This window comes from Pikeienuella sp., assembly GCF_046290545.1.
GTDB lineage: Bacteria > Pseudomonadota > Alphaproteobacteria > Rhodobacterales > Rhodobacteraceae > Pikeienuella.
Genome location: NZ_JBKAGV010000017.1, coordinates 246,439 through 303,247 on the forward strand (window position 1 = coordinate 246,439; position 56,809 = coordinate 303,247).

48 protein-coding genes (2 of these 48 running past the window's edge) are annotated in these 56,809 nt (G+C 69.6%); 33 read left to right on the forward strand and 15 right to left on the reverse strand.

Translation table 11 applies throughout. From position 1 onward, the window contains the following. Window positions 1-436, forward strand: the 3' portion of a protein-coding gene (locus tag ACE37J_RS17720; protein WP_409713569.1) for a sulfotransferase. It extends 197 nt beyond the left edge of the window; the window shows 436 of its 633 coding nt (coding positions 198-633); its start codon lies beyond the left edge, outside the window; it ends in the stop codon at window positions 434-436. 50 nt (window positions 437-486) lie between these two features. Here the strand turns inward: ACE37J_RS17720 and nthA are convergent, their stop codons facing one another. The 4 genes from nthA to ACE37J_RS17740 are packed head-to-tail and all read right to left on the reverse strand — an operon-like array spanning window position 487 to window position 3,712. Then, a complete protein-coding gene (nthA, locus tag ACE37J_RS17725; protein WP_409713572.1) occupies window positions 487-1,131 on the reverse strand; it encodes a nitrile hydratase subunit alpha in 645 nt (214 codons plus the stop codon). Then, a complete protein-coding gene (locus ACE37J_RS17730) occupies window positions 1,121-1,408 on the reverse strand; it encodes an SH3-like domain-containing protein (protein ID WP_409713575.1) in 288 nt (95 codons plus the stop codon). The genes nthA and ACE37J_RS17730 overlap by 11 nt, the downstream gene beginning before the upstream one ends. Window positions 1,409-1,454: 46 nt before the next feature. Next, window positions 1,455-2,435, reverse strand: a complete 981-nt coding sequence (locus ACE37J_RS17735) for a hypothetical protein (RefSeq protein ID WP_409713577.1) — start codon at window positions 2,433-2,435, stop codon at window positions 1,455-1,457. A gap of 8 nt (window positions 2,436-2,443) precedes the next feature. Continuing rightward, a complete protein-coding gene (locus ACE37J_RS17740) occupies window positions 2,444-3,712 on the reverse strand; it encodes a hypothetical protein (protein ID WP_409713580.1) in 1,269 nt (422 codons plus the stop codon). 189 nt (window positions 3,713-3,901) lie between these two features. On the opposite strand from ACE37J_RS17740, the gene ACE37J_RS17745 reads away from it, so the two are divergent. Then, entirely contained in the window at window positions 3,902-4,672 is a 771-nt protein-coding gene (locus ACE37J_RS17745) for an ABC transporter permease (RefSeq protein WP_409713583.1), read from the forward strand. Window positions 4,673-4,683: 11 nt separating this feature from the next. After that, on the forward strand, window positions 4,684-5,343 hold the full coding sequence (locus ACE37J_RS17750) for an ABC transporter ATP-binding protein (protein WP_409713586.1): 660 nt from the start codon (window positions 4,684-4,686) through the stop codon (window positions 5,341-5,343). A 10-nt stretch (window positions 5,344-5,353) separates the two neighbouring features. On the opposite strand, the gene ACE37J_RS17755 is transcribed toward ACE37J_RS17750, so the two are convergent. After that, window positions 5,354-6,586: a capsule biosynthesis protein gene (locus tag ACE37J_RS17755; RefSeq protein ID WP_409713589.1), complete on the reverse strand. Its 1,233-nt coding sequence runs from the start codon at window positions 6,584-6,586 to the stop codon at window positions 5,354-5,356. Window positions 6,587-6,675: 89 nt separating this feature from the next. Between ACE37J_RS17755 and ACE37J_RS17760 the strand changes: the two genes are divergently transcribed. From ACE37J_RS17760 to ACE37J_RS17780, 5 genes are all read left to right on the forward strand, one after another. After that, on the forward strand, window positions 6,676-7,920 hold the full coding sequence (locus tag ACE37J_RS17760; RefSeq protein ID WP_409713592.1) for a capsular biosynthesis protein: 1,245 nt from the start codon (window positions 6,676-6,678) through the stop codon (window positions 7,918-7,920). After that, window positions 7,917-8,675: an SDR family NAD(P)-dependent oxidoreductase gene (locus ACE37J_RS17765; protein WP_409713595.1), complete on the forward strand. Its 759-nt coding sequence runs from the start codon at window positions 7,917-7,919 to the stop codon at window positions 8,673-8,675. Before ACE37J_RS17760 ends, ACE37J_RS17765 begins: the two co-directional genes overlap by 4 nt. Before the next feature lie 501 nt (window positions 8,676-9,176). Continuing rightward, window positions 9,177-11,552, forward strand: a complete 2,376-nt coding sequence (locus ACE37J_RS17770) for a CHASE2 domain-containing protein (RefSeq protein WP_409713598.1) — start codon at window positions 9,177-9,179, stop codon at window positions 11,550-11,552. Window positions 11,553-12,227: 675 nt separating this feature from the next. After that, entirely contained in the window at window positions 12,228-12,569 is a 342-nt protein-coding gene (locus ACE37J_RS17775; RefSeq protein ID WP_409713601.1) for a Lin0512 family protein, read from the forward strand. A gap of 70 nt (window positions 12,570-12,639) precedes the next feature. Beyond that, the gene (locus ACE37J_RS17780) at window positions 12,640-13,014 is read left to right on the forward strand and encodes a Lin0512 family protein (RefSeq protein WP_409713604.1); all 375 of its coding nucleotides are present in this window, start codon (window positions 12,640-12,642) and stop codon (window positions 13,012-13,014) included. On the opposite strand, the gene ACE37J_RS17785 is transcribed toward ACE37J_RS17780, so the two are convergent. Continuing rightward, entirely contained in the window at window positions 13,001-14,587 is a 1,587-nt protein-coding gene (locus ACE37J_RS17785; RefSeq protein ID WP_409713607.1) for a lysine--tRNA ligase, read from the reverse strand. The genes ACE37J_RS17780 and ACE37J_RS17785 overlap by 14 nt on opposite strands. 93 nt (window positions 14,588-14,680) lie before the next feature. On the opposite strand from ACE37J_RS17785, the gene ACE37J_RS17790 reads away from it, so the two are divergent. Continuing rightward, on the forward strand, window positions 14,681-15,094 hold the full coding sequence (locus tag ACE37J_RS17790; RefSeq protein ID WP_409713610.1) for a tellurite resistance TerB family protein: 414 nt from the start codon (window positions 14,681-14,683) through the stop codon (window positions 15,092-15,094). 121 nt (window positions 15,095-15,215) lie between these two features. On the opposite strand, the gene ACE37J_RS17795 is transcribed toward ACE37J_RS17790, so the two are convergent. Further along, on the reverse strand, window positions 15,216-16,151 hold the full coding sequence (locus ACE37J_RS17795; RefSeq protein ID WP_409713613.1) for a DMT family transporter: 936 nt from the start codon (window positions 16,149-16,151) through the stop codon (window positions 15,216-15,218). Between the two features lie 41 nt (window positions 16,152-16,192). Further along, the gene (locus ACE37J_RS17800; RefSeq protein ID WP_409713617.1) at window positions 16,193-16,645 is read right to left on the reverse strand and encodes a GatB/YqeY domain-containing protein; all 453 of its coding nucleotides are present in this window, start codon (window positions 16,643-16,645) and stop codon (window positions 16,193-16,195) included. Between the two features lie 193 nt (window positions 16,646-16,838). Between ACE37J_RS17800 and carA the strand changes: the two genes are divergently transcribed. Next, on the forward strand, window positions 16,839-17,978 hold the full coding sequence (gene carA, locus ACE37J_RS17805; protein ID WP_409713620.1) for a glutamine-hydrolyzing carbamoyl-phosphate synthase small subunit: 1,140 nt from the start codon (window positions 16,839-16,841) through the stop codon (window positions 17,976-17,978). Window positions 17,979-18,163: 185 nt separating this feature from the next. Then, on the forward strand, window positions 18,164-19,978 hold the full coding sequence (locus ACE37J_RS17810; protein WP_409713623.1) for a glycosyltransferase family 2 protein: 1,815 nt from the start codon (window positions 18,164-18,166) through the stop codon (window positions 19,976-19,978). Between the two features lie 493 nt (window positions 19,979-20,471). Here ACE37J_RS17810 and ACE37J_RS17815 read toward each other — a convergent pair whose 3' ends face one another. Then, window positions 20,472-21,311: a hypothetical protein gene (locus ACE37J_RS17815; protein WP_409713626.1), complete on the reverse strand. Its 840-nt coding sequence runs from the start codon at window positions 21,309-21,311 to the stop codon at window positions 20,472-20,474. 75 nt (window positions 21,312-21,386) lie between these two features. On the opposite strand from ACE37J_RS17815, the gene ACE37J_RS17820 reads away from it, so the two are divergent. From ACE37J_RS17820 to rpoZ, 6 genes are all read left to right on the forward strand, one after another. Beyond that, window positions 21,387-22,013, forward strand: a complete 627-nt coding sequence (locus ACE37J_RS17820) for a division plane positioning ATPase MipZ (protein WP_409713629.1) — start codon at window positions 21,387-21,389, stop codon at window positions 22,011-22,013. A 38-nt stretch (window positions 22,014-22,051) separates the two neighbouring features. Beyond that, window positions 22,052-23,431, forward strand: coding sequence for a 30S ribosomal protein S12 methylthiotransferase RimO (gene rimO, locus ACE37J_RS17825; RefSeq protein ID WP_409713632.1), 1,380 nt, complete (start codon window positions 22,052-22,054; stop codon window positions 23,429-23,431). Between the two features lie 2 nt (window positions 23,432-23,433). Then, window positions 23,434-23,673 carry a hypothetical protein gene (locus ACE37J_RS17830; RefSeq protein ID WP_409713635.1) on the forward strand — a complete coding sequence of 80 codons (240 nt, stop codon included), beginning with the start codon at window positions 23,434-23,436 and terminating at the stop codon, window positions 23,671-23,673. After that, the gene (locus ACE37J_RS17835) at window positions 23,670-24,275 is read left to right on the forward strand and encodes a hypothetical protein (protein ID WP_409713638.1); all 606 of its coding nucleotides are present in this window, start codon (window positions 23,670-23,672) and stop codon (window positions 24,273-24,275) included. Before ACE37J_RS17830 ends, ACE37J_RS17835 begins: the two co-directional genes overlap by 4 nt. Window positions 24,276-24,341: 66 nt before the next feature. After that, complete coding sequence (locus tag ACE37J_RS17840; protein ID WP_409713641.1) at window positions 24,342-25,850, forward strand: lipase/acyltransferase domain-containing protein; 1,509 nt, start codon at window positions 24,342-24,344, stop codon at window positions 25,848-25,850. Window positions 25,851-25,921: 71 nt separating this feature from the next. Beyond that, the gene (gene rpoZ, locus ACE37J_RS17845) at window positions 25,922-26,275 is read left to right on the forward strand and encodes a DNA-directed RNA polymerase subunit omega (protein WP_409713644.1); all 354 of its coding nucleotides are present in this window, start codon (window positions 25,922-25,924) and stop codon (window positions 26,273-26,275) included. On the opposite strand, the gene ACE37J_RS17850 is transcribed toward rpoZ, so the two are convergent. Further along, window positions 26,276-27,415 (reverse strand): patatin-like phospholipase family protein, encoded by a 1,140-nt coding sequence (locus ACE37J_RS17850; protein WP_409713647.1) that lies wholly within the window; start codon window positions 27,413-27,415, stop codon window positions 26,276-26,278. It lies immediately after the preceding gene. Window positions 27,416-27,497: 82 nt separating this feature from the next. On the opposite strand from ACE37J_RS17850, the gene ACE37J_RS17855 reads away from it, so the two are divergent. From ACE37J_RS17855 to ACE37J_RS17875, 5 genes are all read left to right on the forward strand, one after another. Beyond that, window positions 27,498-28,838 (forward strand): NAD(P)/FAD-dependent oxidoreductase, encoded by a 1,341-nt coding sequence (locus ACE37J_RS17855; RefSeq protein ID WP_409713650.1) that lies wholly within the window; start codon window positions 27,498-27,500, stop codon window positions 28,836-28,838. A gap of 1 nt (window position 28,839) precedes the next feature. Next, window positions 28,840-29,391 (forward strand): flavodoxin family protein, encoded by a 552-nt coding sequence (locus tag ACE37J_RS17860; RefSeq protein WP_409713653.1) that lies wholly within the window; start codon window positions 28,840-28,842, stop codon window positions 29,389-29,391. A gap of 73 nt (window positions 29,392-29,464) precedes the next feature. After that, window positions 29,465-31,666, forward strand: a complete 2,202-nt coding sequence (locus ACE37J_RS17865) for a RelA/SpoT family protein (RefSeq protein WP_409713656.1) — start codon at window positions 29,465-29,467, stop codon at window positions 31,664-31,666. Between the two features lie 60 nt (window positions 31,667-31,726). Continuing rightward, on the forward strand, window positions 31,727-32,311 hold the full coding sequence (locus tag ACE37J_RS17870) for a DUF2062 domain-containing protein (RefSeq protein WP_409713659.1): 585 nt from the start codon (window positions 31,727-31,729) through the stop codon (window positions 32,309-32,311). Window positions 32,312-32,472: 161 nt separating this feature from the next. Next, the gene (locus ACE37J_RS17875; RefSeq protein WP_409713661.1) at window positions 32,473-32,811 is read left to right on the forward strand and encodes a hypothetical protein; all 339 of its coding nucleotides are present in this window, start codon (window positions 32,473-32,475) and stop codon (window positions 32,809-32,811) included. A gap of 13 nt (window positions 32,812-32,824) precedes the next feature. Here ACE37J_RS17875 and ACE37J_RS17880 read toward each other — a convergent pair whose 3' ends face one another. Then, entirely contained in the window at window positions 32,825-33,784 is a 960-nt protein-coding gene (locus ACE37J_RS17880; RefSeq protein ID WP_409713664.1) for an aldo/keto reductase, read from the reverse strand. Window positions 33,785-33,800: 16 nt separating this feature from the next. Then, a complete protein-coding gene (gene irr, locus ACE37J_RS17885) occupies window positions 33,801-34,220 on the reverse strand; it encodes a Fur family transcriptional regulator Irr (RefSeq protein ID WP_409713667.1) in 420 nt (139 codons plus the stop codon). Between the two features lie 210 nt (window positions 34,221-34,430). Here irr and fabA point away from each other — a divergent pair, with 210 nt between their 5' ends. From fabA to ACE37J_RS17935, 10 genes are all read left to right on the forward strand, one after another. After that, window positions 34,431-34,949, forward strand: a complete 519-nt coding sequence (fabA, locus tag ACE37J_RS17890; protein ID WP_409713670.1) for a 3-hydroxyacyl-[acyl-carrier-protein] dehydratase FabA — start codon at window positions 34,431-34,433, stop codon at window positions 34,947-34,949. A 26-nt stretch (window positions 34,950-34,975) separates the two neighbouring features. Further along, entirely contained in the window at window positions 34,976-36,202 is a 1,227-nt protein-coding gene (gene fabB / locus ACE37J_RS17895; RefSeq protein WP_409713673.1) for a beta-ketoacyl-ACP synthase I, read from the forward strand. Continuing rightward, on the forward strand, window positions 36,195-36,992 hold the full coding sequence (locus ACE37J_RS17900; RefSeq protein ID WP_409713676.1) for an enoyl-ACP reductase: 798 nt from the start codon (window positions 36,195-36,197) through the stop codon (window positions 36,990-36,992). The genes fabB and ACE37J_RS17900 overlap by 8 nt, the downstream gene beginning before the upstream one ends. Window positions 36,993-37,076: 84 nt before the next feature. After that, window positions 37,077-37,550 (forward strand): MaoC family dehydratase, encoded by a 474-nt coding sequence (locus tag ACE37J_RS17905; RefSeq protein WP_409713679.1) that lies wholly within the window; start codon window positions 37,077-37,079, stop codon window positions 37,548-37,550. Further along, the gene (locus ACE37J_RS17910; RefSeq protein ID WP_409713682.1) at window positions 37,547-38,464 is read left to right on the forward strand and encodes an SDR family NAD(P)-dependent oxidoreductase; all 918 of its coding nucleotides are present in this window, start codon (window positions 37,547-37,549) and stop codon (window positions 38,462-38,464) included. Before ACE37J_RS17905 ends, ACE37J_RS17910 begins: the two co-directional genes overlap by 4 nt. A 4-nt stretch (window positions 38,465-38,468) precedes the next feature. Next, window positions 38,469-39,671, forward strand: coding sequence for an acetyl-CoA C-acyltransferase (locus ACE37J_RS17915; protein WP_409713685.1), 1,203 nt, complete (start codon window positions 38,469-38,471; stop codon window positions 39,669-39,671). A 67-nt stretch (window positions 39,672-39,738) separates the two neighbouring features. Next, window positions 39,739-40,935, forward strand: coding sequence for an acyl-CoA dehydrogenase family protein (locus ACE37J_RS17920; protein ID WP_409713687.1), 1,197 nt, complete (start codon window positions 39,739-39,741; stop codon window positions 40,933-40,935). Window position 40,936: 1 nt separating this feature from the next. Further along, on the forward strand, window positions 40,937-42,043 hold the full coding sequence (locus ACE37J_RS17925; protein ID WP_409713690.1) for an acyl-CoA dehydrogenase family protein: 1,107 nt from the start codon (window positions 40,937-40,939) through the stop codon (window positions 42,041-42,043). Window position 42,044: 1 nt separating this feature from the next. Beyond that, window positions 42,045-44,345, forward strand: a complete 2,301-nt coding sequence (gene xdhB, locus ACE37J_RS17930) for a xanthine dehydrogenase molybdopterin binding subunit (protein ID WP_409713693.1) — start codon at window positions 42,045-42,047, stop codon at window positions 44,343-44,345. A gap of 150 nt (window positions 44,346-44,495) precedes the next feature. Continuing rightward, window positions 44,496-44,960, forward strand: coding sequence for a VPLPA-CTERM sorting domain-containing protein (locus ACE37J_RS17935; RefSeq protein WP_409713696.1), 465 nt, complete (start codon window positions 44,496-44,498; stop codon window positions 44,958-44,960). Between the two features lie 48 nt (window positions 44,961-45,008). Here ACE37J_RS17935 and ACE37J_RS17940 read toward each other — a convergent pair whose 3' ends face one another. Beyond that, window positions 45,009-46,361, reverse strand: coding sequence for an aminotransferase class I/II-fold pyridoxal phosphate-dependent enzyme (locus ACE37J_RS17940; RefSeq protein ID WP_409713699.1), 1,353 nt, complete (start codon window positions 46,359-46,361; stop codon window positions 45,009-45,011). 10 nt (window positions 46,362-46,371) lie between these two features. Further along, window positions 46,372-53,790 carry an SDR family NAD(P)-dependent oxidoreductase gene (locus ACE37J_RS17945; protein WP_409713703.1) on the reverse strand — a complete coding sequence of 2,473 codons (7,419 nt, stop codon included), beginning with the start codon at window positions 53,788-53,790 and terminating at the stop codon, window positions 46,372-46,374. A gap of 131 nt (window positions 53,791-53,921) precedes the next feature. Between ACE37J_RS17945 and ACE37J_RS17950 the strand changes: the two genes are divergently transcribed. Continuing rightward, complete coding sequence (locus ACE37J_RS17950) at window positions 53,922-55,214, forward strand: glycosyltransferase family 2 protein (RefSeq protein ID WP_409713706.1); 1,293 nt, start codon at window positions 53,922-53,924, stop codon at window positions 55,212-55,214. On the opposite strand, the gene ACE37J_RS17955 is transcribed toward ACE37J_RS17950, so the two are convergent. After that, window positions 55,211-56,809, reverse strand: partial view of a TRAP transporter permease gene (locus ACE37J_RS17955; RefSeq protein WP_409713708.1) — the 3' portion only. It continues 258 nt past the right edge of the window; the window shows 1,599 of its 1,857 coding nt (coding positions 259-1,857); its start codon lies off the right edge, out of view; its stop codon occupies window positions 55,211-55,213. The two genes, ACE37J_RS17950 and ACE37J_RS17955, sit on opposite strands and share 4 nt — an antisense overlap.

Sequence of the window (56,809 nt, forward strand, 5' to 3'; positions counted from 1 at the left end):
AGAGGTGCGGCCCGATCTTCGTGTGATCCACACCCGACGCAACGTAGAGACCTGGATCGGATCGGTTCGCCGCCACTGGGCTGCGACGGGGCCCTCAAGCCAATACACGCTTCTACGCGATCAGATCAGGCTCGCGGTTTATGGCGTCATTGGCTTCGACGAAGCAATAATGCGTTATGTATTCGAGCGGCATGATGATAGTGTGATGTCAGAGATGAGCGGGCGGGCCGATTTTCTCTGTATCGACCTCGACGATGGTTTCGACATGAAGGCGCTCTCGCGTTTTCTCGGAAAATCCGAAGAAGGTGCGCCAAAGGCGCCGCATGCACGCTCGCCTAGGATCGGTGCGCTCGCCGATCTTCCGAGAGCGCGGGTAAAAGCTGCCGCCCCGCATCTGCAAGCTTTCTTGTCCCGTTTGGCGGCGGAGCCGCAATAGACGCACCGCTGGCCGCTGGCAGGTGAGACCATGCGGAGGCTTGTGCTCCGCTAAACCCTCGGAACCGCGACGCCGATCATGGCGTCGCGGCTCACCAGCGCAGCGAGCGCGGCCTCGTCCATCCCTTCGGTCCCCTCGGGGCGCATGGGGAGGACGAGATAGCGCATGTCCGCCGTCGAATCATGGACCTGAACGGTCACGTCCTCCGGCAGATCGAGCCCGAATTCGGAAAGCACCTTCCGCGGCTCGATCACCGTGCGGCTGCGATAGGCGCGCTGCTTGTACCAGTCCGGCGGCAGGCCGAGAAGGTTGCGCGGATAGCAGGAGCAGAGCGTGCAGACGATCACGTTGTGCACCTCCGGCGTGTTCTCCACGACGATGAGGCGGAGCGCGTCCACCGGCGCGCCCATCTCCGTGCAGGCGGCGGAGCCGTCCTCCAGCAAGCGGGCCTTGAAGGCAGGGTCTGTCCAGGCGCGGGCGATGACGGCGGCGCCGCGGGCCGGGGTCCGCGCATCCATCCGCGCCACCTGGTCCGCAATCTCCGCCTCCGTCGCCACGCCCTTCTCGACGAGAAGCTCCCGCACCGCGATCTCCATCTTCTGGAATCGGGTCAGCGGCGAGTCCTGATCGGGGCGGTAGGGATGGCCCGAGGGGCTCATGCCCTCATGGTCATGGTCGTGAGGATCATGCGGCATCGGCGGGCTCCAGCCAGTGGTCGAATATCTCGGCGTCGAGCCGGTCTTGCGCGCGCTCGGCCCGGTCGCCCCAGACCTCCGCCATGGTGAAGCGGACGCGGTAGAGCCGGCGGCGGGGGATTTCCGGCCAGCCATAGGCCAGCGCCTCCGGGTCATGGCTCTCGCCGAGGTCGCGCTCGATGATCCCTGTCCGCCCGCGGAGATACCAGGGCGTCCGCACATGGCCCGGCGGCGCCATCCGCTTCAGCCGAACCGCCTCTCCGACCCGATAGACCATCGCCGCCTCCCTGTCGGCGCGAGCCTATCGCCGGCCCGCGCGGCTCTCAAGCGTCGATCTCCAGAAGCTCCGCCCAGAGCGCCCGCTGCGGCGCCGGGTCGTTCAGCCGCCGCGCCAGCGCCTGCCCGGCGGTGGCCATGGAGGCGGCGCGGGCCCGGTCCGCCGCGAGCGCGTCCAGCGCCGCGCGCCATTCGCGGGGGTCGGGCCCGAGGGCGAGGCCCGCGCCCGCCTCCGCCGCGCGCCGGGAGGGGGTCCAGTGTGCGGCGTAGAGCCCTGCAGCGCCGGCGATCCCGTGCTCGATCAACTTGTTGAGCGAGCGCGCGGCGTTGAAGGGCGTCTCCGCCAGCGGATAGAGCGCGACATGCGGGCGTAGCCCCGGCAGCGCCCGTCGCCAATCCGCCCAGCCCATCGCCCCGAGGTCGCGCGCCCGTGGATGCTGGACGAGCCGTCCATGCCCGCCGCCGACGATCAGCTCCGCCTCTGGCCAAACCTCCAGAAAATCCCGCAGCACCGGCGCGAGCGGCGCGAAATCCGGCCCGTGCACCTGCGAGCCGAGAAAGGCGACGCGGAACGGCCCCGGCGCCTCGTGATGCGACAGGTCGGCGAAGCCGGTCTCCCAATAGGGATCGAGCCGCCGCACATCCGCCTCCGGCGCCCGCGCCCTGATCATCGCCGCCAGCGGATCGGCGGAGACGACGACGGCCCGCGCCCAGGGCAGGAACCGCGCCGCCGCCGCGCGCTCCACCCGCTCCAGCTTGAACCGCCAGTAGGGGGAGAGCGCGGAGTCGGCGCCTTCGAGGTCGATCGCGTCGTCGATCAGATAGACATGATGCGGCCGGAGGCTCGCCCGCCCCGCCCGCGCGTCATGCCGGATGACAAGCCGCGTGGCCGCTGAGGCGAAAACGGTGGGCGCATAACGCGTCACCAGCCCTGCCTCGAGCCAGTCCGCGCAGGCATTCGCGAAATAGAGGTCCGCGGTTGGCGAGTTAAGCGTCGTCAGCGCGCGGGCGAGAAGGCGCCGCAGCATGGCGGGGCTCAGCGCCGGTCCTTGACGTTATAGCCGATCATGACGAGCACGACCCAGCCCATGAAGAGGAAGAGCCCGGTCAGCGCCCCGAGGAGATAGCGCTGCGGATATTCCGGCTTTTCGGACAGCGTCGGGGAGACATGGGCGGAGAGGTAGCGCTGCTGGCGCCGCGCCTCCGCCTTTGCGTTCTCGAACGAGGCGAGGGCGACGGAATAGGCCTGCTCGGCCAACTCCCGGTCCACCGTCAGCTCCTCGAAACGGCCTACTGCGGTCGAGAGCGTCGGCCCGTCCCCGCCCGAGGCGAGCTTCGCGCGCTCCGACGCCACCGCCGACTCCAGCGAGGCTATACGGCGCTCCGTAGTGACTACGCGCGAATCGTCGTCGGCCGCGAACTGGCGCAACTGGTCGAGCCGCAGTTGCTCCTCCGTCAGCGTGGCTTCGAGCTCGCCGATCCGCTTCATCAGGGCCTGCACGTCGAGGCTCGGGTCCACCCGCTGCTCCGCGGCCCGGAGCGCGGCGATGGCGAGCCGCACCTCGCGCAGCCGCTCGGCCGATTCGTCGAGAAAGAGTCGCGCGTCGCGCACCGCGTCCTCCCGCGCCTCAGCGGAAAGCCGATTGATGAGATCGGTACTCTCGGCCAGCACGGCAAGGGCGATCTCCTGCGAATCGTGCGGCTCGAAGGACCGCACCTCGACCTCCACGATCCCGGCGCTGAAGGAGACTATGACCATGCTCTTCCAGTAATCGGTCAGCGCCTCGATCGAGGGATCGTCCCCGAGGGCGAAGAACCAGTCCGTCTCCATGACGCGGTTGAAGCGCTCGCGGAGGCCGAGTTCGTATTCGAGCTTCTCGACGAGGTTCTGACTCTGGATGAAGCCGTAGAGGATCTCCGCATCGTCCGCCGCGCCGGTCGCCGTTCCGCCAAAGATCTGACCGAGCGAGCTCAAGGTCGGCCCGTCATCGGACTGGATCGTGAAGGCGAGGCGAGAGGCGTACTGGTCCGCCGCGCGGGTGTGGAGATACCAGTTCGCATAGACCGTCGGTCCGACCACCAGCACGAAGAAGCTGACGAGGAGGAGCCAGTGTCGGGTGCGGAATCGCGCCTCCGCCCGCAGGCGCTGACGGCGGGGTGGACCGGCGCGGCGGGCTAGCGCGCCGGCCTGCCCTTGCCCCGCCGCCTCCGCGCGCAGCGCGCGCGGCCCGGGCCTGGGTTCGGGCATCGCCGCATCGCCTGCCTCGGGCAGGTTCGCCTTCGCCTTGGTCATCTCTTTCGCCATCGGCCGGTCCTTGTCCCGGCGCGCGGATCGGGCCCACGCCCCGCCGATATGCTGGCATTCGTCCGCCAATGCAACGCAGAGCGCCTCGCCGCGCGGCGAGGGGCTTTGACAATTGGCCGCGCCGTCGCTAGCCCTCGCCTTCGCCAGAACCTACATCCGGGGCGGCGCGAGCCGGCGGTGGAGGCTGCATTGCCGAGATTCATAAATATCCGCGTGATCGTCGCCCTGATGATGCGCGAGATGTCGACCCGATACGGGAAATCGGCCGGCGGCTATGCTTGGGCCGTCCTAGAGCCGCTGGGCATTATCGCGGTTCTCACGGTCGTCTTCAGCTTCGTCGTGCGCACGCCCGCGCTCGGAGACAGTTTCGCGCTCTTCTTCGCGACAGGTTTCATCACCTTCCATTATTACATGGAGCTATCCCAGTTTTCCGCTGGCGCCGTGATCATGAACCGGCCGCTCCTCACCTATCCGCGCGTCACCCCGATCGATACGATCCTAGCCCGCGCGCTGCTCCAGTTCTTCACGCTGTCGGTCGCCGGCGCGCTGATCTTCACCGGCATCGTGCAGGTCGAGGACATCCGGACCAGCTATGATTTCGAGGCGATCTTGAAGGCGGTGATCTATGCGAGCGTCCTAGGTGTCGGCATCGGAGCGACCAATGCGGTAATCTTCGCCTATGTGCCGACCTACCAGAACGTATATCGCATTCTCACCCGGCCGCTCTTTCTCATCTCGGGCGTTTTCTTCACCTTCGACGAGATGCCGCGTCTGGCGCAGGACATACTGTGGTGGAATCCTCTGATCCACGCTGTCGGCCTCATGCGCAAGGGCTTCTATCCGATCTATGACGGCGCCTATATTTCCGAACTCTATCTTGGCGGCGTTGGGGTCGTCTTCCTTACCCTCGGGCTCTTTCTCGTCTATTCGAACAAGACCTTCCTGATCGAGCAGCGCTGAAGCGGGCCGGGATGATCGAACTCCAGAATCTCACCAAGATCTATCGCACCGGAAAGGTGCGCCGCGTGATCCTCGACGGAGTGACGCTGACCATCCCGCGCGGGCGGAGCCTTGGCCTCCTCGGGCGCAACGGCGCCGGAAAGTCCACCCTGCTCAACATGATCGCCGGCACGGTGGAGCCGGACGAGGGCCGCATCGTCCGGCATGGCAGCGTCTCTTGGCCGCTTGGCTTCTCCGGCAGTTTCCACGCCATGCTCTCCGGCGCGCAGAACGTCCGCTTCGTCGCCCGAATCTACGGCTGCGACGTGGAGACGCTGATCGACTATGTCGCCGACTTCTCCGAACTCGGGGAGGCCCTCTACATGCCGGTGAACACCTATTCGAGCGGGATGCGCGCGCGCCTCGCCTTCGGCGTCTCGATGGGGATCGCCTTCGACTATTATCTCGTGGACGAGACGACGGCGGTTGGCGACGCCAATTTCCGCAAAAAGTGCCGCGCTGTCTTCGCCGATAAACTATCAAAATCCGACGTTATCATGGTCTCCCATTCGATGAACACGTTGACCGATTATTGTAAGGCCGGTGCAGTGCTCGAAGACGGGAAAATGACATACTACGAGAACATCGAGGACGCCATCGCCGCGCATGAGGAGAACATGGCGATCCGCTGATCCAGGGCTTTCAGCGCGCCCAGTAGGGGAAGGCCCGGCGCGTCAGCCGCTCCGCGGCTTCCGCAACGGCGCGTCGACGGCCTTCCTTGTGGAAGAAGGAGCCCTTGATCTGGATCTCCCGCGCCAGCGCGCGGCGGAAATCCGCCTCGAGCGCCCGGTCCACCGGCTCCGGCGACGCCCAGAAGGCGTCCAGCGTCCCCTGATGGGTCAGTCCAGGAATGTCGTAGACAGCCGAGCCGAGCGTCTTCACCGGCACGCCTTCCTTAAGGCAGTGGAGCCCGACCGTCGAATTCGCCATCACCGCGCTCCGGGCATGGCGGATAAGCGCCCCGAGATCGCCCCCGCGGATGAGGTCGACCCGGTCGCCAAGCCCCCGCGCCCGCGCCATATCTGGCACCCTGCGCCGCCAGCCGCGCCAGTCGCTGTCGAGCGGATGCATCTTCACGATCAACCGGCGGGATGCTGGCGCGGCGCGGGCCATCGAGTCGAGGATTTCCCCGATCATGTCGGCATAGTCGTCATAGGGGGAGGAGGCGCGGATCTGATAGTCCTGCGCGAGCTGCATGGCGAAGAGCGTGTAATCCGCCCCCGGCTCCATGCAGCGGCCCTGCACCGCCCGCGCCGCCCGCTCCTCCCGGCCCTCGCGCAGAAGCGCGGCGATCCAGCAGGCGTAGTGGGTGAAGAGCGTATAGGGCAGATCGAGCCGGTAATGCGGATAGAGCGGCCAGAAGGCGATGGTGGAAGCGAACATGCCGATATCCGCCATCGCCTCGGCCAGAAAGCCGGTCGGATAGCGCGCCTCGTCGGCCAGCGGATCCTCCCCTCCCGGCGCGCCGAGCCGCCGGATTGTCTCCGGATCCTTCGGGAAACGCGAAAAGGCGCCCATCGCCTCCGGCTCCAGCGTCAGCCAGTGGGGCCGGAGGTATCCGAACTCGATCGACCAGGCGCGGATGCCGAGCGCTTTCGCCGCCGCCAGCGCATCGACGTTCCACGGATGCCGGTCCGCATAATAGAGCACGTCGGTGACACCCTCGCGCGCCATATGCGCCTCGATCCAGGCGCGCCAGCCTGCCTTCGGCCCACGATAGGAGCGGGCCCCGAGGCGCGGCCAGTACAGAATGTCCTGGCCGGAGATGCGCACCTTGCCAACGCCGTGTCCGCCCGCTCTCAGCGCGTCGGCCAGCTCGACCCAGAACCGGGAATGGTGCCCCTGCAGGAACAGGAAATTCCGCCGCTCCGTCACGTCTTCCGCCTCTCCCCGCCTCCGCGCGCCTCTTGCATGTTCGGACGCGAGAGGGCAAGCGCGGGGCCGGGCCGAGGGAAGGGCGCTGGATGGAGACGGACGGGCGGGAGCGGGTCTTCGTGCTTCTGCAGGGACCCTATTCCGAATTCTTCACCGAACTCGCAGCCGCCTTGCGGCGTACGGGCGCCGGAGTGCGTCGGGTTCTCTTCTGCCCCGGGGACCGTCTCTATTGGCGCGGGCCCGGCGCCGTCTCCTTTCGCGGGCGGCAGGACGAGTGGCGCGGCTGGATCGAGGCCTTCCTGCGCGCGGAGGGGGCGACGGACATCGTCATGCTGGGGGACGGGCGGCGGCTCCATGACGAGGCGGCGCAGGCGGCGCAGGCGCTCGGCATTCGCGTCCATGTCGTGGAACTCGGCTATCTCCGGCCCGGCTGGCTGACGCTGGAGCCGGACGGCACGGGCGGGCGCAGCCGCTTTCCGCGCGACTGGGCCGAAATCGCCGCACTGGCGGCGGGTGCGCCGGGCCTCCCGTCGCCGCGCTTCGCGGCCAGCTTTATCGAGTACGCGGCGAAGGACGTGGCCTTCAGTCTCGCCAACCTCCTCGCCTCATGGGCGATGTTCCCGCATTACCGCCGCCATTCGCCCGACCATCCGCTGACGGAATGGTCCGGCTGGATCTGGAACAAGCTCCTGCGCGCCCCCGCCCGCGCCAGCGCCCTGAGGGCGGCGGAGGCGCGCATTGCGGCGCATGAGGGGCCGGTCTTCTTCCTGCCGCTCCAGCTCGACGCGGACTTCCAGATGCGCCTTCACGCGCCGCCAGGGGGCGTCGCGGCCCTCATGGAGCAGGCGGTCCGCAGCTTCGCCGCCCATGCGCCGGCGGAGGCGCTGCTGGTGGTGAAGGTGCATCCGCTGGATCATCTCTGGGCCGGGTGGCGGCGGAAGGTCGAGGCGGCGGCGCGGGAGGCCGCCGTCACGGCCCGCTGCCTCTATCTCGACGGCGGAGATCTCGAAGCGATGCTGCCGCGCACGGCGGGCGTTGTGGTGGCGAACTCCACGGTCGGGCTTTCCGCGCTCCGCGCGGGAGCGCCGGTCATCGCCCTCGGAACGGCGATCTACGACCTGCCGGGCCTGACCTTCCAGCGCGGGCTGGACCAGTTCTGGCGGGAGTCCGCGCCGCCTGAGCCGCCGCGGCTCGACCTATTCCTCCGGGCGCTCGCGGCGTCGATCCAGCTTCCCGGCGGATTCGACGGCGAGGGCGTGAAGCCGGGCGCGGCGGCGATGGCGGCGCGGATGCTCGCGCCGCCGCCCTGGCCGCGACGGGAGGCGACGGCGTGATCCGTTCCGTCGTCATCACCGGCGCGTCGAGCGGGATCGGCGCCGCGCTCGCGGCGGAGGCGGCGCGGCCCGGCGTTACGCTGCTCCTTGTCGGCCGGAACGCGGAGCGGCTGGAGACGGTGGCGGAAGCCGCCCGCGCGAAGGGCGCGGCCGCCGAGACGGCGGCGATCGACCTCCGCGATGCGGATGCGCTTCGCGCCCGGCTGCTGGACTTCGACGACCGCGCGCCCGTCGACCTTCTCATCGCGAACGCCGGCGTGGCGCGGGGCGGGCTGCCGGAGGCCGAAGGGCAGGCCCGCTTCGTGATCGAGACGAACCTCCTCGGCATGATCGCGACGGTCGAGCCGCTCATGCCGCGGATGATCGCACGGGGCGCCGGGCGCATCGCCCTCGTCTCCTCAATCGCCGCCATTCGCCCCTCGGCGGATCTGCCTTCTTACAGCGCCGCGAAAGCCGGAGTGCGCGCCTACGGGCAGGCGATCCGCTCCGGCCTCCGGGCTAAGGGCGTTTCGGTAACGGTGATCTGCCCCGGTTTCGTGACGACGCCGATGAGCGCGCGCCACCACGGGCCGAAGCCTTTCGAAGTCTCTGCCGGGCGGGCGGCGCGGCTGATTCTCCGGGCGGCGGAGAAGCGGCGCGGGGCGCTGACCTTCCCGTTCCTGTTCTCCGCGATGATCTTCCTCGGCAACCGCCTGCCGCCTGTCCTGTCCGACTGGTTCGAACGGCGCTACGCCGCGCGGATCGGTGAAGACTAGGCGCCTACCCCTGCTTCTGCGCGTGCCGGCGAGCGAGTGGCGTCGCTTCGGCCATTGGCGCCTGCGAAGCTTGTTGAAGCGCGACGGCGCGAAGCTGAACCACAGGAGACTGTTCGGCCGGCGCCGGAAGGAGGCGGTCAGCCACCCGCCGATCCCCCGGTCATTTTGAGAGAGCAAGGATTTCAGACGTCATCGCCGGGCGGGCCGTAAGCGGCCGACCGGCGGAGACCTTCATCAGTCGGAGCCGGTCGGCTGCGCGGTTCGCGCTGCGCCGGAGGCGCCCCGCGTTCGCCCGCGGTTTCGCCGCGCCTTCAACCGGATGTTCACCAGGCGCGCTGTCTATGAGCGCATCCGGCGGGCGGGGCGCTTCCGGCTCTGGCGCGGCCGGGGCGGCGGCGATAGGTTCGCGGAGCGGGAGGGGGGCTTCGCGGCTTCATGAAATGGCGCAATCCATACCGGCTCTGGCGCATCTGGCGCCGGCTCCGCCGCAAGACGCGGAAGATGAGCCATCGCCGGCGCACGGATTTCCGCTGGGCGCCCTTCCTCTACGGCCTGATCGCAACCGCCATGATCCTCGGCCTGCAGGTCTGGAACCCGACCGGGCTCCGGGCGATCAACGAGGCGGCGTTCGACCAGTATCAGAGGCTGAAGCCGCGGCAGGTGGACCCTTCCGCCCCGGTCCTCGTCGTCGATCTCGACGTGCGGAGCCTCCAGGCGCTCGGGCAATGGCCCTGGCCGCGGACGGAGATGGCGGAGCTGACGCGGCGGCTGACGCAGCTCGGCGCGATCTCCATCGCCTATGACGTCGTCTTCGCGGAGCCGGACCGGACCTCGCCCGCGCGCGTGGTGGAGAGCTGGCGGAAATACGATCCGAACGCGGAGGCGCGGCTCGACCAGACGCTGAGGGACCATGACGCCGTCTTCGGCGCGGCGATCGCGGAGAGCCCGGTCGTGCTCGGCGTCGTGCTGAACAACGACCCTTCGGGCTCTCGCCCGCCCACGCGCGCCGGGATCTCCTGGTCGGGCTCGGACCCGCGCCCGGCGATTCCGGCCTTCGCCTCGGCGAACGTGAACCTGCCGATCCTCAGCCATTCCGCCTCCGGCGTCGGCAATTTCTCGCTCGGGACGGAGCGGGCGGACGTGATCCGCCGCGTGCCGCTCCTGACGCGGGTGGAGGAGCAGATCGTGCCGACGCTGGCGCTGGAGGCGATCCGCGTCGGCTTCCAGGCGGGCTCGATCCTTGTGAAGTCGAACGACGCGAGCGGCGAGCTGGGGGCGACGGGCGCGGGCATCGCCTCCATGCGCGTCGGGCCGATGGAGATTCCGGTCGAGGCCGATGGCGGGCTCTATGTCTATTATTCCGGCAACAGCGTGGAGCGGAAGGAGCGCGTCGTCTCCGCCGCCGACATCCTTGCGGACGAGATTCCGGAGGAGGTGGCGGCGAAGGTCGCCGGCAAGGTGATCTTCATCGGCACCTCCGCCCCCGGCCTCCTCGACCTCGTGGCCACGCCGTTCGAGCCGGCGGCGGCGGGGGTGAACGTCCATGCGGAGCTGGCTGAGCAGATCATCTCCGAGTTTTTCCGCACGGACCGGATCGCCTGGCGGGATGAACTGGCGGAGGCCCTGCCGCAGCTCGCGGGCGAGGAGGCTGAGGCGGCGCGGGCGAAGATCGCGGAGCTGGATGCGGAGATCGAGCGGTTCTCGGAGCCTGTCTTCATATCGCAGCCGGACTGGGGGACGGGGGCGGAGCGGCTCTTCATCCTGCTGATGGGGGCGATCGCCTCGCTTCTCCTCGCCTACAACCGCACGGCGCTTGCAGGCGTCGCTGCGGCCTTCGGCGCGGTCGGCGTCGTCTCCGCCTCATGGTTCGCCTTCGACCTTTCGGGATTCCTGCTCGGCCCGGTCTATCCAGCGCTCGGCGTGTTCCTGCCCTGGGGGACGCTGACCGTTTACAACTATGTCCGGGCGGACCGGGACAAGCGGGCGGTGAAGAACCAGTTCGCGCATTTCATGTCGCCCGACGTGATCGACGAGATCGCGGAGGACCCGGAGCGGTACCTCACGCCGGGCGGGGACCAGCGCGACCTCTCGATCATGTTCTGCGACGTGCGGAAGTTCTCCACCATCACCGAGAAGATGACGCCGCAAGAGACGATCCTCTTCATCAACGAGTTCCTGACGCCGCTGACGGACGTGATCATCCGCAACTCGGGCACGATCGACAAGTATATGGGCGACGCGATCATGGCCTTCTGGAACGCGCCGCGGAAATCGCCGCTCCATATGGAGCAGGCGACGCTCGCGCTCTTCCAGTTCAAGGACGCGCTGGTGGAGATCAACAAGCGGTTCGTCACGCTCGGCTTCCCGGAGATCGACATCGGCGTGGGGGTGAACACCGGCCCCTGCGCGGTCGGCGCGATGGGCTCCAAGATGCGGCTCGATTATTCCTGCATCGGCGATGCAGTGAACCTCGCGTCCCGACTCGAAGGGATCACCAAGCAGTACGGGCTCTGGAACTGCATCGGCAACAACACGGCGAAGGGCGTCGCCCACGCCTTCGCGCTGATCGAGATCGACGCGGTGGCGGTGAAGGGGCGGAGCCGGCCCGAGACGATCTGGACCGTGGCGGGGGAGGCGGACCTGCTCGGCGACCCCACCTATCTCGCGCTCCGCGACGCGGTGGCGGAGGGCATGGCGGCCTACAAGGCGCAGGACTGGGACCGGGCGGAGGCCGCCTATCGCCGGGCGGCGACCTATGAACTTGACGCCTATTCGCCTGCGGGCCTGGTGGAGGTGTTCCTTGAGCGGATCGCGGAATATCGGCGGAGCCCGCCGCCGGCGGACTGGGACGGGGTCTACGTGGCGACGGCGAAGTGAGGGCCGGAGCGGATTTCCATGGAAATCCCCTGTTTTTCATTGAAATCGTTGGATAGTTTTATGTCACTTTTGTGACACTGCGTTTTCACCCGCCCAGCGACCGGGCGACGGGCGCGTCGATTTCCGACGCCAAGCCCGCATCGCCGAGCGCCTCCCGCACGAGCCGGAGGGCCCGGCGCGGAGGGCTTCGCCTTTCGGTCAGGGCGGGATGGGGAGGGAGAAGACGACCTTTCGAAACCCCGCGCGCCGAACGGCTCGCGGGATCGCCGCGCCGCATCCGCATCCAGCGGCGCGAAGGCGCGGACGAGCGGGAAGGCGAGGATCGACTCGCCGGGGAGGGCGGGGCGGAGGAAGCGCGCCTCCACCTTGTTGCGGATCCCGGGGAGGTTCTTCCACTTCCCCTTCTCCTGCAGGCTCCTCCGGCTCTCGACCAGCGGCATCGCCTGTGCGGCGCCTCGAAATCGAGATCGGCCATGGCCATGCCGGGTTCGGATACGAAGAGGTCGCGAAGCCGGCTTTCAACCCGTCATGGCCCGGGCGCCCGGCCGGGTGCGTGAGGCGGTTTGCCGTCTCGGGATTGATCCGCCGCCCGGCATTCGCTCCCGCCGGCCATAAATGAAGTGGCGGGCGCGCCGCAAACTGCCTTATCTGGCGTCGACAGCGGAGGGGACGGTCATGAAAAAACAGCTCGCCGTGGAATTCGGCGCGGGGACGGACTTGCGCGGGGAGGATGCGACCAAGGCGGCGCGGCGGGCGGTGGCGGATGCGCTGCACCGGAACGGGCTGACGGTCGCGGATGCGCTGGGCTTTCCGAAGGAGGCGATGCTGGTGGATATCCGCGTCGGCGTGCCCGGGGCGGCCTCGGTGGACCTCGCTTCGGTGGCGGCGGCGGCGCCCTATGGGGTGGTGACGGTCGAGGCGGTGGAAGGGGGGCTCCGGGCGCCGACGGCGACGGGCGCTACGATCATCGCCAATGCGGTCGTCTCGGTCTCCTTCGACGTGGAGCGGGCGGAATGAGACCGCGCTTGCCTGCGGGGCCCCGGCTCAGGGCCGGGGATCGGCGACGTGTCGTGAGCGGGAGGCGGAGATGACCTTGCGGCGGATCATGCTGGAGACGGGCGCGGGGGCGGACCTGCATGGCGGCGACATGACGAAGGCGGCGCGGCGGGCGGTGGAGGATGCGCTCCGCCGCTCCTCCCTCTCGCTCTTCCGCGCGCTGGAACTGGACCCGAAGACGATGCGGGTGGAAATCCTGATCGGCGTTCCGGAGCCGGAGAAGGTGGACCGCGCGGCCATCGCCGCGATTCCGCCCTACGGGACGGTCGAGGTGAAGGTGGAGACGGGCGGCGTCTCCGCCGCCGGGCTCGGCGCGCCGGGGGGCTCCGACGCGGTGCTGGCCGCGGCGGCGATCATCGTCCATGTCGACGTGCCCGAGGGGCGCTGGCGGCTCAGGGCTTCGTGAGGAAGGCGCCGGAAAGCGCCTCCCGGATCAGCGCCGCCGTCTCCGCCACGCCGTAGAGGGCGATGAAGCCGCCGAAGCGGGGGCCTTCCGAGGCGCCGAGGAGGACTTCGTAGAGGGCGCGGAACCAGTCCCTCAGGGGCTCGAACTCATGCGCCTTGCCGATGTCGTAGCAGAGCGTCTGCAGCGCCTCCGCATCCGCCCCGCCCTCCCAGGCGTCGAGCCGGGCGGCGAGGTCGGAGAGGGCGGCTTTCTCCTTCGCGTCGGCGGCGCGGTAGGTTTTCGCGGGCTTCACGAAGTCCTGATAGTAGCGGACGGCATGGCCCGCCGCCTCGTCGAGCGCCGGATGCGTCTCCGGGCTCGCCCCGGGCGCGTAGCGGCGGATGAAGCCCCAGAGCGTCTCCTTCTTCTCCGCGCTCGCCACGGAGGCGAGGTTGAGGAGCATGGAGAAGGGGACGATGAGCGTGCTCTCCGGCGGGTTCCCCTCATGGATGTGCCAGACGGGGTTGGCGAGCCGCTGCGCCTCGTCCTGCCGCGGATAGGCGGCGAGCTGCTGGTGGTATTCGTCCACCGCGCGCGGGATCACGTCGAAATGCAGGCGCTTCGCAGTGCGCGGCTTCTGGAACATGAAATAGGCGAGGCTCTCCGTCGGCGCGTAAAGCAGCCATTCGTCGATGGAGATGCCGTTGCCCTTCGACTTCGAGATCTTCTGCCCCTCGCCGTCCAGAAACAGTTCGTAGACGTAATGCTCCGGCGGGCGCACGCCGAGGGCGCGGCAGATGCCGTCATAGATCGGGGTGTTGGACTGGTGGTCCTTCCCGTACATTTCGAAATCGACGCCGAGCGCGGCCCAGCGAGCGCCGAAATCCGGCTTCCACTGGAGCTTCACCTGCCCGCCGGTGACGGGGAGGGTCCATTCGCGCCCCACTTCGTCGTCGAAGGTGATCGTCCCCTCCTTCGCATCGACATGCTTGAGGGGGACGTAGAGGACGCGGCCCGTTTCCGGGTGGATCGGCAGGAAGCAGGAATAGGTCCGCCGCCGCTCCTCCCCAAGGGACGGCAGCATGATCGCCATGATCGCGTCATAGCGCTCGGCGCAGCGGAGGAGGATCTCGTCCAGCTTGCCGGACTTGTAGTATTCGGTCGCGGAGGCGAACTCGTAGTCGAAGCCGAACGTGTCCAGAAACCGGCGCAGCATCGCGTTGTTGTGGTGGCCGAAGCTCTCGAACTCCCCGAACGGGTCGGGCACGGAGGTGAGCGGGCGCTGGAGATGCTCGCGCAGCATCTCGGGGTTCGGCACATTGTCCGGCACCTTCCGCATCCCGTCCATATCGTCGGAGAAGCAGAGAAGGCGGGTCGGGATGTCCGACAGAAGCTCGAAGGCGCGGCGGATCATCGTCGTCCGCGCGACTTCGCCGAAGGTGCCGATATGGGGGAGGCCCGAGGGGCCGTAGCCGGTTTCGAAGAGCACATGGCCCTTTTCGGGCGGCGCTTTCTCATAGCGTTTGACGAGCCGGCGCGCCTCCTCGAAGGGCCAGGCCCGCGAGGTTTCGGCGAAGGCGCGCAAGTCCGTCATGATCCTCGTCTCCCGCTGAAGGCGCGCCTCTCCTATTGCGGGGGGGAGGGGCGGTCAATAATGTCCGCCCGAACGAAAGCGGAGCCTGTTCCCATGTCCGACGTGATGAGCCCCCAGGATGCGCTGGTCGCGGTGATGATCGCCATCTCCGCCGCCGACGAGATGCAGTCCACCGAGGAGCTGCTCTCCATCGACCGGACGATCGACGCGCTGCCCTGTTTCGAAGGCTACGACAAGGACCGGGTGCGCGGCGTGAACGACGTGGTGCGCGACCTCTTTTCCGAGGAGGACGGGATCGACGCGCTGATCGGGCTTGTGAAGGACGCGCTGCCCGAACGCTTCGCGGAGACGGCGTATGCGCTCGCCTGCGACATCGCCGCGGCGGACGGGGCGGTGAAGATGACGGAACTGAGGCTGCTTGAGATGCTCCGCCACGATCTCGGCGTCGGCCGCCTCGCCGCCGCAGCCATCGAGCGCGGGGCGCGGGCGCGGCATCAGAGGTTCTGAAGCAGAGGCCTTTCGGGCGAAGACGCGGCGCGCTCGGGCGAGGCCGGCCGCGGCCAGGGCTGGACGCCCGGGCCAAGGGGCGAGCGGGGGGGCGCTGCGCCTCCGCCCGGCCGGTTCCAGCCTACCCGCCCCGCTTCGCCAGCCGCTCCCGCCGCGCGATGTAGAGCGCGGCCCCGATGATCACCGCGCCGCCCGCGATCGTCCAGCCGTCCGGAAGCTCCGCGTAAAGAAGCCAGGCGCCAAGGGCGATGAGGATCAGCCGGAGATAGGAGAGCGGCGCGAGGAGCGAGGCCTCCGCCCAGCGATAGGCCTGAAGGTCCCCGATGTTCCGCGTCAGCGAGGCGACGACGACCACGGCGAGCGCGGCCCAGCCTCCGCCGCTCACCGGCAGGGACCACACGGGAAGGGCGATGGGCAGCGAGATCAGCACGCTCATCGCCGCGGAGGAAAGGTAGGCGGCGAAGGGCCCGTCCCTCACCGAAAGCCCGCGAGAGGAGAGGAGCGCCAACGCAAAAAGGACGGAGGAGACGAGCGCCGCCAGCATCGCGAGGTCGAACCCCGCGGTTCCCGGCCGGAGCACGATGAGGACGCCGAGGAACCCCGCGCCTATCGCCGAAGCGCGCCGGAGCCCGATCCGTTCCCCCTGCATCGGCACGGCGAGCATGGCGGCGAAGATCGGGGCGGTGAAGAAGAGGACGGTCGCCAGCGTCAGCGGCAGCGCGGTGAGCGCGTAGAAGCCGAACTGCGTCGAGACGCCGATCAGCGCGCCGCGCCAGACATGCCGCCAGGGCGAGGAGAAGCGCAGCTCCTTTCGCAGCCGGGGTATGAGGGCGAGGCCGGCGAGGCAGATCATGACCCCGCCGATGGCGCGGAGCGTGACGATCATCCTGCTGTCCAGCTCCAGCGCCGCCCAGGGGACCGCGAGGGTCATCGCCGAGGCGAAGAAGACGGAGAGCATCATCCACGCGGCGCCGCGCGCATTGTCTTCCGCAGGGGCGGATCTGGGCGCGGGCGGCGGGGGAAGTGGGCTTTCAGCCGCCGGATCGGGAAGGGCCATGCCCTTCCTTCCGCCGGCGGGCGGGCCGCGTCAAGCCGGGTTCAGGCCAGCATGTCCTTCACGGCGGCGCCGGCCTTGCCGAAATCCATGCGGCCCTGATACTTCGCCTTCAGCACGCCCATGACGCGGCCCATGTCCTTGATCGAGCTCGCCTCCGAATCTCGGATAGCGGCCTGGACGGCGGCCTGCACCTCCTCCGGCGCGAGCGGCTTCGGCATGAATTCGCGGATGATGCGGATTTCCGCCCGTTCCTGGTTCGCGAGCTCGGGGCGGCCGCCCTCGTCATAGGCCTTCGCGCTCTCCTCGCGCTGCTTGACCATTCGGCTCAGCACGTCGAGCGATTCGGCATCGTCGATGCCTGGCCGGTCATCCCCTGTGCGGGTTGCGATCTCCCGCTCGTTCAGCGCGGCGTTCATGAGGCGGAGGGTGCAGACCCGCTGCTGCTCCCGGTCTTTCATCGCCGCCTTGAGGGCGGCGTTGATGCGGTCTCGCATGTCCGGTTCGATCCCGATTTGGCGTCGCGCGGCGACTCTGTGACGAAGACCTTAACGCAGGCGCAGCATTTTCGCAAATCCGTCTCGGCCCCATTAACCATCTGGCGCATAGAGGTTTTCCCCGCTCTGGTCCCGGTGTTGACGGGCCGGGGGGAGGCCACTAGCTTCGCGCGACCCTGAACGGATCCTTCCCATGACCTCACGCCCCGCGCCGAACGCCACCCTCGCCCTTGCGGACGGGACCCTCTTTCACGGGCGCGGGTTCGGCGCCGAGGGGATCGCGGTGGGAGAGCTCTGCTTCAACACCGCGATGACTGGCTATCAGGAGATCATGACCGACCCGTCCTATGCGGGGCAGATCGTCACCTTCACCTTTCCGCATGTCGGCAATGTCGGCGCCAACCCGGAGGACGAGGAGGCGGACCGGCCCGCCGCGCTTGGCATGGTCACCCGGATGGACCCGACCGCGCCCTCCAACTGGCGCGCGGCGGAGGATCTCTCGCGCTGGCTCGCGCGGCGCGGCGCGGTCGCCATCGGCGGAGTGGACACGCGGCGGCTCACCCGCGCGATCCGGCAAAAGGGGATGCCGCACGCCGCGCTCGGCTTCTCCGCCGCGGGCGCGCCGGATGCGGACCGGCTGATCGCCGCGGCGCGCGGCTTCGCCGGGCTCGAAGGGGCCGACCTCGCGCTCGGCGTCACCGCGCCGCAGGCCTATCGCTGGGACGAGATGCGCTGGGCCTGGCCCGGCGGCTTCCCGCGGCAGGAGGCGCCGCGGAAGAAGGTCGTCGCCGTCGATTTCGGCGCCAAACGGAACATCCTGCGCTGCCTCGCCTCGGCGGGGGCGGAGATCGTCGTCCTCCCGGCGAAGGCGACGGCGGAGGAGGTGCTGGCGCATGAGCCGGACGGCGTCTTCCTCTCCAACGGGCCGGGCGACCCGGCGGCGACGGGCGAATACGCGGTGCCGATGATCCGCGGCGTGCTGGAGGCGGGGCTGCCGCTCTTCGGCATCTGCCTCGGCCACCAGATGCTCGCCCTCGCGCTCGGCGCGAAGACGGTGAAGATGAATCACGGCCATCACGGCGCGAACCATCCCGTCCGCGAGGTGGAGACCGGCAAGGTCGAGATCACCTCGATGAATCATGGCTTTGCGGTCGACGCGCAGACGCTGCCGGACGGAGTGGAGGAGACGCATGTCTCGCTCTTCGACGGGTCGAATTGCGGGTTGCGCGTGAAGGGGCGGCCCGTGTTTTCCGTTCAGCATCATCCGGAGGCGAGCCCCGGGCCGCAGGACAGCTTCTATCTCTTCGAGCGGTTCCTCGCGTCCATGCGATGAGGGGCGTTTCCATTTTCAATAGTTAATGACCTTTTAATGGAATTCTGACAGCTTGATTCGACTCGGCCTCGCTTCCGCGAGTCGGAGGGGGACCAAGTGGATCACATGACCTGCTTGCTGCGCGTGCGGCGCCGCTGATGCCAAAGGATGGCGACCTCTCGCCGCGGCGCGCCGCGGACCGGCGCATGATCGGCGAAATTCTGCTGGCGGACGGGGTAATCGACGCTGCGGCGCTGACGCGCGCGATCGAGGCGCAGGCGGTGAGCCGCGCGCGGATCGGCGACATCCTGACCTTTCGCGGGGGCGCCGACGCCACGGCGGTGGCGGCGGCGGCGGCGAGGCAATCCGGGCTGGACTTCGCCGATCTCCGCCATGAGCCGCTCGACGCCGCCTTGCTGGAGCCCGGGGAGATCGAACACCTCCTGCGCAACCGGATCGCGCCATGGCGTCAGGGCGCGGGCGGCGTGATCTACGCCGCCGCCGCACCAGAACTCGCCGCCTCGCCGCGTGCGGCCGGCTTCGTCGCGGCGGAGGGGCGCGCGCTCAGCCAGGCGCTGATCGGGGCCTATGGCGCGCCGATCGCGCTCCGCTCCGCCACGCGCCGGCCGGAAGGGGCGAGCCTTCGCGCCGGCTTCGCGCGGTGGCAGAGCCTCGGCGCCGGTGCGGCGGCGGCTGGTTTCGCCGGGGCCGTCGCATTCGATCCGGGCGCCGCGCTGACGCTCGCGGTTTGGGGCGCGGCGGGGGTGATGGGACTCAACGGCGCGCTCTGGGGCGCGGCGCTTGTCGCCCGGCCGGACTGGCGGGGGGAGCCGCCGCCGCCGGCGCTACGCCTTTCGGATTATCGCGCCCCGCCGGTCATCAGCTTGCTCGTCCCGCTCTACCGGGAGCCGGAGACGGCGCCGCTGCTGTTGGCGGCGCTGATGGCGCTGGACTATCCGCCGGAGCTTCTCGACATCAAGATCATCCTCGAAAGCGACGACGACGAGACGCTTGAGGCCTTCCGCGCGCTCGCCCCTCCGCCGCATTTCGAGATCATCATCGCGCCGGACGGCGCGCCGCGGACGAAGCCGCGGGCGCTGAACTTCGCGCTCGATTTCGTGCGCGGGGAGATCGTCGGCGTCTATGACGCGGAGGACCGCCCGCCGCCGGACCAGCTGCGCCGGATCGTCGAGCAGTTCGCCGCCTCGCCGCCGGACGTCGCCTGCCTCCAGGCGCGGCTCGGCTATTACAATGCGAAGGAGAACTGGCTCACCCGCTGTTTCGAGATCGAATATGCGAGCTGGTTCGACGCGATGTTGCCCGGCCTCTTCCGGCTCGGCATGCCGCTGCCGCTCGGCGGGACCTCGCTCTTCATCCGCCGCGGCGCCCTGGAGGCGGTCGGCGCCTGGGACAGTCACAATGTAACGGAGGACGCCGATCTCGGCATGATGCTGGCCCGGGCCGGGCTGCGCACCGGGCTTTCGCACTCGCTCACCGAGGAAGAGGCGGCGAGCCGGCCGGGCGCCTGGATCCGGCAGCGTTCGCGCTGGCTGAAGGGATATCTCGCCACCTGGGCGACGCATATGCGGCGGCCCGGCGCGCTCCTCGCCGATCTCGGGCCGTGGCGCTTTCTCGGCTTCAACGCGGTGCTGCTTTCCGCCGTGCTCGGCTACCTTCTCCTTCCCTGGCTCTGGGCGATCTCGTTCCTCGATCTCGCGATCGACATCGACGCGACGCAGGCGGGGGGCGCCGTCCGGGCGCTGCGGTGGACGACCTCTGCGGTGCTTCCGGCGATGTTCGCCGCCGCGGCTCTGGGGCTCTGGCGGCGCGGGCGGCTCGGCTTCGCGGGCTGGGCGTTGACCCTGCCGGCCTACTGGGCGCTGGGCGCCGTCGCGGCGCATCTCGCCGTTTGGGAACTGGCCACCGCCCCCACGAAATGGCGCAAGACGCGGCATGGCGTCGGCCGGATCGCTCAGGATCTGAGACGCCGCGCACTTGGCGACGATGCTTCCCGCGGCTGACCTGCCTGACGCCAGTCTCAGGAGATGGTGACGGCGTCCCGGGTTGTGGGGCAAGTCCCGGGACGCCGAAGCGGGCGATCGAAGATCGCGCCTGTCAGGACTTAAATCCCGTTGTGGGGCGGGATTTCACGGGCTCGTCTGTTGTGGAGGGAACGAACCCGACGTCGCTGTTCATTGGTTAAATATACATCTTTCGCTTTATTCCGCGACACGCTTCGCAAGGGCGTGCGCGATAATTCGCCGTTCGCGAAAACAAGAGAATCAATGGCCGCCGCGGAGCGGCTCCACCCCCACCATTCGCGAAGCGTGAGTGGAGGGGGTTGGATTAAGGCGGAACTGGGGCTCGGAGATGATTTTAAGCTTATGAAAAAAAGCATTGAATTACATTTAAGGCCGAAATAAGGCAGATCTGGCTTCGGATTCCAAACGCCCCCGGGTCTCTTGCAGAGGGTGGGGGCGATGCGCCCCGCCGTTCGTGGAAAATCAGTGGCGGTCATTTCCCCGCATTCGTGAACAATTTCCACCCCGGAGCGTGAATGGCGAGGAACGCGCTTCGCTCCTCCTCGCTGAGCGGGAGGAGGGCCGAGTCGGGCGCCGCCTCCCGCGCCCCCGCGGCGGAGGCGTTTTTGCGCAGCGCGGCAAGGAGCCGCGCCTCGTCCGGCGCCTTGTTGCGATGCGCGCCGAGATGCGGAAGCAGAAGGCATGGGCGCGGGAGCGACGCGGCGGCGGCGAAGGCGCGGGCCGGCGCCGGACCGCCCGCTCCGGGCGCGAAGGCGAGGATGCGGACGGCGCCGGCGCCGAACGCCTCCCGCCACCAGCCGATGATGCGCGGCCAGTCGAGATGCGCCTGCATCTCCGGCGAAGCGAGGAAGGTGCGGAGCGGCCGCGCCTCCCGGACCTGGCGGCTCATCACCATTTGCCTGTGAAAGCTCTCGGCCCAGAGATCGGGCCGCCGCAGAAACACCACGACTCTCGCATCGAACCGCGCGGCGAGCGGCGCGAGGGCGCGGGCGAAATCCGGCTTCGGGCCCGAGAACCCCTCCGCGCTCAGAACCGCGACCCGTGCGCCGGAGGTTTCGATCCGGCGCGCGAGCGTCTCCACCAAGGCCGCAGAGGGGCCGTAGGCGGGATGCGGGCGGCCGTGATCGGCCTCATGGCTGATCGCGTCGAAGAGCGCGGCGTGCTTCGGCTGGCGCCGCCCGTCCGCCCCGATCGAGTCCGGATAGAGCACCCCGAGGAGCCGCAGGAGCCGCCTGTTGCGCGAAAGGTAGTGCTGGATCGAACTTGACCCGGTCTTGTGCATGCCGATATGGATCACGAGACGCGGCCTCATCGCCTTCGCCTTATGCGATTGCTGCACTGCAACAGGCCTGTTACCATCGCGCGACGATAGCGGGGTGACGACGAGATGGCCAAGGTCCTGACATTCGCGCAGCAGAAGGGCGGCGCCGGCAAGACGACGCTGCTCGCGCAGGTCGCCGTCGCGCTCCTCGGGTCGCACCGCCCGGCGCTGATCGACCTCGACCCGCAGAGGACGCTGACCGGCTGGATGGACGAGCGCATCCGCCGGACCGGCGAGGCGGGCATGGACCTCACGGAATCGAGCGAATGGCGCGTGGGCGCCGACATTTCCAAGGCGGCGCGGGACGCCGACCTGATCTTCATCGACTGCCCGGGCGTGGCGGACGTGATGCTGAACCGGGTGCTGCGGGAGACGGACCTCGTGATCGTCCCGGCGCAGCCCTCGGCGCCCGATGTCTGGGCGACGCGGGCGACGTTGCGGATGGCCGCCAAGCAGGGCACGGATGCGCGAGTGGTGCTGAACCGCGTGCCGCCCCGCGGCTCCGTGATCGAGGAGATGGCGGCGCAGCTCGAAGCGGAGGGCGCGGACCTCCTGCCCGAGCGGATCGGCAATCGCGTCGCCTTCGCCGCTGCCTTCGCCGCCGGCGCAGGCGTGACGGAGACGGCGAAAGGCTCCCGCGCGGCGGAGGAGATCGAGGCGCTGGCGGCGTCGATCCTCCGCATCCTCGGCTGAGTATGGCGCGGGGGGCGCGCCTTCGCTAGAAGGCCGGAATGAGCCTCAACCCGCCCGACCTCCGCCCCGACCTCGCCCGCGCCGCGCTGAACGCCGAAGCGCGGCCCGGCCAGCCGCGGATCGGCATGGTCTCCCTCGGCTGCCCGAAGGCGCTGGTGGATTCCGAGCGCATCCTGACCCGGCTGCGGGCCGAGGGCTATGCGCTCTCCCCCGATTACCGGGGCGCGGAGGCGGTGATCGTCAACACCTGCGGCTTTCTCGACAGCGCGAAGGCCGAGAGCCTCGCGGCGATCGGCGAGGCGCTGGCGGAGAACGGGCGCGTCATCGTCACCGGCTGCCTCGGCGCGGACGAGGCGCTGATCCGCGCGGCGCATCCCGCAGTCATGGCGGTGACGGGGCCGCAGCAATACGAGGCCGTGCTCGACGCGGTGCACGAGGCCGCGCCGCCGCGGCCCGACCCGTTCGTCGACCTGATCCCGGCGGCGGGCGTGAGGCTCACGCCCCGGCACTACGCCTATCTGAAGATTTCGGAGGGCTGCGACCACAAGTGCCGCTTCTGCGTCATCCCGACGATGCGCGGCCCGCTCCGCTCCCGCCCCGCCGCCGCGGTGCTGCGGGAGGCGGAGAAGCTGGCCGAGGCGGGGGTGAAGGAGCTGCTCGTCATCAGCCAGGACACCTCCGCCTATGGCAAGGACATCGGCTATGCGGCGAGCGACTGGCGCGGGGAGGCGCGGGCGGCGGACATCGCGAGCCTCGCCGCCGGGCTCGGGGAGCTCGGGGTCTGGGTCCGGCTCCATTACATCTATCCCTATCCGCATGTGGACCGGCTGATCCCGCTGATGGCGGAGGGGCTTGTACTCCCCTATCTCGACATTCCGTTCCAGCATTCCCACCCCGACGTCCTGAAGCGCATGGCGCGGCCCGCCGCCTCGGCGAAGACGCTGGACCGGATCGCGGCCTGGCGGCGGGACTGCCCGGAGCTCGCGCTCCGCTCCACCTTCATCGTCGGCTATCCGGGCGAGACGGAGGCGGAGTTCGCGCATCTGCTGGACTGGCTTAAGGAGGCGCGGCTCGACCGGGTGGGGTGCTTCAAATACGAGAACGTCGCCGGCGCGCGGGCCAACGCGCTGCCCGATCATGTTCCGGACGCGGTGAAGGAGGAGCGCTTCGCGCGCTTCATGGAGGCGGCGCAGGCGATCTCGGCCGAGAAGATGGCGGCGCGGGTCGGAACGCGGATCGAGGTTCTGGTCGACGAGGTGGACAGCGAGGGCGCCGTCGCCCGCTCGAAGATGGACGCGCCGGAAATAGACGGGCAGGTCTTCATCGACGAGGGGTTCGAGGGGCTCGCGCCGGGCGACATCGTCTCCGTCGAGGTCGAGGAGGCGGCGGAATACGATCTCTGGGCGCGGAGGCTCTGACGATGTTCACCATCGAGCACGAATTCGACGCGACGGTCGTGACGCTGGTGGACGAAGGCGAGGCGCCGCTCAAGGAGGACGTGACCGTCAACATCTTCGACGATTGCGTGACGCTCGAACAATACGATTCCCGGCGGGACGAAGTGACCCGCATCACCCTTTCCTTCTCCCAGCTCCGGGACCTCGAGGCGGCGCTGGACCTGCCCGAGGGCAGCTATCGCATCAGGAAGGCCGCGCCATGAAGATCGCCTGTCTGCACACGATGGAGAGCAACGCCGCGCTCTTCGACGCCGCCTGCCCCGAGGGCGCGACGCTGGTCCACGCCGTCAGGGAAGACCTGATCGCGCGCGCCGTGGCGACGGGCGGCGCCTCGGAGGCGCTGCTCGAAGAGGCGGCGGAGGCGCTGCGGGCGCTGATGCGGGAGAGCGGGGCGGATGCGCTGCTTCTCACCTGCACCTCCATCGGGGGCGCCGCCGCGCGGGCCGGGGCGATCCGGGTGGACGAGGCGCTGGCGGCGGCAGCGGCGGCGGAGGCGGGGACGGGCGGGCTGATCGACGTGCTGATCTCCCTTCCCTCCACCGAGGGGCCGACGCGGGAGATGTTCGAGCGCCATGCGGCGGCGGCGGGCGCGCGCATACGGATCGTTCTCGTGGAGGGCGCGCTGGCGGCCTTCCAGGCGAAGGATCTCGAACGCTACGCCGCACTCGTCGCGGCGGCGGCGGACCGGTCCGAAGCGCCGGTGGTCGCGCTCGCGCAGGCGTCGATGGCGCCGGCGGCCGCGCGCGCGAGGCGGGCCGTGATGACCAGCCCGGCCGCCGCGCTCGCGGCCGCGTCACGGCGCTGAGGCTTTTCTTCGCGCGTATCTTCCTGTTATGCCTGCCGGACCGGTAAGGCGTCAGGGGGATGGACGATGACGGTATGGGCGCGGCTTTCCGCGATGGCGGCGGCTCTTTTTCTCGCCGCCTGTGCGCCCGAGCCGAGAGCGCCCGACCTCAACACGCTCTATGACTCCGCGGCGGCCTTCGAGACGCAGGACCGGCGGCCCGTGATCTCGATTCCCGGCACGCTCGGCTCCCGCCTCGTCGACCGGGATTCGGGGATCGTTATCTGGGGCGGCGCATCCGGGCTTTCCGTCGATCCCGACATGCCGGAGAATGCGAGGCGCATCGCGCTCCCCATCGGCTCGGGGGGCGAATCGCTCCGCGTGCTCAGGGATGGCGTGAGAACCGACGGGGTGCTGCGCGTGGCGCGCGCCTCCGTCCTCGGCATTCCGCTGGAGCTCGACATCTATCGGGGCGTGATCTCCACCCTCATCGCCGGCGGCTTCGACTTCCGCGAGACGCGGGAGGAAGAGATCATGGAGCGGGACGTCAACCTCGATTCCTTCGAGTTCCCCTATGACTGGCGGCGCGACATCGTCGAGGCTGCGCATGACCTCGACTATTTCATCTCGCGCAAGACGAACCAGGTGATGGAGGAGCGGCGGCGCGTCTTCGGGCCGGAGGCGGAGCCGGTGAAGTTCGACCTGATCGCCCATTCGATGGGCGGGCTCGTGACGCGCTATTACCTCATGTACGGCGACGCGGACCTTCCGGAGGACGGTTCCCTGCCGGAGGTGACCTGGGCGGGGGCGAAGCATGTCGGCCGCGTCGTCTTCATCGCGCCGCCGAACACCGGGTCGGTGCTCGCCTTCGAGAATCTCGTCAACGGCAAGACGCTGGGGCCGTTCCAGCCGACCTATGCCCCGGCGATCCTCGGCACGCATGTCTCCACCTATCAGCTTTTCCCGCGGGACCGGCACATGCGCGTCCGCATCGCGGGAAGCGAGGAGCCGGTGAGCATCTTCGACCTCGCCAACTGGGAGCGGTATGGCTGGGGCCTTCTGAACCCGGGACAGGATGCGCTCCTGCAGATCCTCATGCCGGAAGAGGCGACGGCGGAAGGGCGGCATGAGCGCGCGAAGCGGCATCTGGGCAAGATCCTGAAGCGCGCCGAGCAGTTCCAGCGGGCGGTGGACCGGCCGGTGACGATTCCGGAGGATCTCGACCTCTATCTCGTCGTCGGCGGCGGGTTCGAGACGCCGGCGGAGGTGGAGTATGACCCGGAGACGGGGCGCGTGGAGATCACGAAGCTGGAGGAGGGGGACGGCGTGGTGCTCCGCGCCTCCTCGCTCCTCGACGAACGGCAGGACGGAAACTACACGCTGAGCCTCCGCTCCCCGCTCTCCTACCGCTCCGTCCTCCTCCTGCCGGAGGAGCATGTGGACATCACGAAGAGCCCGGTCTTCGGCGACAACCTCCTCTTCTGGCTCCTGGAGGCGCAGCGCTCGGGCGACCAGCTGGTGCGGCCGGGCCGGCTCTCCGTCGCCGGCGTTCCCTCGGAGGGACGGGCGGCGACCTCGCCGCCGGCGGACAAGTAGGCGCCTTGCCATCCGGCGCGAAATGAGGCACAAGCCGCGCTTCCGACCACGAGCGCTAAGGAGCGTCGCCCATGGCCCGCGTCACCGTCGAAGATTGCGTGGACAAGGTTCCGAACCGGTTCGAACTCGTCATGCTCGCCGCCCATCGCGCCCGCACCATCGCCACCGGCGCGCCGCTGACCATCGACCGGGACAATGACAAGAACCCGGTCGTCGCGCTCCGCGAGATCGCGGAGGAGACGATCCCGGTCGAGGATCTGAAGGAAATGGCGATCCAGGCGCTGCAGCGCCAGATCGAGGTGGACGAGCCGGAGGAAGACCAGATGTCCGCCAGGATGGGCGCGGACCGGGCCGACCAGCCGGTGGACGACGTCTCCGAGGAGCAGCTCCTCCGCGCGCTTCTCGCGGAGCAGAGCCAGGGCTGATCAGCCCGCCGCTACCCCGCGCTTCTTCTGTCGCTGCGAGAGCGGGCCGCGGCCCGAGAACATCTGGCGGATGTCGACAGTCGAGCGGTTTCCGATGTCGTCATAGTGCCATTTGAGCCAGCTGGCGGCGGCTGTCCTCCCGATCTCGAACATGTGGCGGAGGAAGGCCCATTCCGAGTTGAGCTTGGAGGAGGCGTCGAGCGCGCGCATGCGCTTGCGGGACTGGATGATGTGGAGGTTCATCTTCCGGTATTCCTCGGGGTCAAGCTTGCCGTCCTCCAGCAGGCGCGTGACGAAGTCGATAGAGCGGAGTTCGTGCAGGAGCGAGGAGTTGAAGGTGATCTCGTTCACCCGGTTCTGGATCTCCGCCGCCGTCTTCGGCTCTCCCTCCCGCACGATGGGGTTGATCTGCACGATCACGATGTCGGAGGCGGGGCTGCTGTAGAAGAAGGGATAGAGCGGCGGGTTGCCCATGTAGCCGCCATCCCAGTAATGCGCGCCGTCGATCTCCACCGCCTTGAAGAGGAAGGGGAGGCAGGCGGAGGCCATCACCACGTCGAGCGTGATCTCCTGCCGCTCGAAGACGCGGACGCGCCCCGTCTCCACCGTCGTCGCGCCGAGGAAGATCTCCATGTCGGAACAGGCGCGGACCTTCGCGAAATCGACATGCTTCTCCACCAGGTCGCGGAGCGGGTTGATCTCCAGCGGCGCGTCATAGGGCGAGACGACGCCGCGGAGGGCGTTGAAGACGATGTAGGCGGGCGACGAATCGAGCGACCAGTCGCCCGTCATCTGCGCCCAGGGCGTGCGCTGGATCGGGCTGCCGCGCCCCGCCTCGGACACCGCGCGCCAGAACTCCTCAAGCCGCTTCCGCGCGCCGGCGCCGCCGCCCTCATACATGCCCTGCGCGGCGACGACGGCGTTCATCGCGCCGGCGGAGGTGCCGCTAATCGCCTCGATCCAGAGCCGGTCATCCTCGAAGATCTTGTCGAGCACGCCCCAGGTGAAGGCGCCGTGGCTGCCCCCGCCCTGGAGCGCGAGGTTCACGGATTTCGCATGGCGGGGTTTGCGGTGCGGCGCCTTCTGCGCCGCGGCGGCCCTGCGGCGGCGGGGGGCGGGATTCGCTTGATCTTCGGCCATGAACGGTCTCCGATGCGGGTGCGGCGCGCCGAGCCTATGCTGCGCCGCATCATCGCTCAAGCCGCGTCTTCCGGAGCCCCTCTTGCGCCGCGCCTATCCCCCCAGCGCCTATGACCCGGCCCCGCCGCCCTCCTGGTGGGCGGCGACGGCGCCGGACGCCCAGAAGCGGGGGGCGCCGCTTTCCTCCGACCTTGCGGTGGATTTCGCCATCGTCGGCGGCGGCTTCACAGGGCTCAACGCCGCGCTGGCGCTGGCCGAGGCGGGGGAGGAGGCGGCGGTGTTCGACGCCGCCTATCCGGGCTGGGGCGCCTCGGGCCGGAACGGCGGCTTCGTCTGCGTCGGTGGCGCAAAGCTGCCGCTCGCCGAACAGGTGAGGCGATTCGGGGAGGATGAGACGCGCGCCTTCCTCTCGACCCAGCGGGCGGCGATCGACCATGTGGGGGACATCCTCGCGCGGTTCGGGATCGACGCGGACCGGCATTCGGACGGGGAATGGTCCCTCGCCCACAGCCGCCGCGCCTTCGAGGCGGCGGAGGCGGACGCCGCGCTCGAACGCCGGCTCGGCCTTCCGATCACCGGTCACGCCAAGGGGGCCTGCGACGAGCGGGGGATGGCGGGACCGGCCTTTCATGGCGGGCACCACACGGCGGTGGGCTTCGCGATCAACCCGCTGAAATACGCCGCGGGCCTCGCGGCGGCGGCGGCGGCGGCGGGGGCGCGGCTCTTCTCGCAGAGCCCGGTTCATTCAGTCCGGCGGGCGCCCGGCGGCTTCCGGCTTCACGTCGGCGGCTTCGAGGTGCGGGCGCGGAAGCTCATCGTCGCCGTGAACGGATACGGCGCGGACGCATGGGTTCCGGGGCTCGACGACCGGGTTCTGCCCGTCCTCTCCTCCATCATGGTGACGCGGAAGCTGACAGGGGCGGAATTGCAGGGGCCGGGATGGACCTCGGACCAGGCGGCCTATGACTCACGGGCGCGGGTGCATTATTTCCGCCTGCTGCCGGAGGGGCGGTTCCTCTTCGGCGCCCGGGGCGGCTCCTCGCTGAACCCGGTTCTCCAGAGGCGGCTCAACGCGCGGATCCGGCGGGATTTCGAGGCGATGTTCCCGCACTGGGCGCATGTCGAGACCGAATACATGTGGAACGGCCTTCTGGCGCTGGCGCGGGACATGGCCCCGCATGTCGGCCCGCTCGGCGACTGGGAGAACGCCTGGACGGCCTGCTGCTATCACGGCAACGGCGTCGCGATGGGCTCCTGGTCCGGGCGGCTGCTCGCGGAGCTGGCGACGGGGCGGCGGGCGCAGGCCTCGCTGCCGGCGATCATCCGCGCGCCGCTCCCGCGCTTTCCGGCGCCGCGGCTCCGCATGGCCTATGTGAAGGGGTATTATGCGCTCTGGGACTTGCGCGAGATGATGCGGGGCTGAGATGGGCGGGATCGTCGTCCCCTATTGCACCGGGTCGGGGCATACGCGCCGGCTCGCGGAGCTTGTGGCGGAGGGCGCCGGCGGCGCGGCGCTGATCGACGTGGAGGCGATGGGGGAGGCCGACTGGGCGCGAATCGCGGCGGCGGAGGCGGTGGTCTTCGGCGCGCCGACCTATATGGGCGGGCCGGCCGCGGGCTTCAAAGCCTTCATGGACGCGAGCGGGGACCTCTGGCTCGACCAGGGCTGGAAGGACAAGATCGCGGCGGGCTTCACCGTCGCCACCTTTCCGGCGGGGGACAAGCTCTCCACCCTCACGCAGCTTGCGGTCTTCGCCGCGCAGCACGGGATGGTCTGGGTCGGGCAGGCGGAGATCGGCGCGCCGGCGCGGAAGGATGGCGGGGCGGTGAATGGCGCCGGCTTCTGGCTCGGGCTCGCCGCCGCCTCCTCCCGCGACAAGACGCGGCTGATCGACGAGGCGGATGCGGAGACGGCGCGGCGCTTCGGCGCCCGCGTCGCCGGGGCGGCGCGGCGCTGGGCGCGCGGGCTCGTGTGAACGGGATTCGCGTTTCGCGCCGCGAGGCTCTATCTTCAGTCTTTCCTTCGGCTTCGGGGCGTAACGGGACGCGGTGATCCGGCAGTTCGAACTTGTGGAGATGGTGCGGGCCTATAACCCGAACGCGGACGAGGCGCTGCTCAACCGCGCCTATGTCTACGGCGCGCGCGCCCATGCGGCGCAGAAGCGGGCGAGCGGGGAGCCCTATTTCGGCCATCCGCTCGAAGTCGCCGCCATTCTCACCGGCTTGAAGCTCGACGACGCGACCATCGTCACCGCCCTTCTCCATGACACGATCGAGGACACGGCGGCGACCTACGCCGAGATCACCGATCTCTTCGGGCAGGAGATCGCGGAGCTGGTGGACGGGGTCACCAAGCTCAACAAGCTCGAACTCGTGAACCGGGAGGCGGAGCAGGCGGAGAATTTCCGCAAGCTCCTCCTCGCCATGTCGCGCGACGTGCGGGTGCTGCTGGTGAAGCTCGCGGACCGGACGCACAACATGCGCACCATCGAGGCGCTGCGGCCCGAAAAGCGCGCCCGCATCGCGCGGGAGACGATGGACATCTTCGCCCCGCTCGCCGGCCGGATGGGCATGCAGCGGATGCGGGAGGAGCTGGAGGACCTCGCCTTCGAGGTGCTGAACCCCGAGGCGCGGACCTCCATCATGCGCCGCTTCCTGAAGCTCCGGAAGGAGACGGGGGACCTCATCCCCCGGATCAAGGCGGCGATCGAGGAGGCGCTTTACGAGGTCGGCGTCCCCGCCGACGTGATCGGGCGGGAGAAGAAGCCCTATTCGATCTGGCGGAAGATGGAGGAGAAGCGGATCGGCTTCAGCCAGCTTTCCGACATCTACGGCTTCCGCGTCATCACGCGGGACATCCCCTCCTGCTACGCCGCGCTCGGCGCCGTGCATACCGCGATGCGCGTCGTGCCGGAGCGGATGAAGGATTACATCTCGGGGCCGAAATCCAACGGCTACCGCTCGCTCCACACCACGGTCTATGGCCCGGCGGCGAGCCGGGTGGAGATCCAGATCCGCACGCGGGAGATGCACGAGGTGGCGGAGACGGGCGTCGCAGCGCACTGGGCCTACAAGGAGGGGCGGCGGAGCGAGAACCCCTTCGCGGTCGACCCGTTCCGCTGGCTTTCCGACCTTGTGGAGCGGATGGAGAAGGGCGACCAGCCGAAGGAGTTTCTGGAGCAGGTCAAGCTCGACATGTTCCATGATCAGGTCTTCTGCTTCACGCCGAAGGGGGATGTCTATGGCCTCCCGCGAGGGGCGACGCCGATCGACTTCGCCTATGCGATCCACACCCGGATCGGGGACAGCTGCGTCGGCGCCAAGGTGGACGGTCAGCGCGTGCCGCTCTGGACACGGCTGCGGAACGGGCAATCGGTCGAGATCATCCGGGTCGAGAGCTCTCGCCCCTCCCCCGTCTGGATGGACATGGCGGCGACGGGCCGCGCCCGCGCCGCGATCCGCCGCGCGCTGCGGGAGGACGAGCGGGAGGAGCATGTCCGCCTCGGGCGGGAGATCGCGCGGCTCGCCTTCGAGCGGCGGAAGCTCGACGGAGGGGAGAAGGCGCTCGTCTCCGGCGCGCGGAAGCTCGGCTTCGGCTCTGTCGAAGGGCTGCTCGCCGCGCTCGGCGCGGCGGAGATCACCGGCCGGCGCCTCGTCGCCGCCGTCTATCCCGGCATGGTCGACTCGGAGGAGCCGGCGCCGGAGGATGCTTCGGGCCGGCCGCACCGGCTCGTCCTTGGCGCGCCGCCGGGCGTGCCCTTCGCCTTCGCCGAGTGCTGCGAGCCGATCCCGGGAGAGCGGATCGTCGGCATCCGCACCGGCCGCGGGGTCGAGGCGCATTGCATCGACTGCGCGGCGCTCGTCGCCCATGAGGAACATCCGGAGCGCTGGGTCGATCTCCGTTGGGACGAAGACGCGGCGCAGCTCGGCGGCCGCTCCGCCTCCATCGACGTCACGCTCGCCAACCAGGCGGGCGCGCTCGGCGGGGTCGCGACGCTGATCGGAGAGCACAGGGCGAACATAGAGAACATCTCGACCCTCGCGCGAATGCCGGACTTCTGGCGGCTGCGCATCGCCGTTACCGTCAGGGATGTGAAACACATGTCCGCCATTCTCTCCGCGCTGGAGGCGCAGGCGATCGTGACGGATGTGCGGCGCACCCGTCTCCCGGCGCCGCTGCCGAAAGTGGAGGCGCCGAAGGCGGACGGAAAACCGGAGGCGGGCCCGCCACGGCGCGACCTTTCGGCATAGGGCCGGGCGTGCGGGCGCAAGATAGTTAGGAGCGTGGCGTGGGCCGCGCGGGGTGAGGCGATGCTGTTCAAGCGCCGGGAGAGACGGCCCTTTTCCGAGAAGGTTCGCGCCTGGATCGCGCCACGGCGCGGCTGGGGCCGCGTCATCGACTATTGGCGCCACCGGATGCAGCGCCTGCCGGACAGCCCGACCCGGATCGCCATCGGCTTCGCCTGCGGCGTCTACACAAGCTTCACGCCCTTCTTCGGGTTTCACTTCGTGGTGGCGGCGGTGCTCGCCTGGGTCCTGCGCGGCAACATCCTCGCGAGCGCCATCGGCACATTCGTCGGCAATCCGCTGACCTTTCCCTTCATCGCCGCCATCTGCATCGAGACGGGATCGCTCATCATGGGCGGCATCCCGATCGACGGGATCGAGGACATGCCGTTCACGGACATGGCGATCCTCTTTCTTTCGAACATCGAGAAGCTTGTGCTCCCCTATTTCGTCGGCGGGCTCGCGCCGGGGCTCGCTGCGGCGGCGGCGAGCTACTTCATCGTCAAGCCGGTGGTCGTCCGCTATCAGAAGCGGCGCCGGGCGAAGCTGATGGCGCGGGCGAAGGCGCGGATCGAGGCGGCGCAGCGCGCGCCGGGAGCCGCGGAATAGCGCCGCCCGCCGGTCCGCTGCGCGGCGACATGTCAAGGTTTGGCCCGGATTCGGTCCAACCGGCGCCCGGAGCGGGTGAGACAAGCGGCCTTGCGATCCTGTTTCGCGGTGGGGCCGAAATGACGAACCTGTCCGCATTGCCTGTGCGCTCGACGCATCCATTGACCGCCGAAGAGTTGAAGGCCGCGCTGCGCGTCCTCATGGAAAAGGGCGCGATTTCCGAGCCCGGGACGGCGTGGGATTCCGCCGCCGCCAATTATGTCTACGCGATCGTGGATCTCGAACGCGCCGCGGCGCGCGAGGAGCCGTATCTTCATATCGGCACGCGCCGCGACCCTGTGGGCCTTTCGGGACTCACGGACGATTATTTCGGGTCTTCGTCGCCGACGCTGGAGGCCCGCAGGCGGGCCGGGGCGAAGCTCGTGCTGTTCGTCCTCGGCGCCTGGCGCGAGCATCCTTCCGGAGCGTCCGAAGGCGTTGATGCGCTGAAGGCCGGCTGAGCGACGCCCGGCCTCAGCCCTTCTGCTCCTCCAGCCGGTCGGTCGCCGGCGGCGGGGTGCGGGAGAGGGCGGCGACCTCGGCCCGGAGCTCCGGCGGCATCGGGAGCGCCGCCGCGGCTAGCGAGGCTTCGAGCTGCGCCACGCTCCGCGCGCCGATGATCGGGCAGGTGATTGCGGGATGCGCAGCGGCCCAGGCCACCGCCAGCGTCATCGGGTGGACGCCCTTCGCCTTCGCGAAGGCGGAGAAGGCGGCGGAGACTTCGTGGAACCATGGCTCGTCATAGCGCTTCCGGTATTCCTGGTTTACGGCGAAGCGGCCCGGCTCTCTGCCGAAATCACCCTCGTACTTGCCCGTCAGCAGCCCGCCCGCGCCCGGACCGTAGGAGATGACGGCGAGGTCCTCCGCCGCGGCGAGGGGGAGGATCTCCACCTCCGCCTGGCGCTTGATGAGGTTGTACATCGGCTGGATCACTTCGAACGGCGCCCAGCCCCGCGCCGCGGCGATCCCGTTCGCCTTGGCGATCTGCCAGGCGGCGTAGTTGGAGCAGCCGAGATGCGCGATCTTGCCCTCGGCGCGGAGGTCCTCCAATGCGCGCATCGTTTCTTCGAGGGGGACCGAATCGTCCCACCGGTGCATGAAGAAGAGGTCGATCCGCTCCACGCCCAGCCGCTTCAGGCTCGCCTCGCAGGAGAGACGGATCGCGCGGCGGGAGGCGCCCTTGTGCCGGCCCATGAAGCATTTGGAGGTGACGAACACCTCGTCGCGATGGCCGCGGATCAGGCGGCCGAGGATCTCCTCCGAGCGGCCGCCGGCATAGACGTCCGCGCAGTCGAAGAAGTCGATCCCGGCGTCGCGGCAGGCGGCGTAGATGCGGCCCGACTCCGCCTCGTCGGCGTCGCCGCCGAAGGACATCGTGCCGAAGCACAGGGCTGAGACGCGGGCGCCGGTGCGCCCGAGGCGGACTGTTTTCATCGGGGGGTCCTCGGCTTCAGCTGCGGCGGAGGCGGATCACGACGTCTATCTTGGAGACTTCCATGCCCTCGGGCACTTCGGGCAGCTGCGAAAAGGCGACCGAATCCGCCGGCGCGTCTGTCAGCCGCCCGTCCTCTTCCCAGTAGAAATGGGGGTGATCCTCGGTCCGCGTGTCGAAATAGCTGCGCGCGCCGTCCACCGCGATCTCGGTCAGGAGGCCCGCCTCTGTAAAGCTCTTGAGCGTGTTGTAGACCGTGGCGAGGGAGACGGCGGCGCCGGCCTCGCGCGCCGCATCGAACAGGCGCTCCGCCGTGACATGGCGATGACGGCCGTCCCCGACCAGCAGCGCGGCCAGGGCGCGGCGCTGTCGCGTCGGGCGCAATCCGGCGGCGGAAAGCCACCGTTCCGCCCGCCGCTCCGGGCGCTCGCTTGTCATCTGCTGGTCCATAGGGCGCTCGCGCCTCATCTCGCATGCTCGCTTCGACGCTGAAATAATCACATTTCCCGCCATTTGGCCAGAGCACGGCGCGCGACGCATCGCCTCGCGCCCGCGCCCGGCGCTTGCACGCGCCGCCGCGCCGATGCTAGGGACGATGCCGGCTCCGGTCGCGGCCCAGAGGGCGCGGCGGCAGACAAGGATTCCGGAATGGCCGAAAGCGCAACAAGTTACGATTTCGAAGGCCTGATGGCCTGCGCGCGGGGCGAGCTTTTCGGCCCCGGAAATCCGCAGCTTCCCGCGCCCCCGATGCTGATGATGGACCGCGTGACCTCGATCGAGGCCGAGGGCGGGCCGCATGGCAAGGGCCGGATCGTCGCCGAATACGACGTCAAGCCGGACGCCTGGTTCTTCCAGTGCCATTTCCTCGGCGACCCGGTGATGCCCGGCTGCCTCGGGCTCGACGCGCTCTGGCAGCTCACCGGCTTTTTTCTCGGCTGGAAGGGCCTGACGGGGCGCGGCCGCGCGCTCGGCGTCGGGGAGGTGAAGTTCTCCGGCATGGTCACGCCGACGGTGAAGGTCGTCCGCTACACCGTGGACTTCAAGCGGATCATCGACCGCAAGCTCAAGCTCGGCATCGCCGACGGGGTGATGGAGGCGGACGGGACGACCATATACACCACGGCCGACATGCGCGTCGGCCTCTTTCACGACGAAGTTCCGGCCTGAGGCCGGACGGCCAGGGGGAGACGTTCATGCGCCGCGTCGTCATCACCGGAATGGGGATCGTATCGTCCATCGGCACGAGCGCGCAGACGGTGCTCGCGTCGCTCATGGAGGGGAAATCCGGGGTCTCCTTCGCGCCGGATTATGCGGAGCACGGCTTCCGCTGCCAGGTCCACGGGCGGCCCGAGATCGACCTGACGGAGGCGGTGGACAAGCGCCAGCTCCGCTTCATGGGGGACGGCGCGGCCTATAACTACGTGGCGATGGAGCAGGCCATCGCCGACAGCGGGCTGGAGCCGGGCGAAGTCTCCCACGAGCGGACGGGGCTGGTGATGGGCTCGGGCGGGCCCTCCACGAAGAACCTCTTCCTCGCGCACCAGACGGTGCTGGAGAAGGGCTCTCCGAAGCGGATGGGGCCGTTCATGGTCACGCGCGGCATGTCCTCAACCAATTCGGCCTGCCTCGCGACGCCTTTCAAGATCAAGGGCGTCAACTATTCCATCACCTCGGCCTGCTCGACCTCGGCGCATTGCATCGGCAACGGCGTGGAGCAGATCCAGTTCGGCAAGCAGGACATCGTCTTCGCCGGCGGCGGGGAGGAGCTGGACTGGACGCTCTCCTGCCTCTTCGACGCGATGGGGGCGATGAGCTCGAAATACAACGACAGCCCGGAGACGGCGAGCCGCGCCTTCGACGCGACGCGGGACGGGTTCGTGATCGCCGGCGGCGCGGGCGTCGTGGTGCTCGAGGAGCTGGAACGCGCCAAGGCGCGCGGCGCCAAGATCTACGCCGAGGTGACGGGCTATGGCGCCACGTCGGACGGCTACGACATGGTCGCCCCGTCGGGCGAGGGGGCGGAGCGCTGCATGAAGCTCGCCATGTCCACGCTTGGCGACCGGCAGGTGGACTATATCAACGCCCACGGCACCTCGACCCCGGCGGGCGACGTGACCGAGGTGGAGGCGGTGCGCCGCGTCTTCGCGGGCAAGCGCCAGCCCGTGATCTCCTCCACCAAGTCGCTCACCGGGCACAGCCTCGGGGCGACGGGGGTGCAGGAGGCGATCTATTGCCTCCTGATGCTCCAGAACGATTTCATCGCCGCCTCCGCCAATGTCACGGCGCTCGACCCCGCGCTGAAGCCGGAAGAAATCGCGACAGCGCGGGTGGACCGGGCGGGGCTCGACACGGTGATGTCCAACTCGTTCGGCTTCGGCGGCACCAACGCGACACTCTGCCTGAGCCGCTATCATGGCTGACCTGATGAAGGGCAAGCGCGGGCTCGTCATGGGCGTCGCGAACGACCATTCCATAGCCTGGGGCGTCGCCTCCGCTCTGGCGAAGGAGGGGGCGACGCTCGCTTTCTCCTATCAGGGGGAGGCTTTCGGGCGCCGCGTCGCGCCGCTCGCCGCCTCCGTCGGCTCCGAGTTCCTGCTCGACGTGGACGTGACGGACGAAGCCTCGATGGACGCCGCCTTCGCGCGGCTTTCCGCGGAGTGGGGCGGGCTCGACTTCGTCGTCCACGCCATAGCCTTCTCCGACAAGCGGGAGCTGACGGGGCGCTACGCCGACACCAGCCGCGCGAATTTCCGCACCTCGATGGAAATCAGCTGCTATTCGCTGGTCGACGTGGCGCGCCGCGCCGCGCCGCTGATGGGCGCGGGCGGCTCCATCGTGACGATGACCTATCTCGGCGCGCAGCGGGTGATGCCGAGCTACAACGTGATGGGCGTCGCCAAGGCGGCGCTGGAGGCCTCCGTCCGCTATCTCGCGAACGATCTCGGCCCCTCGGGCATCCGTGTGAACGCGATCAGCCCCGGCCCGATGCGGACCCTCGCGGGCTCCGCGGTGGGCGGGGCGCGGAAGGTCTATCGGCAGACAGAACTCAATGCGCCGCTCCGCCGCAACGCGACGCTGGAGAATGTCGGCGGCGCGGCGCTCTATCTTCTCTCCGACCTCGGGGCGGGGACGACGGGGGACGTCATCTTCGTCGACGGCGGCTATCACGTGACGGGCATGGCGCAGCCGGAGAATCTGGGCGGGGCGTGAAGTTTACGCTTGCGTCACCCTGCGTCACATCGGCCATGATCTGCGCCAACCCGGCGAGGGATCGGGATTTGATTCGGAGGAACCATGGCGCTTGCGGGCAAACGCACGCTGGATGAGCTACGCGCGCTTCTCGGTCAGGAGATCGGCGTTTCGCACTGGATCGAGATCGACCAGAAGCGGATCGACGCCTTCGCGGACGTGACGGAGGACTGGCAGTTCATCCATATCGACCCGGAAAAGGCGAAGATGACGCCGTTCGGGACGACGATCGCCCACGGGTTCCTCACGCTCTCCATGCTTTCGGCGATGGTCTATGAGGCCGGGCCCGCGATCAAGGGCGTGGCGATGGGCGTCAATTACGGGTTCGACAAGATCCGCTTCCTTTCCCCCGTCAAGGCCGGCGCCCGCATCCGCGGCCGCTTCACGCTGACGGAGTTGGACGAGTCGAAGCCGGGCGAGGTCACCTACAGGCAGGCCGTGACGGTCGAGATCGAGGGCGGGGAGAAGCCCGCGCTCGTCGCGGAGTGGATCGGGCGCGTCTATATGGGGAAGGCATGAGCATCAGGTTCGACGGACAGGTCGTCATCGTCACGGGAGCGGGGGCGGGCCTCGGCCGTTCCCATGCGCTGCAGTTCGCGGCGCGGGGCGCGAAGGTCGTCGTCAACGATTTCGGCGGCGCGCGGGACGGGACGGGCGGCTCCACCGCCGCCGCGGACGCCGTGGTGAAGGAGATCGAGGCGGCGGGCGGCGAGGCGATGGCCAACGGCGCCGACGTTTCCGACTTCTCCTCCGTGCAGGCGATGGTCGATCAGGTCATGGCGAAATGGGGCCGGATCGACGTTCTGTTGGCGAATGCCGGCATCCTCCGGGACAAGAGCTTCGCGAAGATGGACATGCCGGATTTCGAGAAGGTGATCGACGTTCACCTGATCGGAACCGCCAATTGCGCCCGCGCCGTCTGGCCCGTGATGCGGGACCAGAATTACGGGCGGCTCGTCTTCACCACCTCCTCCTCCGGGATGTACGGCAATTTCGGGCAGGCGAATTACGGCGCGGCCAAGACGGGCATGATCGGGCTGATGAACGTCCTCCAGATCGAGGGCGACAAATACGGAATCACGGTCAACACCCTCTCCCCCACCGCTGTGACGCGGATGACGGAGGAGCTGTTCTCCGGCCCGGCGAAGGATCTGCTGACGCCGGAGACGATCTCCCCCGGCGTGCTCTTCCTCGCCTCGAAGGAGGGGCCGAAGCGCACGATCCTCTGCGCCGGGGGCGGATGCTTCGCGCGCACATATCTGCACGAGACGGAGGGCGTGATCCTGACGGGGGACGAACTTTCCCCCGAGGGCGTCGCCGCGCATTTCGACGAGATCAGCGACATGAAGGGCGCCAAGGCCCTCCAGGGCGCCTTCGAACAGACCTACAAATACGCCCAGAAGGCCGAAGCGGCCCATGCGGCCAAGGAGTGAAATCATGAGAGAAGCCGTCATCGTCTCCACCGCCCGCACGCCGATCGGCAAGGCCTATCGCGGCGCGTTCAACTTCACCTCCGGCCAGCAACTCGGCGGCCATGCGATCCGCCATGCGGTCGCCCGCGCCGGGATCGACGGCGCCGAGGTCGAGGACGTGATCATGGGCAACGCCCTGACGCAGGGCTCGACCGGCATGAATTACGGCCGGCAGGCGGCCATGGCCGCGGGCCTGCCCGTCTCCGTCGGCGGCATGACGATGGACCGGCAATGCTCTTCCGGCATGTTCGCCATCGCGACGGCGGCGAAGCAGATCGTCACCGACGGGCTCCAGATCGCCGTCGGCGGCGGCGGGGAGAGCATCAGCCTTGTCCAGAACGAGCTTCAGCGGCGGGACTGGCTGGCCGACCCGAAGCTGAAGGAGACGATGCCCGCGCTCTACATGTCGATGCTGGAGACGGCGGAGACGGTGGGCGAGCGCTATGGCGTCACCCGCGAGGCGCAGGACGAATACGCCTACCAGTCCCAGATGCGGACGGCGGCGGCGCAGGCGGCCGGCAAGTTCGACGACGAGATCGTGCCGATGACCACGGTCATGAAGTTCCAGAACAAGGACACGGGCGAGATTCTCGAGCGCGAGGTGACGCTGGAGAAGGACGAGGGGAACCGCCCCTCCACCACCCTCGAAAGCCTTCAGGGGCTTCAGCCCGTCTTCAAGGACGGCATTGTGATCAAGGAGGGTAAGCATATCACCGCCGGCAACGCCTCCCAGCTTTCCGACGGCGCCTCGGCCGCCGTGCTGATGGAGGCGAAGGAGGCGGAAAAGCGCGGGCTCTCTCCGCTCGGCATCTATCGCGGCTGCGTCGCGGCGGGCTGCGAGCCGGACGAGATGGGGATCGGGCCGGTCTACGCCGTGCCGAAGCTCCTGAAGCTCAATGGCCTCAAGATGGACGATATCGGCCTCTGGGAGCTGAACGAAGCCTTCGCCGTGCAGGTGCTCTACAGCCGGGACAAGCTCGGCATCCCGAACGAGCTCCTGAACGTAAACGGCGGCGCGATCTCGATCGGCCATCCCTATGGCATGTCGGGCGCCCGGATGGTCGGCCATGCGCTGATTGAAGGGAAGCGCCGGGGCGCCAAGTATGTCGTATGCACCATGTGCGTCGGCGGCGGGATGGGCGCGGCAGGCCTTTTCGAGGTCTGCTGAGGCCCCCGCAGCGGCGGATAAAGCGCCCCGGCCGCGGCCGGGGCGGCGCGTTTTGGAGGATCGACCGATGGACCTGAACTACACCCAAGCCGAGCAGGCCTTCCGCGAGGAAGTCCGCTCCTATCTGCGGGACAACCTGCCGAAGCGGCTTTCGGACAAGGTTGCGAAGGGGCTTCGCCTCTCCCGCGACGATCTCAGGGAATGGCATGCGATCCTCAACAAGGCGGGCTGGCTCGCCTGGCACTGGCCGAAGGAGCATGGCGGGACGGACTGGACGCCGGTCGAGGCGCATATCTTCCATGAGGAGATCGTCGTCGCCAACGCGCCGCGGATCGTGCCCTTCGGCGTCAACATGCTCGGCCCGGTGCTGATCAAGTACGGCTCGGAGGAGCAGAAGGCGTATTACCTGCCGAAGATCCTCACGTCGGAGCATTGGTGGTGCCAGGGCTATTCCGAGCCGGGCGCCGGCTCCGACCTCGCCTCGCTGAAGACCGAGGCGGTGCTGGACGGGGACGAGTGGGTCATCAACGGGCAGAAGACCTGGACGACGCTCGGCCACATCGCCGACCATATCTTCGTGCTGGCGCGGACGGACAAGACAGGGAAGCCGCAGGAGGGCATCTCCTTCTTCCTCGTGCCGATGGACGTTCCGGGCGTGGAAGTGCGCCCGATCATCACGCTGGACGGGGAGCACGAGGTCAACGAGGTGTTCCTTACGGATGTGCGCATCCCGAAGCAGAACATCGTCGGCGAGGTCAACGGCGGCTGGACGCTGGCTAAGTATCTCCTGACCTATGAGCGGACGGGGATCGCCGGCGTCGGCTATTCCCGGCAGGCGATGGAGCATCTGAAGGCTGCGGCGAAGCGGCTGAAGGCGAACGGCAGGCCGCTGCGCGAGGATCCGTTCTTCGCCGCCCGCATGGGCAAGGTCGAGATCGACCTGATGGCGATGGATATCTTCAACCTCCGCATCGTCGCGGCGGCGGAGGGCGGCGCGGCCGGCGGCGTCGAAAGCTCGATGCTGAAGGTGCAGGGCACGGTGGTGCGGCAGGAACTGACGGACCTGATGCGCCGCGCCTTCGGCCCGCACGCGGCGCCGTTCATTTCCGAGGCTTTCGACGAGGGCTGGAACGAGGAGCCGGTCGGCCCCGCGGGCGCGATGAAGCAGGCGACCAAGTATTTCAACATGCGCAAGGTCTCGATCTACGGCGGTTCGAACGAGATCCAGAAGAACATCATCTCGAAGATGGGGCTCGGTCTCTGACATGGATTTCACGCTGTCCGAAGAACGCCGGATGCTGACGGAGACGCTGACGCGCTTCGTCCGCGAAAAATACGACCTCAAGACGCGCCACAAGGCGGCGAAGATGGAGGGCGGGTTCGACCCGGCGATGTGGGCCGAATTCGCGGAGCTCGGCGCCGTCGGCGCGCTCCTGCCCGAAAGCGCGGGCGGGTTCGGCGGGGCGGGCGAGGACATCCTCGTCGTCTTCGAGGCGCTGGGCGGCGGGCTCGTGGTGGAGCCGTTTCTCGCCACCGCAGTGCTCGGCGCAACGCCGCTGATCGGCGCCGGCAGGGATGATATGCTGGAGGAGGTGATCGGCGGCGGCCTTCACCTCGCCCTCGCCCATACGGAACCCGAGAGCCGCTACGAGATGGCGCGGGTCGCCTGCCGGGCCGAGGGGGGCAAGATCACCGGTCGCAAGTCCGTCGTCGTCAACGGCGCGACGGCGGACCGGCTGATCGTCTCCGCCCGCTCTTCGGGCGACGAGGCGGACGAGGCCGGGATCGGGCTCTGGCTCGTCGATCTGAAAGGCCCGGGCGTGACCATGCGCGCCTTCGGGACGGTGGACGGCGGCCATGCGGCGGAATTCACGTTCGACGGCGCGCCGGGCGAGGCTCTGGGCGACCCCGAGGGCGGCTATCCCGCGCTCGAAACGGCTTTGGGCCGCGGCGCGCTCGCGCTCTGCGCGGAGGCGCTCGGCGCGATGGAGGCCTGCAAGGCGCTGACGCTCGACTACATGAAGACGCGCAAGCAGTTCGGCGCCCCTTTGGCCAAGTTCCAGGCGCTGCAGCACCGGATGGTGGAAATGGTGATCGCCATCGAGCAGGCCCGCAGCCTCACCATGCTCGCCGCCGGGATGCTGGACGCCCCGCGGAAGGAGCGGGAGCGGGCGATTTCGGCGGCGAAGAACCTCGTCGGCCGGGTCGGCCGGCTCGTCTCGGAGGAGACGATCCAGCTTCATGGCGGCATCGCCATGACCTGGGAATACGCCGCCCCGCATTTCGCCAAGCGCCTGATCATGATAGACCACATGCTCGGGGACGAGGACTTCCACCTCGCCCGCTTCATGGCGCTGGAGGAGGCGGCCTGAGATGGACGGAACGGGCTTCGAAGCCGGCAAGACGCTCGAAGCCCTTCCCCATGACAGCGCCTTCGCCCATGTCTCGGGCGAGGCGCGCTATGCCGACGATCTGCCGGAGCCGCCCGGCATGGTCCATCTCGCGCTTGGCCTTTCCACGGTCGCGCGCGGGCGCATCCTCTCCGCCGATCTCTCCGCCGTCCGCGCCGCGCCGGGCGTCCTGCATGTGCTGACGGCGGAGGACGTTCCGGGGATCAACGACACCGGGCCGGTCGTCCATGACGAGCCGGCCTTCGCGCTTTCCGAGACGGGCGAGAGCGCGGAGATCATGTTCCACGGCCAGTGCCTCTTCGCCGTGGTCGCCACGAGCCGTGAGGCGGCGCGGCTCGCGGCGCGGCTGGCGCGGATCGACTATGAGGCGGCGCCGCCGATCCTGACCATCGACGACGCGGTCGCCGCCGGCTCCTTCCTCTCCGAACCCTACCGCATGGCGCGGGGGGATGCGCGGGCCGCCATCGACGCCGCGCCGATGCGCGCGAAGGGGCGGATCGAGATCGGCGGGCAGGAGCATTTCTATCTCGAAGGGCAGGTCGCGGTCGTGACGCCGGAGGAGGGCGGGGCGCTCCATGTCCTCTCCTCCACGCAGCATCCCTCGGAGGTGCAGGCCGTCATCGCCCACAACCTGAACCTACCCTCCAGCATGATCACCGTGGAGGTGCGCCGGATGGGCGGCGGCTTCGGCGGCAAGGAGACCCAGGGGAACCTCATCGCCGTCGCCGCCGCGCTCGCCGCGCGGATCACGGGGAAGCCGGCGAAGCTGCGGCTCGACCGGGACGACGACATGATCCTGACCGGAAAGCGGCATCCGTTCCGGATCGATTACGAGGCCGGGTTCGACGCGGAAGGGCGCATCCTCGGCGTCCGGTTCGAGCAATGGGCGAATTGCGGCTGGTCGGCGGACCTTTCCGCCGCCATCGCCGACCGGGCGATGTTCCACGCCGACAACGCCTATTTCTATCCGGCGGCGGAGATCGTCTCGCATCGCTGCCGCACCAATCTCTGCTCGATGACCGCCTTTCGCGGCTTCGGCGGCCCGCAGGGCGTGCTCGGCGCGGAGCGGCTCATCGCCCATGTCGCGGCCGAGACGGGGCTCGACCCGCTGGAGGTGCGGCGGCGCAATTTCTACGCGCCGATGGGCGCGATGCCGACACGCTCCCTCACGCCCTACGGCATGATGGTCGAGGATTGCGTGATCCAGGAGATCGTGGAGGAGTTGGCCGAGGCCGCGGACTACGCCGCCCGGCGCGCGGATATCGCGGCCTGGAACGAGGCAAGCCCGGTGCTGAAGCGGGGCATCGCGCTTTCCCCGGTCAAGTTCGGCATCTCTTTCACCACCACGCATCTCAACCAGGCGGGCGCGCTCGTGCTCGTCTATCAGGACGGCTCGGTGCTCCTGAACCATGGCGGGACGGAGATGGGTCAGGGGCTCTATCGCAAGGTCCAGCAGGTCGCCGCTGCGGAGTTCGGGCTCGACCCGGAGCGCGTGAGGATCAGCGCAACGCGGACGGACAAGGTGCCGAACACCTCCGCCACCGCCGCCTCCTCCGGCTCCGACATGAACGGCATGGCGGTGAAGAAGGCCTGCGAGGAGATCAAGGCCCGCCTCGCCGCGCATCTCGGCGCCGGCTTTGCGATCTTCGACAAGGGCCGGATCGTCTGGCAGGGCGGGGAGACGACCTGGGAGGCGGCGGTGAAATCCGCCTATTTCGCCCGCGTCTCCCTCGCCGCGACCGGGTTCTACGCCACGCCGAAACTGGCATGGGACCGGGCGACGGTTTCGGGCCGCCCGTTCTATTACTTCGCCTACGGCGCCGCGGTGACGGAGGCGCTGGTGGATTCGCTGACCGGCGAGTACCGGCTGCTCCGGGCCGACATCCTCCACGATGTCGGGCGCTCGCTGAACCCGGCCATCGATCTCGGGCAGGTCGAAGGCGGCTATATTCAGGGCGTCGGCTGGCTGACGACGGAGGAGCTGGACTGGGACGCCACGGGCAGGCTCCGCACCCACGCCCCCTCCACCTACAAGATCCCGACGGCGGGGGACCGGCCGGAGCACTTGAGCGTGCGGCTCTGGGCGAAGGGGGAGAACCGGGAGCTGACGATCCGCCGCTCCAAGGCGGTGGGCGAGCCGCCGCTGATGCTCGGCATTTCCGCCTTCCTCGCCATCGAGGAGGCGGCCTCCGCCGCCGCCGGCGCCTGGACGCCGCTCCACGCGCCGGCGACCCCGGAGCGCGTGCTGATGGCGCTCCCCTGACCGCAGGATCCGGGCGGAGCTGACGCCGCCTCAGGGTTGAGCGTCGCGTAACGAATCGACAGCCGCGGCGGAGGTTATCGCCGCGGCGCCTGCGGATTAGCTTGCTTCCTGTCGGCCATGTCGGGGCGCCGACAGCAGAGGGAGCACAGGATGAAACCCGCAGCGATCGTATTTTTCGCCCCAATCGCCGCCGCCGCCGGCGGCGCTGCGGAGGCGGCCTCGCTTCGGCTCGAAGCCGTCTCTCAGGCTTCCATATTCTCGAACTACGACATCGACTTCCTTGACGCCGACGGCGACATGCTCTTCTCGCTCGACGAGCTGACCGGCTTCTCCGGCTTCACGTTCTTCTCGCCGTCGGGGCCGGTCTTCTACGACGAGGTCGTCAATTTCAGCGCGATCGCCGGCATCTCCGATGCGACCAGCCCAGCGATCAACTTTCGGGGCGGCCCGAACGTGATCGCGCCGATCCCCGGCGTCTTCGACTTCCGCGTCTTCGACCCGGAGGCGCAGCCGCTCGTTGGCGCCGTGCCGCTCCCGGCCGGAATATGGCTCATGCTGGGCGCGCTGGGCGCGCTCGGTTTCGCATCGCGGCGCCGATCCCCCGCCGCCGCGTGAGGGCGGGCGGGGCGGGGGCCCTCCACACTCGCCCCGCCCCGTCTCGCCCTAGTCCCTGAGGCTCGCGAAGAGATCGACGCCTTCGAGCGACTTCACGACCTCCGCCGTCTCGTCGACCGCGCGGTCGATTTCCGCCTCATCATGGTCCGAGGTGAGGAAGAAGCGGATGCGGGCCTGCTGTTCCGGCACGGCGGGGAAGATGATGGGGAGCGCGTTGATCCCCCGCTTGAAGAGCATGTCCGCGGCGACGACGGCGCGCGGGCTGTCCCCGATGATGACGGGGGTGACGGCGTAGCCCTCGGAGAGACCGACATCGAGGCCCGCCGCCGCCGCCCGCTCGCGAAAGCGGAGACCGTTGGCGCGGAGCCGCGCCACGCGCTCCGGCTCCGCCAGCATCGCCCGCACCGCCGCCTCCGCCGCCGCGGCGACGGGCGCTGCGAGGCCGACGGAGAAGACGAAGCCCGGGGCCTTGTGCTTCAGATAGGCGATCAGCGCCTCCGAACCGCAGACATAGCCGCCGCAGGCGGCCAGCGTCTTCGAGAGCGTGCCCATCCAGATCTCGACGCTGCGCGGATCGACGCCCTGAAGCTCCGCGAGCCCCCGCCCCGTCGCGCCGAGGACGCCGAAGGCGTGCGCCTCGTCCACCATCAGCCAGGCGCCGTGCCGCGCCTTGATCTCGACGAAGCGGGGAAGGTCGGGGAAGTCGCCGTCCATCGAGTAGAGGCCCTCGACGACGATCAGCACGCGCTCGTACCGGTCGCGCACGCGGGCGAGCGTCTCGTCCACCCAGTCGAAATCGTTGTGGGGGAAGGTGAGCCGCGCCGCGCCGGAAAGCCGCGCGCCCTCCGAGATCGAGTTGTGGATGAGCTGATCCATCAGGATCAGGTCCTTCGGCCCGATCATCGCGCCGATCGTCGTCACGTTCGTGGCATGGCCGGAGACCATGGCCACCGCGGCGTCGACGCCGTAGGCGGAGGCCAGCGCCCGCTCCAGCGCGCCGTGATAGGGCCGCTCGCCTCCGACAAGGCGCGAGGCGTTGGCCGAGACGCCCCATTCCTCCGCCGCCGCCACGGCGGCGCGGCGCACCTCCGGATGGGAGCCGAGGCCGATATAATCGTAGGAGGCGAAGTTGATCCGCTCCTCGCCGTCGATGACGCAGCGCGCGCCCTCCCGCGAGTCGATCTGGCGGAAGAAGGGCGTGCCGATGCCGAGGCTGCGGCCTACCGCCTCCTGAAACCGCATCTGCTCGAAGATCGGCAGGGTGGAGAAATCGAACGCCTTCGGCGCAGCGCCGGCGGCGCGAGCGGGCGCAGGCGCGGGGCGCCCGCCGCGCGCCCGCGCCTCGCGCACCTTGCGGAGCCGGTCGACCAGCGCGTGCCGGTCCTTGTCGATCGCCGTCATGCGCAGCCCCTCATCCCTTCAGGCTCTCCGCCTGGCGCGCCAGCTTCTCGACCACCTTCCGGTCGTCCTCATCGATGGCGCCGGCGACATGCTGGGCCACGACGGCGTTGACCGCCGCGCCGTCGGAGGCGGCGGCGCGGCCGCGCGCTTCGTCAAGCAGCTTGCGCGCGAGGTCGGCGAGGCCGACCCCTTCGGAGAGGGACATGAGCGGGAGCGTGGCGCCGATCCGCTCCTCCACCGCCATCTTGAGGTCGACGGCCATCAGGCTGTCGAAGCCCATCTCGGTCAGCGGCCTGCGCGGGTCCAGCTCGCCCGGCGGCTGGCGGAGGATGCGTCCCGTCTCCGCCGCGAGGAACTCGATGATGGCCTTGAGCGCGGCCATGTCATCCAGCCCGTCGATCATCGCGGCGAGGTCGATCGCGCCCTCTCCGCCGCCGGCCTCCCGCGCCGTCTCGACCCGCTCGAAGAGCGGCGTCTTCATCAGCGGCAGGTCCGCGGCGAGCATGCCCCAGCGGAGCGGGGCCCAGGTGACCGCCGGCTCCGGCGCGCCGGCGGCGAGGATCGTCTCCAATCCTTCCAGCGCTTCCGAGGCGGTGAGCAGCGTTCCGCCCATCCGCTTCGAGAGCATCTCGCGCACCGCTTCGTCCCGCGCCAGGACGCCGACATCGGCGATGGGGCCCCAGCCGACGGCGAGGCCCGGCTCGCCCGCCGCGCGGCGGGAGGCCATGAGGCTTTCGAGCGCGGCGTTGGCGGCGACATAGGCCGACTGCCCCGGATTGCCGAAGAGCGTCGTCACCGAGGAATAGACGATGAAATGGTCGAGCCCGAGGCCGCGGGTCGTCCGGTCCAGCAGGTCCGCGCCGGCGATCTTCGGGCGCATCACCGCCTCCATCCGCGCGGCGTCCTGCGTCTCGAAGAGCGCGTCGTCGAGCGCCATCGCGGAATGGACGACTCCCCTGAGCGGGACGCCCTCCGCCGCGATCCCGGCCATCAGGTCGGCGAGGGCGCGTTCGTCCGCAATGTCGGCGGCGTGGAATGTGACCTCGGCGCCTGCGCGGCGCATCTGCGCCAGCGCGGCGCGGCTCTCTTTCGCCGGCGCGCCAGAGCGGGAGACGAGCCAGAGCCGCTTCACGCCCTTCGCGGCGAGCCATTGGGCCGTCTCGAAGCCGAAGCCGCCCGTTCCGCCGGCGACGAGCCAGCCGCCCTCGCCGATCTCCGGCGCCGCGGCGGGAGCCGGGGCCGGCGCCGAGGGCGGGCGGATCACGATCTTGCCGACATGGCCGGATTTCTGCATCAGCCGGAAGGCGTCCACCGCCTCCTCCGCCTCGAAAACCTGCACCGGCGGCGGCGCGAAGGCGCCAGATTCGAAGCCTTCGGCCAGGTCGCGGAAGAGCCGGTCCGCCAGTTCGGGACGGGCGGAGAGGAGCTGGTCGGCGTCCACGCCGAAATAGGTGAGATTGCGCCGGAAGGGCCGCAGCCCGAGCGGGGAATTGGCGTAATAGTCACGCTTGCCGAGTTCGACGAAGCGGCCGAAGGGCCGGAGGCAGGCGAGCGAGCGCTCCATCGCCTCGCCCGAAAGCGAGTTCAGCACCACGTCCACGCCCTCTCCGCCGGTCGCGGCCATCACCTGGTCCGCGAAGGCGAGGGACCGGCTGTCGAACACCGCATCGGCGCCGAGCGCCTTCAGCAGCCGCCGCTTCGCGGGGGAACCCGCCGTAGCGAGGATGCGCGCGCCGATCCGCCGGGCGATCTGCATCGCCGCGAGGCCGACGCCGCCGGCGCCGCCATGGATCAGAACTGTCTCGTCCGATCGGAGATGCGCCAGTTCCACGAGGCCGTATTGCGCCGTGATGAAGATCGTCGCCACCGCGGCGGCCGTGTCGAAATCCGTGCCCGCGGGCAGCGGGGCGACGGCCCTGGCCGGGATGGTCGCATGGGTCGCGAAGCAGGCGGGGCCGAAGGCGATCACCGCCTCCCCGACCTGCCGGCCGCTCGCCGCCCCGGCGCGGGCGATCACGCCGGCGCATTCCATGCCGAGCGTCGCGCCGGCGAAGCCGTCCTCCAGCGCCTCCTCGGGCAGAAGGCCTTGCGCCCACATCACGTCGCGGAAGTTCAGGCCGGCGGCGCGGACTTCGATCTCCACCTCGTCCGGCGCCGGCGCGCGGCGCGCCGCATTGGCCCAGCGCAGGCTGTCGAAGGCGCCCTGCTGACCGATCTCCAGCACCCGCGCCGCCTCCGCGCCGAGCCGGGCGCGCGCGGCGAGGGCGGGAAGATCCGGCCCCGCCTCGATCCGGGGTGCGGCGCGGCCCGCATCGTCCCGCACGATCTCGCGCTCCTCGCCCGGGGCGGCGAGCTCCTCGCAGAGATGGCCGACGAGCCGTTCCGTCTCCATCGCCGGGTCGAAGTCGAGTATGCGGATTTCAGGCTGGCCGGGTTCGTTGGCGAGAACGCGGCCGAGACCGTGCAGCGCCGCTTCGGCCGCGCTCCGCGCCTCCGCGCCATCCGCTGCAGCGGGGCGGCCGCCGCGCGTCACGATCCAGAACCGTGCGGGGCGAGGCCCTGTCAGCGCCGCCTTCACGGCCGCGACGCGCGCCGCGGCGCGCTCCATTTCGGAGCCGGGGGCGTAGAGGCCGGTGAGGAACACAGCCTCCCAGCCGACCTCGATCCCGTCAGGCGCGACGCCGCCCGGCGCGAGCCTGACCTCGCGGCCGACGGCGGCCAGCGCCGCCTCGATCTCGGCCGCGGCGGCGGCCTCCTCCGCCCCGTGCAGGACGACGACGACGCCCTTCCGCCCCGGCTCGGCATGAGCGGCGGCCAGCCCGCGCCGGCCGCGCGCGACGAGGGCGAATAGCTCCGTCCTCTCCTCCCGCAGCGGCAGCGCTTCCGCCGCCTCGAGCCGGGCCTCCTCCAGCATGGCGCGCCAGTCTTCCGCCGGCATCCGCCGGCCGACCGGCGCCTCCGGCGTCAGCGAGGCGGCCCACCATTCTTCCGCCGCGCCCTGCAGGAGGTCCGAGGCGAGGTCCGGCGCACGCTCGACCGCGAGGAGCAGCGCGCCGGGGGCGATCGCGCGGGAAAGGGCGGAGAGCCCCTCACGCCCCAGGCGATGGAGCGCGTCGGCGGAGAGAACAACGTCATGTGTCGCGTCAGTCGCCGCCTCGAACGGGAGGATGGCGAGCCGGGGCGAGGCCGGGAGAGTCTGCCGCATGGTCTCCACCACGCGCGGGTCGGGATGGGTCACGACCAGGCTATCGAGCGCCGGCGCGGCGGCGAGGCGCACGGCGACGCCCGCCGGAGCGGCGCCGACGATGAGGGCGCTCAGGCGCTGGCGGGCCGGCCAGTTTGAGACGATGTCGGAGAACGCGCGCTCCGTGGCCGCCCAGACGGCGCGGGAGGCCGGCGCGATGTCCGCCGCAGCCTGGGGCGGGGCGCTTTCGCGGAGGCCGCCAGAGAGAAGGGCGGGAAGCTCCGCTTCCAGCCGGAGGAGCGCCATCAGCTCCTCCGCCCGCGCCGGCGCCTCTTCCGCCAGCGCCAGCGCCAGCTCCTCGACCGGGGGATAGGGGCACTCGGCCGCAAGCCGGCCGGCGCCGAGCGCCTCGGCCTCGAAGGCTCCGTCCTCCTCCAGCGCCAGCATGGCGCGGGCGAGGAGCGGGCGGGCCGACGGATCGAGCTCGAGCGCTGCGGCGATGTCCACCCGGCGCGTTCCGGCTTCGGCGAAACGATGCGCCAGATCCCAGGCGAGGCGGCGGGAGAGCGCGTCGACGAGGAGCGAGCCGACATCCGGCTCCGGCGCCTCGGACGCCACGAGGTCGAGCGCGCGGAGCCGCGCTGCGGGATCCTCCCAAGCTTCCGGGCGCGCCGCGCCGCCCTCATCGGGCAGACGGATCATCGCCTGTCGCCAGACGCGGCCCGTCTCCCGCGCCCCGCGGGTCAGGCGCACGGCCTTGAGTCGCAGGCCGGACACGGCGGCGACGAGCCTGCCCTCCGCGCTCAGGAGGTCGAGCGCCGCCTCCGCCCCACGGGGGCTGAGTTTCACGAGCCGCACATGCGCGGCGGCGGCTGGCTCCGACCGCCCGTAGAGCCGGATGCGGCCGATGCGCACCGGCAGGAAAGCTGTTCCGGGGCTTAGCGCCCGGTCACCTGCCGCGCGGCGGATGAGCGGGAAGATGGCGTGCATCGCACCGTCGAGCAGGGTCGGATCGAGCGCGAGGCCCGGCTCCGGCGCCGCGCCCTCCGTCAGCTGCGCCTCGGCGGAGACGCCGTTTACCTTGAGCGACCGTATGCGCTGGAAGGCGGGCCCGTAGGCGAGGCCGTAGCCTTCGAGCGACTGGTAGAGCTGACGCCCGCTCAACTTCACGGCGCCGCGTATCTCGCCCGGCGAGACGGCGGCCTCGCCCGGCGGCGTGCGGCGCAGCGTGCCGAAGGCGTTCAGGCCCCATTCGCCGCCGGCGAGGCGGCGGCGACTTTCGATCCGGATCTGCCCGGTGCTCGAATCATGGCTCGTCCGCGCCTCGACCGCGGCGCCGTCGTCAAGGACGATGGGCCGAATGATCTCGAATTCCGAAAGCTCGGCCGCGCCGTGGATCTCCCGCCCGGCGGCGAGCGCCATTTCCGCGAAGCCGGCGGCGGGGAAGACGATCGCGCCGTCCACCTTGTGGTCGGCGAGCCAGGGATGGAGCGCGACGTCGATCACCGAGCGCCAGACGCCCTCGCCCGCCCTCAGCCGCGCGCCGAGAAGCGGCGCGACGCCGCCGAGGCCGAAGAAATCCACTGCCTCCGCGCTCGGCTGGATCCGGAACTCGCTCGTCCGCCAGGCGTATCCCGGCAGCCCGCCGCGATAGGGCGCGGGCGCGCCGAAGAAGCGCGAATCGTCGAGGCGGGCGCCGTGCGCGAGCGCGCGCGCTGCGATGGCGGCGGCTGTGAGCGGCGTTCGCGGATTCTGCTCCAGCGTCGTGACGACCGCGGCGCCCCAGCCCAGCTGCTCCAGCGTGTCGGTGACATAGGATTGCAGCACGGGGCGCGGCGCGATCTCCACGAAGACGCCGCAGCCTAGCTTCGCCAGCGCGCCCACCGCCTCGCGGAAGCGCACAGGTTGGCGGGCGTTGCGCCACCAGTATTCGGTGTCGAGCGCGACGCCCGGCGCCTCTCGCCCGCTGGTCGAGGAGACATATACCGCCCGGCCCTCCCGCGGCGCGAGGTCCGACAGGTCCCCAATCAGCCTTGCGCGGATCGGGTCGATCGCCGGGCTGTGATAGGGGTAGTCGATGTCCAGGAGCTTCGCGGCGATGCGCTTCTTCCGCGCGAACTTGGCGAAGCCCTTCAGGCTCTCCACCGGGCCGGCTATGGTGGAGGAGCGGGGCGAATTGTCCCCCGCCACGGTTATCGAGGCGTCGCCATACTCGGCCAGAGCCTCCTCCACCGCCTCCTCCCCGGCGAGGACGGCGGCCATGCCGCCCATGCCGCGCATGAATTCGAGCGCGGTGGAGCGTGTGCGGATGAGATGCACGGCGTCCTTCAGCGTCAGCACACCCGCGGCCCAGGCGGCGGCGACCTCGCCCACCGAATGGCCGGCGACGGCGTCGGGCCTCAGCCCCTCGGCCTCCAGCGCCTTCACGACGCCGACCTGCACGGCGAAGAGGATCGGCTGCGCCACGCGGCTTTCGACCAGCAGCTCGCCCAGTTCGTCCGAGGCGAGCAGCGCCGAAAGGTCGATGCCGGACTTTTCCTTGAAGAGCCTCGAGACCTCGTCGAAGGCGGCGCGGAAGGCCGGGTTCTCCTGATAGAGGTCGAGGCCCATCCCGGCCCATTGCGATCCGTTGCCGCCGAAGACGAAAGCCGTCTTCTCGCCGCGTCCGACGCGCTGCCCGGTGATCGCCGGCTGAGAGCCGCTTTCATGCGCGGCGAGGCTGGCTGCGATCTCCGCCGCGCCGTCGCCAAGCGCGACGAGGCGATGCGCTGCGCGACTCCGCCGGTGGGCGGCGGCGTTGACGAGGAGGTCAGCCTCAGCCTCCTCCGCCGTTCCGAGCCGCTCCCGCCAGCGCGTCACCATCTCCGCCAGGCTCTCCCGGCTCGCGGCGGAGAGGATGAGCGCGCGGGCGCGGGGCGCTGGGGCTGGGGGGTGCGCCTCGCCGGGCTCCGGCTGGCGGATCAGCACATGGGCGTTCGCGCCGCCGAACCCGAAGGAATTGACGCCCGCGAGCCACGGCCGCTCCCGCGCCTCGATCTCCAGCGGCTCCGCCGCGACTTCGAGGTTGAGATCGTCGAAGGCGATGTTCGGGTTCGGCTCCTTCAGGTGGAGCGAGGCGGGATAAACGCTGCGCTCCAGCGCCATCTGCGCCTTGAGGAGGCCGACGAGCCCGGAGGCGGGCTCGAGATGCCCGAAATTCGTCTTGGCCGAACCGATCGGCAGAGGCTTCGCCCGCGCGCGGCCGAACACCTCCCCGATCGCGTGCGCCTCCATCGGGTCGCCCACCGGGGTGCCTGTGCCATGGCATTCGAGAAAGGCGAGATCGTCCGGGTCGAACTGCGCCTCGCGGCGGATCTGCATCAGGAGCGCGGCCTGCCGCTCGGCCGATGGCATGGCCATGCCGACGGTCCGGCCGTCGGAGTTGACGCCGGAGCCGACGATCACGCCGCGCACCGGGTCGCCCGCCGCATGGGCGAGGTCCATCCGCCGCAATACGAAGACGACGGCGCCTTCGGAGCGGACATATCCGTCCGCCGAGGCGTCGAACGCCTTGCAGAGGCCCACGGGCGAAAGCATCGTCGCCCGGCTGAATCCGATGAAGGAGAAGGGTGAGAGCAGCGCGTTCACGCCGCCGACGATGGCCGTGTCGATCTCCCCCGACTTCAGCGCCTGGACCGCCTGGTGCATCGCGTAGAATGAGGAGGAGCAGGCGGTGTCGACCGTGTAGCTTGGCCCCTTGAGATCAAGGAGATAGGAAATGCGGTTCGAGACGATGGAAAGCGTGTTCCCCGTCATGAACTGCGCGTCCACCGACGAGGGGTCGCCGAGGAAGGTGAAGGAATGATCCGAGGCCGAGGCCCCGACATAGACGCCGGTGCGCCCGCGCGAGAGCGTCTCCGGTGTCAGCCCGGCATGTTCCACCGCCTCCCACACCGCCATGAGCAGCAGGCGCTGCTGCGGGTCCATCTGCACCGCCTCGCGCGGCGAGACGCCGAAGAAGCCGGGGTCGAACCGCCAGATGTCCTCCACCTGTCCGGCCGCGAAGGTGTAGGAGCGGCCGAGCGCGGCCTTGTCGGGATGCGCGAAGAGCGCCTTGGCCCAGCGATCCTCCATCACCTCGCTGATGACGCAGCGCCGCTCTTCGAGGACGCGCCAGAACGCCTCAGCGTCGGAGGCCTGAGGCAGCCGGCAGGAATAACCCGAAATCGCGACGTCAACCGCCGGCTTGCTGGACTGAGCGCTCATGGTTTCGTCCTAACCCCTCGGACAGCAAGTAACAACAGGGCTGGGGCGGTGATGGCCAATCAACAACTGCTGCATCCTGAAACGAAACGTCATGGGACTCATGGTTATCCCGGCGGTTGTGCGGGGCAAGCGTGAAGACGGGCTGCGCCGCGGCGATCTGGCGCGCCGGGCCGGGCGGGGACGGGCCGGCGCCGCCCGGCTGGGCGCACGGTCTGCGTGCGGGCGACAGTCTGGCGCCCGGCGCGTCGCGGCTTCTGGCCGTCGCGCCGCCGGAGGCCGGGGCGGTGATCGCCGACGACGCGGCTGGCGAAGATGCTGCGCCGCGGTTCAAGCCCTGTTTCGACCCGTTGTTGCTGGAGCGGATCGACTATGCCGGCAGGGCGGTTTTCTTCCGTGAGCGCGCGCTCGGCCCGGAGGGCGCCGCCGCGCTCGCCGCCGGCGCGCGCCCGGCTTCGCTCCTCTCGCGGGATATGCGCGTCGCCCACCTGCCCTATCCGGCCGTGATCCTCGGACCGGGAGAGGAAGGGCCCGCTCCCCCGCCGCCCGCGCGCCCGCCGATCGGCCCCGTCGCAGCGATCGTTCCGAACAGGAACAGCCCCGCCCTCCTTCGCGCCGCGCTCGCCGCGCTGGACGGGGAGCCGGAACCGCCCGCGCTCGTCATCGTGGACAACGGCAGCGACGATGCGGAGACGCTCGCGCTCTACGCCGCGCTCTCCCGCCGGGAGCGGACCATCGTGGAGCGCCGCCCTGCGCCCTTCAACTTCGCGGCGATGGTCAACCGCGGGGCGGAGCTGGCCCTGTCCGCATGGCCGGAGACGCGGGCGCTCCTCCTCCTCAACAACGACATTTCCGCCCCCGCGCCCGGCTGGCTCCGCCCGATGGAGGAGACGCTGGCGGCGCCCGGAATCGGGATCGTCGGCTCGAAGCTCCTCTTCCCGGACCGGACGATACAGCATGCGGGCGTGATCGTCGGTCATGGCGGCGTCGCCGGGCATGAGCTGAAGGGCGCGGCGGAGAATGCGCCCGGCCTTTGCGGCCGCATGGCGGCTCCGCATCTGCGCGAGGCGGTGACGGCGGCGGCGATGCTCGTACGGAGGGAGGCTTGGGAGGCGGCGTCCGGGTTCGACGCGCGGGCCTTTCCCGTCGCCTTCAACGATGTGGATTTCTGCCTTCGCGCGGGCGCGGCGGGCTGGGAGACGGCGCTCGACCCGCGGGCGGTCCTTATCCATCACGAGGGAGCGTCGCGGCGCCGGGCCTTTTCGCTTCCGTATTTTCTCGCCCGCCAGCGGGAGCGCGCGATGCTGCGGCTCCGTCACGGCACGCTCTGGCGGCGGGACCGGTTCGAGAGCCCGTGGCGGGACCTCTCCCGGCTCGATGAGTTCGTGTTCAAAGACCGCAGCAGGCTTCCGCCCATCCGGTTCTAGGCCGCCCGGCGGCGCAGGCGCGTCGCCCAGAACCCGATCGCCAGCGCGCCGCCCGCGAGGTTAACCCAGATCGCCCCTTCCATCGCGCCGTGCGGCAGGAGGATCGCCACGCCGCAGGCGGCGAGAAGCCAGCGTTCCGCCCCGTCGATCCGGCGCAGGAGGAACCCCGCCACCGCGCCGGTGACGAGCCAGACGCCTAGCAGCGCGGTCGCCACCGTCACCGCCACGTCGAGCGGCTCGCCGATCAGGATCAGCTCCGGCGAGGCGGCGAAGAGGAAGGGGATGAGATAGGCCGGCCAGGCTATCCGCACCGCTTCCCACCCCGTCGCCATCGGCGGCGCCTTCGCCATGTTCGCCGCGACGAAGGCGGCGATGGCGACAGGCGGGGTGAGCATCGAGAGCATGCCGAAATAGAGGACGAAGAGATGCGCCGACATCGGCTCGAGCCCGAGTTGCACCAGCGGCGGCGCGGCGAGCGAGGCGAGGAGGAGATAGACGCCGACGGTCGGCAGCCCCATTCCCATCACGATGCAGACCGCGGCGGTGACGAGGAGGAGCATCAGGAGGCTCGACTTGCCGAGCTGCACGAGAAAGAAGCCGAGCCCGAAGGAAAGGCCGGACCGGGCGACGAGGCCGATGATCATCCCCGCCACCGCACAGATCAGGATGATCTCCACCGCCGCCTTGCCTGCGCCCACAAGCGTCGTCCCGATCGTCGGCAGCGTCGCGCGGCGCCCGTCATAGCTGAGCCGGAGCGAGAGGATGAAGAGCGCCAGCACCGCGAGAAGGGCTGCGCTTTCGGGCCTGAGGTTCAGGGCGAAGAGCCCGACAACGAGCACGACGAAGGGCAGGAAGACGAACCAGCCGCGCCCCAGGACCCGCGTGAGCGGCGGTATTCGCGATTCCTCGACCCGTTCCACGCCGAGCCGCCCCGCCTCGGAATCGGCGAAGACGAAGAGACTGAAATAGTAGAGGAGGCTGGGGACGAGCGCCGCCAGCATGACCTCGACATAGGAGGCCTGCAAAGTCTCCGCGAGGAGGAAGGCGGCGGCGCCCATGATCGGCGGCATGAGCTGCCCGCCGGTGGACGCGGAGGCCTCGATCGCCGCGGCCGTCTTGGGCTTGTAGCCGCCGGACTTCATCATCGGGATCGTCACGGCGCCGGTGGAGGCGACATTGGCGACCGCGCTGCCAGAGACCGAGCCGAAGAAGGCCGAGCCGAGAATGGCGATCTTCCCCGCCCCCCCTCGCCGCCGACCGGCGAGCGCCATCGAGAGATCGGAGAAGAACCCCGCGCCTCCGGTGGCGAGCAGGAGCTGGGAGAGGATCAGGAATGGCACGACGACGGCGACGGCGATGGAGAGCGCCGCCCCGGCGAGCGAGGCGCTGTCGAGCACGAGGAAGGTGAGGAGCCGGTCCCACCGGATCGCCTTGCTCTGAAGCGGCCCGGCCATCTGGTCCGCCACGAGGGCGTAGAGACAGACGATTCCCAGGATGGCGATCAGCGCCCATCCCATCGTCCGCCGCACCGCCTCCAGGATGAGGACGAGACCGAGGATAGAGACGGCTAGCGCCTCCTCCGGATGGTAGAAGAC

Bases quoted from the DNA above. Each gene is read 5' to 3' on its own strand.
- nthA (WP_409713572.1), bottom strand. From the start codon at position 1,131: ATGCCGCATGATCCTCACGACCATGACCATGAGGGCATGAGCCCCTCG.
- ACE37J_RS17730 (WP_409713575.1), bottom strand. From the start codon at position 1,408: ATGGTCTATCGGGTCGGAGAGGCGGTTCGGCTGAAGCGGATGGCGCCG.
- ACE37J_RS17735 (WP_409713577.1), bottom strand. From the start codon at position 2,435: ATGCTGCGGCGCCTTCTCGCCCGCGCGCTGACGACGCTTAACTCGCCA.
- ACE37J_RS17740 (WP_409713580.1), bottom strand. From the start codon at position 3,712: ATGGCGAAAGAGATGACCAAGGCGAAGGCGAACCTGCCCGAGGCAGGC.
- ACE37J_RS17750 (WP_409713586.1), top strand. From the start codon at position 4,684: ATGATCGAACTCCAGAATCTCACCAAGATCTATCGCACCGGAAAGGTG.
- ACE37J_RS17760 (WP_409713592.1), top strand. From the start codon at position 6,676: ATGGAGACGGACGGGCGGGAGCGGGTCTTCGTGCTTCTGCAGGGACCC.
- ACE37J_RS17770 (WP_409713598.1), top strand. From the start codon at position 9,177: ATGAGCCATCGCCGGCGCACGGATTTCCGCTGGGCGCCCTTCCTCTAC.
- ACE37J_RS17775 (WP_409713601.1), top strand. From the start codon at position 12,228: ATGAAAAAACAGCTCGCCGTGGAATTCGGCGCGGGGACGGACTTGCGC.
- ACE37J_RS17780 (WP_409713604.1), top strand. From the start codon at position 12,640: ATGACCTTGCGGCGGATCATGCTGGAGACGGGCGCGGGGGCGGACCTG.
- ACE37J_RS17785 (WP_409713607.1), bottom strand. From the start codon at position 14,587: ATGACGGACTTGCGCGCCTTCGCCGAAACCTCGCGGGCCTGGCCCTTC.
- ACE37J_RS17790 (WP_409713610.1), top strand. From the start codon at position 14,681: ATGTCCGACGTGATGAGCCCCCAGGATGCGCTGGTCGCGGTGATGATC.
- ACE37J_RS17795 (WP_409713613.1), bottom strand. From the start codon at position 16,151: ATGGCCCTTCCCGATCCGGCGGCTGAAAGCCCACTTCCCCCGCCGCCC.
- ACE37J_RS17800 (WP_409713617.1), bottom strand. From the start codon at position 16,645: ATGCGAGACCGCATCAACGCCGCCCTCAAGGCGGCGATGAAAGACCGG.
- carA (WP_409713620.1), top strand. From the start codon at position 16,839: ATGACCTCACGCCCCGCGCCGAACGCCACCCTCGCCCTTGCGGACGGG.
- ACE37J_RS17810 (WP_409713623.1), top strand. From the start codon at position 18,164: ATGATCGGCGAAATTCTGCTGGCGGACGGGGTAATCGACGCTGCGGCG.
- ACE37J_RS17815 (WP_409713626.1), bottom strand. From the start codon at position 21,311: ATGAGGCCGCGTCTCGTGATCCATATCGGCATGCACAAGACCGGGTCA.
- ACE37J_RS17820 (WP_409713629.1), top strand. From the start codon at position 21,387: ATGGCCAAGGTCCTGACATTCGCGCAGCAGAAGGGCGGCGCCGGCAAG.
- rimO (WP_409713632.1), top strand. From the start codon at position 22,052: ATGAGCCTCAACCCGCCCGACCTCCGCCCCGACCTCGCCCGCGCCGCG.
- ACE37J_RS17830 (WP_409713635.1), top strand. From the start codon at position 23,434: ATGTTCACCATCGAGCACGAATTCGACGCGACGGTCGTGACGCTGGTG.
- ACE37J_RS17835 (WP_409713638.1), top strand. From the start codon at position 23,670: ATGAAGATCGCCTGTCTGCACACGATGGAGAGCAACGCCGCGCTCTTC.
- ACE37J_RS17840 (WP_409713641.1), top strand. From the start codon at position 24,342: ATGACGGTATGGGCGCGGCTTTCCGCGATGGCGGCGGCTCTTTTTCTC.
- rpoZ (WP_409713644.1), top strand. From the start codon at position 25,922: ATGGCCCGCGTCACCGTCGAAGATTGCGTGGACAAGGTTCCGAACCGG.
- ACE37J_RS17850 (WP_409713647.1), bottom strand. From the start codon at position 27,415: ATGGCCGAAGATCAAGCGAATCCCGCCCCCCGCCGCCGCAGGGCCGCC.
- ACE37J_RS17860 (WP_409713653.1), top strand. From the start codon at position 28,840: ATGGGCGGGATCGTCGTCCCCTATTGCACCGGGTCGGGGCATACGCGC.
- ACE37J_RS17870 (WP_409713659.1), top strand. From the start codon at position 31,727: ATGCTGTTCAAGCGCCGGGAGAGACGGCCCTTTTCCGAGAAGGTTCGC.
- ACE37J_RS17880 (WP_409713664.1), bottom strand. From the start codon at position 33,784: ATGAAAACAGTCCGCCTCGGGCGCACCGGCGCCCGCGTCTCAGCCCTG.
- irr (WP_409713667.1), bottom strand. From the start codon at position 34,220: ATGACAAGCGAGCGCCCGGAGCGGCGGGCGGAACGGTGGCTTTCCGCC.
- fabA (WP_409713670.1), top strand. From the start codon at position 34,431: ATGGCCGAAAGCGCAACAAGTTACGATTTCGAAGGCCTGATGGCCTGC.
- fabB (WP_409713673.1), top strand. From the start codon at position 34,976: ATGCGCCGCGTCGTCATCACCGGAATGGGGATCGTATCGTCCATCGGC.
- ACE37J_RS17900 (WP_409713676.1), top strand. From the start codon at position 36,195: ATGGCTGACCTGATGAAGGGCAAGCGCGGGCTCGTCATGGGCGTCGCG.
- ACE37J_RS17905 (WP_409713679.1), top strand. From the start codon at position 37,077: ATGGCGCTTGCGGGCAAACGCACGCTGGATGAGCTACGCGCGCTTCTC.
- ACE37J_RS17910 (WP_409713682.1), top strand. From the start codon at position 37,547: ATGAGCATCAGGTTCGACGGACAGGTCGTCATCGTCACGGGAGCGGGG.
- ACE37J_RS17915 (WP_409713685.1), top strand. From the start codon at position 38,469: ATGAGAGAAGCCGTCATCGTCTCCACCGCCCGCACGCCGATCGGCAAG.
- ACE37J_RS17920 (WP_409713687.1), top strand. From the start codon at position 39,739: ATGGACCTGAACTACACCCAAGCCGAGCAGGCCTTCCGCGAGGAAGTC.
- ACE37J_RS17925 (WP_409713690.1), top strand. From the start codon at position 40,937: ATGGATTTCACGCTGTCCGAAGAACGCCGGATGCTGACGGAGACGCTG.
- xdhB (WP_409713693.1), top strand. From the start codon at position 42,045: ATGGACGGAACGGGCTTCGAAGCCGGCAAGACGCTCGAAGCCCTTCCC.
- ACE37J_RS17935 (WP_409713696.1), top strand. From the start codon at position 44,496: ATGAAACCCGCAGCGATCGTATTTTTCGCCCCAATCGCCGCCGCCGCC.
- ACE37J_RS17940 (WP_409713699.1), bottom strand. From the start codon at position 46,361: ATGACGGCGATCGACAAGGACCGGCACGCGCTGGTCGACCGGCTCCGC.
- ACE37J_RS17945 (WP_409713703.1), bottom strand. From the start codon at position 53,790: ATGAGCGCTCAGTCCAGCAAGCCGGCGGTTGACGTCGCGATTTCGGGT.